This window comes from Variimorphobacter sp. HTMS_6 (genome assembly GCF_059717775.1).
Window position 1 is genome coordinate 785,001 of record NZ_AP046094.1, and the last position, 57,671, is coordinate 842,671.

45 protein-coding genes, 1 rRNA gene and 1 pseudogene (1 of these 47 only partly in view) are annotated in these 57,671 nt (G+C 37.0%); 40 read left to right on the forward strand and 7 right to left on the reverse strand.

Going from position 1 to position 57,671, the window contains the following annotated elements; genetic code table 11:
- The 5 genes and pseudogenes from AC6IWN_RS03500 to AC6IWN_RS03520 form a co-directional block, all read left to right on the forward strand.
- Positions 1 to 2,290: ribosomal RNA gene (locus tag AC6IWN_RS03500) — 23S ribosomal RNA — on the forward strand; it begins 611 nt to the left of the window's first position.
- A gap of 611 nt (positions 2,291 to 2,901) precedes the next feature.
- On the forward strand, positions 2,902 to 3,918 hold the full coding sequence (locus tag AC6IWN_RS03505) for a LacI family DNA-binding transcriptional regulator (RefSeq protein ID WP_497990986.1): 1,017 nt from the start codon (positions 2,902 to 2,904) through the stop codon (positions 3,916 to 3,918).
- Between the two features lie 62 nt (positions 3,919 to 3,980).
- Positions 3,981 to 4,541 (forward strand): annotated as a pseudogene (locus AC6IWN_RS03510) (polysaccharide deacetylase family protein); the annotation flags it as partial.
- Positions 4,542 to 4,844: 303 nt separating this feature from the next.
- Positions 4,845 to 6,044, forward strand: a complete 1,200-nt coding sequence (locus tag AC6IWN_RS03515; RefSeq protein ID WP_497990987.1) for a hypothetical protein — start codon at positions 4,845 to 4,847, stop codon at positions 6,042 to 6,044.
- 292 nt (positions 6,045 to 6,336) lie between these two features.
- On the forward strand, positions 6,337 to 8,850 hold the full coding sequence (locus AC6IWN_RS03520) for an InlB B-repeat-containing protein (protein ID WP_497990988.1): 2,514 nt from the start codon (positions 6,337 to 6,339) through the stop codon (positions 8,848 to 8,850).
- Between the two features lie 109 nt (positions 8,851 to 8,959).
- Here the strand turns inward: AC6IWN_RS03520 and AC6IWN_RS03525 are convergent, their stop codons facing one another.
- The gene (locus AC6IWN_RS03525; RefSeq protein WP_497990989.1) at positions 8,960 to 9,301 is read right to left on the reverse strand and encodes a flagellar protein; all 342 of its coding nucleotides are present in this window, start codon (positions 9,299 to 9,301) and stop codon (positions 8,960 to 8,962) included.
- 585 nt (positions 9,302 to 9,886) lie between these two features.
- Between AC6IWN_RS03525 and AC6IWN_RS03530 the strand changes: the two genes are divergently transcribed.
- The 12 genes from AC6IWN_RS03530 (at position 9,887) to gltA (ending at position 23,686) form a co-directional block, all read left to right on the forward strand.
- A complete protein-coding gene (locus AC6IWN_RS03530; RefSeq protein ID WP_497990990.1) occupies positions 9,887 to 10,618 on the forward strand; it encodes a hypothetical protein in 732 nt (243 codons plus the stop codon).
- Positions 10,615 to 12,321, forward strand: coding sequence for a vWA domain-containing protein (locus AC6IWN_RS03535; RefSeq protein ID WP_497990991.1), 1,707 nt, complete (start codon positions 10,615 to 10,617; stop codon positions 12,319 to 12,321). Before AC6IWN_RS03530 ends, AC6IWN_RS03535 begins: the two co-directional genes overlap by 4 nt.
- Positions 12,322 to 12,546: 225 nt before the next feature.
- Positions 12,547 to 13,752, forward strand: a complete 1,206-nt coding sequence (gene hydF, locus AC6IWN_RS03540) for a [FeFe] hydrogenase H-cluster maturation GTPase HydF (protein ID WP_497990992.1) — start codon at positions 12,547 to 12,549, stop codon at positions 13,750 to 13,752.
- A 4-nt stretch (positions 13,753 to 13,756) separates the two neighbouring features.
- The gene (locus tag AC6IWN_RS03545) at positions 13,757 to 15,088 is read left to right on the forward strand and encodes an aspartate ammonia-lyase (protein ID WP_497990993.1); all 1,332 of its coding nucleotides are present in this window, start codon (positions 13,757 to 13,759) and stop codon (positions 15,086 to 15,088) included.
- 212 nt (positions 15,089 to 15,300) lie between these two features.
- Positions 15,301 to 15,687 (forward strand): hypothetical protein, encoded by a 387-nt coding sequence (locus tag AC6IWN_RS03550; RefSeq protein ID WP_497990994.1) that lies wholly within the window; start codon positions 15,301 to 15,303, stop codon positions 15,685 to 15,687.
- Positions 15,688 to 16,110: 423 nt separating this feature from the next.
- On the forward strand, positions 16,111 to 17,004 hold the full coding sequence (locus AC6IWN_RS03555) for a tetratricopeptide repeat protein (RefSeq protein WP_497990995.1): 894 nt from the start codon (positions 16,111 to 16,113) through the stop codon (positions 17,002 to 17,004).
- A 68-nt stretch (positions 17,005 to 17,072) separates the two neighbouring features.
- On the forward strand, positions 17,073 to 17,633 hold the full coding sequence (locus AC6IWN_RS03560) for a leucine-rich repeat domain-containing protein (RefSeq protein ID WP_497990996.1): 561 nt from the start codon (positions 17,073 to 17,075) through the stop codon (positions 17,631 to 17,633).
- 284 nt (positions 17,634 to 17,917) lie between these two features.
- A complete protein-coding gene (locus tag AC6IWN_RS03565; protein ID WP_497990997.1) occupies positions 17,918 to 18,571 on the forward strand; it encodes a redox-sensing transcriptional repressor Rex in 654 nt (217 codons plus the stop codon).
- Between the two features lie 27 nt (positions 18,572 to 18,598).
- Positions 18,599 to 19,534 carry a LysR family transcriptional regulator gene (locus AC6IWN_RS03570; protein WP_497990998.1) on the forward strand — a complete coding sequence of 312 codons (936 nt, stop codon included), beginning with the start codon at positions 18,599 to 18,601 and terminating at the stop codon, positions 19,532 to 19,534.
- Between the two features lie 570 nt (positions 19,535 to 20,104).
- The gene (locus tag AC6IWN_RS03575; RefSeq protein WP_497990999.1) at positions 20,105 to 21,280 is read left to right on the forward strand and encodes an iron-containing alcohol dehydrogenase; all 1,176 of its coding nucleotides are present in this window, start codon (positions 20,105 to 20,107) and stop codon (positions 21,278 to 21,280) included.
- A 173-nt stretch (positions 21,281 to 21,453) separates the two neighbouring features.
- Complete coding sequence (locus AC6IWN_RS03580) at positions 21,454 to 22,296, forward strand: sulfide/dihydroorotate dehydrogenase-like FAD/NAD-binding protein (RefSeq protein ID WP_497991000.1); 843 nt, start codon at positions 21,454 to 21,456, stop codon at positions 22,294 to 22,296.
- 1 nt (position 22,297) lies between these two features.
- Positions 22,298 to 23,686 carry an NADPH-dependent glutamate synthase gene (gene gltA, locus AC6IWN_RS03585; RefSeq protein ID WP_497991001.1) on the forward strand — a complete coding sequence of 463 codons (1,389 nt, stop codon included), beginning with the start codon at positions 22,298 to 22,300 and terminating at the stop codon, positions 23,684 to 23,686.
- A gap of 310 nt (positions 23,687 to 23,996) precedes the next feature.
- Here gltA and AC6IWN_RS03590 read toward each other — a convergent pair whose 3' ends face one another.
- Positions 23,997 to 25,145, reverse strand: coding sequence for an aminotransferase class I/II-fold pyridoxal phosphate-dependent enzyme (locus AC6IWN_RS03590; RefSeq protein ID WP_497991002.1), 1,149 nt, complete (start codon positions 25,143 to 25,145; stop codon positions 23,997 to 23,999).
- Between the two features lie 290 nt (positions 25,146 to 25,435).
- On the opposite strand from AC6IWN_RS03590, the gene epsC reads away from it, so the two are divergent.
- On the forward strand, positions 25,436 to 26,383 hold the full coding sequence (gene epsC / locus AC6IWN_RS03595) for a serine O-acetyltransferase EpsC (protein ID WP_497991003.1): 948 nt from the start codon (positions 25,436 to 25,438) through the stop codon (positions 26,381 to 26,383).
- A gap of 215 nt (positions 26,384 to 26,598) precedes the next feature.
- On the opposite strand, the gene AC6IWN_RS03600 is transcribed toward epsC, so the two are convergent.
- Positions 26,599 to 27,468 carry a helix-turn-helix domain-containing protein gene (locus AC6IWN_RS03600; RefSeq protein WP_497991004.1) on the reverse strand — a complete coding sequence of 290 codons (870 nt, stop codon included), beginning with the start codon at positions 27,466 to 27,468 and terminating at the stop codon, positions 26,599 to 26,601.
- 194 nt (positions 27,469 to 27,662) lie between these two features.
- Here AC6IWN_RS03600 and AC6IWN_RS03605 point away from each other — a divergent pair, with 194 nt between their 5' ends.
- Complete coding sequence (locus tag AC6IWN_RS03605) at positions 27,663 to 30,416, forward strand: glycoside hydrolase family 3 protein (RefSeq protein ID WP_497991005.1); 2,754 nt, start codon at positions 27,663 to 27,665, stop codon at positions 30,414 to 30,416.
- A 168-nt stretch (positions 30,417 to 30,584) separates the two neighbouring features.
- Here the strand turns inward: AC6IWN_RS03605 and AC6IWN_RS03610 are convergent, their stop codons facing one another.
- Positions 30,585 to 30,773, reverse strand: coding sequence for a ferredoxin (locus tag AC6IWN_RS03610; RefSeq protein ID WP_497991006.1), 189 nt, complete (start codon positions 30,771 to 30,773; stop codon positions 30,585 to 30,587).
- Between the two features lie 283 nt (positions 30,774 to 31,056).
- On the opposite strand from AC6IWN_RS03610, the gene AC6IWN_RS03615 reads away from it, so the two are divergent.
- Entirely contained in the window at positions 31,057 to 31,479 is a 423-nt protein-coding gene (locus tag AC6IWN_RS03615) for a hemerythrin domain-containing protein (RefSeq protein ID WP_497991007.1), read from the forward strand.
- Positions 31,480 to 31,481: 2 nt separating this feature from the next.
- On the opposite strand, the gene AC6IWN_RS03620 is transcribed toward AC6IWN_RS03615, so the two are convergent.
- On the reverse strand, positions 31,482 to 31,751 hold the full coding sequence (locus tag AC6IWN_RS03620) for a hypothetical protein (protein WP_497991008.1): 270 nt from the start codon (positions 31,749 to 31,751) through the stop codon (positions 31,482 to 31,484).
- A gap of 472 nt (positions 31,752 to 32,223) precedes the next feature.
- On the opposite strand from AC6IWN_RS03620, the gene AC6IWN_RS03625 reads away from it, so the two are divergent.
- The 16 genes from AC6IWN_RS03625 (at position 32,224) to AC6IWN_RS03700 (ending at position 50,435) form a co-directional block, all read left to right on the forward strand.
- Positions 32,224 to 32,700: an NADH-quinone oxidoreductase subunit NuoE family protein gene (locus tag AC6IWN_RS03625; protein WP_497991009.1), complete on the forward strand. Its 477-nt coding sequence runs from the start codon at positions 32,224 to 32,226 to the stop codon at positions 32,698 to 32,700.
- Positions 32,701 to 32,794: 94 nt separating this feature from the next.
- Positions 32,795 to 33,184, forward strand: a complete 390-nt coding sequence (locus tag AC6IWN_RS03630; protein ID WP_497991010.1) for a (2Fe-2S) ferredoxin domain-containing protein — start codon at positions 32,795 to 32,797, stop codon at positions 33,182 to 33,184.
- A 17-nt stretch (positions 33,185 to 33,201) separates the two neighbouring features.
- On the forward strand, positions 33,202 to 34,995 hold the full coding sequence (locus tag AC6IWN_RS03635) for an NADH-ubiquinone oxidoreductase-F iron-sulfur binding region domain-containing protein (protein WP_497991011.1): 1,794 nt from the start codon (positions 33,202 to 33,204) through the stop codon (positions 34,993 to 34,995).
- Between the two features lie 19 nt (positions 34,996 to 35,014).
- Positions 35,015 to 36,751, forward strand: a complete 1,737-nt coding sequence (locus tag AC6IWN_RS03640) for an NADH-dependent [FeFe] hydrogenase, group A6 (RefSeq protein ID WP_497991012.1) — start codon at positions 35,015 to 35,017, stop codon at positions 36,749 to 36,751.
- 555 nt (positions 36,752 to 37,306) lie between these two features.
- Positions 37,307 to 37,576 carry a plasmid mobilization protein gene (locus AC6IWN_RS03645; RefSeq protein WP_497991013.1) on the forward strand — a complete coding sequence of 90 codons (270 nt, stop codon included), beginning with the start codon at positions 37,307 to 37,309 and terminating at the stop codon, positions 37,574 to 37,576.
- A gap of 68 nt (positions 37,577 to 37,644) precedes the next feature.
- Positions 37,645 to 37,953, forward strand: coding sequence for a relaxase/mobilization nuclease domain-containing protein (locus tag AC6IWN_RS03650; RefSeq protein ID WP_497991014.1), 309 nt, complete (start codon positions 37,645 to 37,647; stop codon positions 37,951 to 37,953).
- A 214-nt stretch (positions 37,954 to 38,167) separates the two neighbouring features.
- Positions 38,168 to 38,383: a helix-turn-helix domain-containing protein gene (locus tag AC6IWN_RS03655; protein WP_084124557.1), complete on the forward strand. Its 216-nt coding sequence runs from the start codon at positions 38,168 to 38,170 to the stop codon at positions 38,381 to 38,383.
- An 86-nt stretch (positions 38,384 to 38,469) separates the two neighbouring features.
- Positions 38,470 to 40,305 carry a type I restriction-modification system subunit M gene (locus AC6IWN_RS03660; RefSeq protein ID WP_497991015.1) on the forward strand — a complete coding sequence of 612 codons (1,836 nt, stop codon included), beginning with the start codon at positions 38,470 to 38,472 and terminating at the stop codon, positions 40,303 to 40,305.
- Positions 40,298 to 41,695 (forward strand): restriction endonuclease subunit S, encoded by a 1,398-nt coding sequence (locus AC6IWN_RS03665; protein WP_497991016.1) that lies wholly within the window; start codon positions 40,298 to 40,300, stop codon positions 41,693 to 41,695. The genes AC6IWN_RS03660 and AC6IWN_RS03665 overlap by 8 nt, the downstream gene beginning before the upstream one ends.
- 3 nt (positions 41,696 to 41,698) lie before the next feature.
- On the forward strand, positions 41,699 to 45,292 hold the full coding sequence (locus tag AC6IWN_RS03670) for a type I restriction endonuclease subunit R (RefSeq protein WP_497991017.1): 3,594 nt from the start codon (positions 41,699 to 41,701) through the stop codon (positions 45,290 to 45,292).
- A 234-nt stretch (positions 45,293 to 45,526) separates the two neighbouring features.
- Positions 45,527 to 46,495: a hypothetical protein gene (locus AC6IWN_RS03675; RefSeq protein WP_497991018.1), complete on the forward strand. Its 969-nt coding sequence runs from the start codon at positions 45,527 to 45,529 to the stop codon at positions 46,493 to 46,495.
- Positions 46,496 to 46,497: 2 nt separating this feature from the next.
- Complete coding sequence (locus AC6IWN_RS03680; RefSeq protein ID WP_497991019.1) at positions 46,498 to 47,049, forward strand: hypothetical protein; 552 nt, start codon at positions 46,498 to 46,500, stop codon at positions 47,047 to 47,049.
- Positions 47,050 to 47,137: 88 nt separating this feature from the next.
- Positions 47,138 to 48,688 (forward strand): RNA/DNA-binding domain-containing protein, encoded by a 1,551-nt coding sequence (locus tag AC6IWN_RS03685; protein ID WP_497991020.1) that lies wholly within the window; start codon positions 47,138 to 47,140, stop codon positions 48,686 to 48,688.
- Between the two features lie 218 nt (positions 48,689 to 48,906).
- A complete protein-coding gene (locus tag AC6IWN_RS03690; RefSeq protein ID WP_497992163.1) occupies positions 48,907 to 49,776 on the forward strand; it encodes an SEFIR domain-containing protein in 870 nt (289 codons plus the stop codon).
- Positions 49,769 to 50,179 (forward strand): hypothetical protein, encoded by a 411-nt coding sequence (locus AC6IWN_RS03695; RefSeq protein WP_497991021.1) that lies wholly within the window; start codon positions 49,769 to 49,771, stop codon positions 50,177 to 50,179. The genes AC6IWN_RS03690 and AC6IWN_RS03695 overlap by 8 nt, the downstream gene beginning before the upstream one ends.
- Positions 50,148 to 50,435, forward strand: a complete 288-nt coding sequence (locus AC6IWN_RS03700; RefSeq protein WP_497991022.1) for a hypothetical protein — start codon at positions 50,148 to 50,150, stop codon at positions 50,433 to 50,435. The genes AC6IWN_RS03695 and AC6IWN_RS03700 overlap by 32 nt, the downstream gene beginning before the upstream one ends.
- A gap of 134 nt (positions 50,436 to 50,569) precedes the next feature.
- On the opposite strand, the gene AC6IWN_RS03705 is transcribed toward AC6IWN_RS03700, so the two are convergent.
- Positions 50,570 to 50,821 carry a hypothetical protein gene (locus AC6IWN_RS03705; protein WP_497991023.1) on the reverse strand — a complete coding sequence of 84 codons (252 nt, stop codon included), beginning with the start codon at positions 50,819 to 50,821 and terminating at the stop codon, positions 50,570 to 50,572.
- Positions 50,814 to 51,179, reverse strand: coding sequence for a plasmid mobilization protein (locus AC6IWN_RS03710; RefSeq protein WP_497991024.1), 366 nt, complete (start codon positions 51,177 to 51,179; stop codon positions 50,814 to 50,816). The genes AC6IWN_RS03705 and AC6IWN_RS03710 overlap by 8 nt, the downstream gene beginning before the upstream one ends.
- Before the next feature lie 604 nt (positions 51,180 to 51,783).
- Here AC6IWN_RS03710 and AC6IWN_RS03715 point away from each other — a divergent pair.
- The 4 genes from AC6IWN_RS03715 (at position 51,784) to AC6IWN_RS03730 (ending at position 56,956) form a co-directional block, all read left to right on the forward strand.
- Positions 51,784 to 52,821: an AraC family transcriptional regulator gene (locus tag AC6IWN_RS03715; RefSeq protein WP_497991025.1), complete on the forward strand. Its 1,038-nt coding sequence runs from the start codon at positions 51,784 to 51,786 to the stop codon at positions 52,819 to 52,821.
- A gap of 164 nt (positions 52,822 to 52,985) precedes the next feature.
- A complete protein-coding gene (gene araA, locus AC6IWN_RS03720) occupies positions 52,986 to 54,482 on the forward strand; it encodes an L-arabinose isomerase (protein WP_497991026.1) in 1,497 nt (498 codons plus the stop codon).
- Between the two features lie 42 nt (positions 54,483 to 54,524).
- A complete protein-coding gene (locus AC6IWN_RS03725; RefSeq protein ID WP_497991027.1) occupies positions 54,525 to 55,220 on the forward strand; it encodes an L-ribulose-5-phosphate 4-epimerase in 696 nt (231 codons plus the stop codon).
- A 128-nt stretch (positions 55,221 to 55,348) separates the two neighbouring features.
- The gene (locus AC6IWN_RS03730) at positions 55,349 to 56,956 is read left to right on the forward strand and encodes a xylulokinase (RefSeq protein WP_497991028.1); all 1,608 of its coding nucleotides are present in this window, start codon (positions 55,349 to 55,351) and stop codon (positions 56,954 to 56,956) included.
- Positions 56,957 to 57,671: the final 715 nt, after the last annotated feature.

The window sequence follows — 57,671 nt, forward strand, 5'->3', positions numbered from 1 at the left end:
TCCGGCGAGTTACTTCTGCAGGCAAGGTTAAGGACTGAAAGTCTGGAGCCGAAGGGAAACCAAGGGTTAATAGCCCGTCAAGTCTGCATGAGTATACCCGAAACCGGGTGATCTATCCATGTCCAGGTTGAAGCCGCCGTAAAAGGTGGTGGAGGACCGAACACACATCTGTTGAAAAAGGTGGTGATGAGGTGTGGATAGGGGAGAAATTCCAATCGAACCCGGAGATAGCTGGTTCTCCTCGAAATAGCTTTAGGGCTAGCCTCGATATAGATTAACGGAGGTAGAGCACTGAATTGCCTAGGGGGCGTCAAAGCTTACCGAAGCATATCAAACTCCGAATGCCGTATAATTGTTTATCGGGAGTCAGACTGCACGAGATAAGTTGGGTAGTCAAAAGGGAAAGAGCCCAGACCACCAGCTAAGGTCCCAAAGTGCGTGTTAAGTGGAAAAGGATGTGGGATTTCGAAGACAACTAGGATGTTGGCTCAGAAGCAGCCATACATTCAAAGAGTGCGTAATAGCTCACTAGTCGAGAGGTCCTGCGCCGAAAATGTCCGGGGCTAAAACACGTCACCGAAGCTGTGGAATTACACTAGTTGTAATTGGTAGAGGAGCATTCTTAAAACGACGAAGCGTTACCGTAAGGAGGCGTGGAGATTTAAGAAGAGAGAATGCCGGAATGAGTAGCGAGATAGAAGTGAGAATCTTCTAGGCCGAATATCCAAGGTTTCCGGGGTAAAGCTGATCTGCCCCGGGTAAGTCGGGACCTAAGGCGAGGCCGAAAGGCGTAGTCGATGGACAACAGGTTGATATTCCTGTACCTTATATAGACAGAACTGTGGGGACACGGAAGGGTAGGAAGAGCCGGGAATGGAAAAACCGGTTCAAGCACAAAGGTTAGTCTGGGAGGCAAATCCCCCGGATGTTACTGAAGTGTGATGAGGAGCGAATTTAAAGTAGTGAAGCTTCCGAACCCATGCCGTCAAGAAAATCCGCTATTGTTCTATGTAAGCCCGTACCGTAAACCGACACAGGTGGATGAGGAGAGAATCCTAAGGCCGACGGGAGAAGCATTGTTAAGGAACTCGGCAAAATAACCCCGTAACTTCGGGAGAAGGGGTGCCTACGCAAGTAGGCCGCAGAGAAATGGCCCAAGCAACTGTTTAGCAAAAACACAGGTCTATGCAAAACCGTAAGGTGAAGTATATGGGCTGACGCCTGCCCGGTGCTGGAAGGTTAAGGGGAGAGGTTAGGAGCAATCCGAAGCTTTGAACTTAAGCCCCAGTAAACGGCGGCCGTAACTATAACGGTCCTAAGGTAGCGAAATTCCTTGTCAGGTAAGTTCTGACCCGCACGAAAGGCGTAATGATTTGGGCACTGTCTCGACAATGCACCCGGTGAAATTGAAATACCAGTGAAGATGCTGGTTACCCGCGCCAGGACGGAAAGACCCCATGGAGCTTTACTCTAGCTTGATACTGGGATCCGGTAATGCATGCACAGGATAGGTGGGAGGCTGTGAAGTTGTAACTCTGGTTACGATGGAGCCACTGTTGGGATACCACCCTTGTGTTACTGGATTTCTAACATTCAGCCGTAATCCGGCTGGTGGACAATGTCAGGTGGGGAGTTTGACTGGGGCGGTCGCCTCCGAAAGGGTATCGGAGGCGCTCAAAGGTCTTCTCAGAATGGTTGGAAACCATTCGAAGAGTGCAAAGGCAGAAGAAGGCTTGACTGTGACACCGACGGGTGGAGCAGGTACGAAAGTAGGACTTAGTGATCCGGTGGTATAAAGTGGGATTGCCATCGCTCAACGGATAAAAGCTACCCTGGGGATAACAGGCTTATCACTCCCAAGAGTTCACATCGACGGAGTGGTTTGGCACCTCGATGTCGGCTCATCGCATCCTGGGGCTGTAGTAGGTCCCAAGGGTTGGGCTGTTCGCCCATTAAAGCGGTACGCGAGCTGGGTTCAGAACGTCGTGAGACAGTTCGGTCCCTATCCGGCGTGGGCGCAGGATATTTGAGAGGAGCTGACCTTAGTACGAGAGGACCGGGTTGGACGAACCACTGGTGCATCGGTTGTCATACCAATGGCATGGCCGAGTAGCCAAGTTTGGAAGGGATAAACGCTGAAGGCATCTAAGCGTGAAGCCCCCCTCAAGATAAGATATCCCATAGCATAAGCTAGTAAGACCCCTGGAAGACTACCAGGTAGATAGGACAAAGGTGGAAGTGCGGTAACGTATGTAGCTGATTGTTACTAATAGGTCGAGGGCTTGACCTTAAAAGGTTTACAGTAAAACGAACAAAACGTTCGTAATGGATGGAACATTTTCGTGTGTAGATAAAGTCAATTGAATAAGAAATAACTTAGCTCAAAGCTTAATGCTTTGGGTTTTTTTGTGTTTGAATATTATGGGTAAGTTGAGTAAATGGAATTAAATAAATACATTAAATATGGGTTTTACTACCAGAAGAATGCACTTTGCTATGTATTGTATCAAGAGAATTATCGAGTAACTTGAATTACGAAACAAAAATAGGAGGGGAGATCCCTCCCGTTTTTGTTTTGAAAGTTCAATTACTTCTTATACGAAAGTTATCTATTGAAATATAATATAAAATGTTTATAATATATATGAAAACAATTTTATATAACATTTACATTAATCAACCCTATTTAGTGGCTCATATATTCTTAATATAGATAGTCGGAATTTACTTAAGCGTAGAGAATTAATTGCATATAACTTTTAGGTTTTCAGTATTAAAAACTAGAATAATGTGGTAATAATAGACATTTTATTGTATTATAAAAAAGACTAATCGAAACATTTGATATTTATTTGACTTGTAACGGGAATTACCTGTGTTTATATAATAGGAAAGAGAAGGATGAGAAACGAAATGAAGGCAAGTATAAGATTAATAAGTGACATCACAGGGTATTCGCTGGCAACTGTTTCAAATGCACTTAATAAGAAAAAAGGGGTAAATCAGAATACTTCGGAGGAAATATTTCGCGTTGCGAGAGAAATAGGATATTTAGATAATAATTCAATCAATAAAATCAAGCTTGTTATCTATAAGAAAAACGGTCTGATTATTGATGATACGCCGTTTTTTACATTGTTAATTAGTGGTATAGAACAGGAATGTCGGGAAGCAGGCTATGAACTGGTTATTGGCAATTTGGACGCAAGAGATTCGGAGTTTCAAGAAAAAGTGAAACTTTTACTAAACGAGCAAGGGACTGCGGTTATTCTATTGGGTACAGAGCTTTCTCCTGAAGAATTGACAATATTTAAAGACTCACAATATCCCATACTTCTGTTGGATTATTGGAGCTATGACATGGACTTTAATGGAGTATTGATTAATAATGATGATTCGGCACGTAAGGCGGTTAATTATCTTATCAACAAAGGACATAATAAAATTGGGTATTTGAAAGGTAGTTTTCGAATACTCGGTTTTGAGCAGAGACAAGCAGGCTATTTTACTGCGATGAGAGAGAAGAACAAGGAAATTAACTCTAAGTATATAATTGAACTTAGTACAACAATGAATGGAGCATATAAGGATATGCTTGAATATTTGAATATAAATTTTGAACTTCCGACCGCATTTTTTGCAGATAATGATATGATTGCACTCGGGGCGATGAAAGCATTGCAGGAAAAAGGCTATCACATCCCAGAAGACATATCAATTATCGGCTTTGACGATCTGTCATTTTGCGATATTTCTTCTCCTCGCTTGACTAGTTTGCGTGTACCAAAAGAAGAAATGGGTCGATTAGCGGTTAGGAAGGTTATCGATATGGTCAATAGTAAGGACAATATACGTTCTAAGATTCAGGTATGTACTGAATTTATCGAGCGAGATAGTGTCAAAGAGATAGAACAGTAGATATTAATAGGTTTCTAGAACATTCGCCTTAAAAATCATCACCCTGGGGCAATGAAGATACAGAAGGAATTCTTGCAATCCTTCATAAATATGAGATTAAAGCAACATTTTTTGTAACAGGAGACTGGGCAAAGCGGTATCCTAAAGAACTAAAAGCGATTGCTAAAGCTGGGCATGATATTGGAAATCATAGTGAAGATCATAAATCAATGGTAACTCTTTCTGAAAAGCAATGTGTCAATGAAATCATGCAAGTACATAAACAAGTGAAGCAGTTAACCGGTATTAATATGAACTTATTTCGATCCCCTTATGGAGATTATAATAATACAGTCCTATCAACAGCGAGGGATTGTGGGTATTATGCGATTCAATGGGATGTTGATACCTATGACTGGAAGGGCTACACCGCACAGTGCATTATCAATCGGACTCTTAATAATGACAGCTTAAGTAACGGTTCTATAATCCTTTTGAACGACGGATCAAACAATACGATTGAGGCACTGGATGGGATTATCACCGGTTTGCAAAAGAAGGGGTATGAGATTGTTCCGGTATCAAAGTTGATCTATAAGAAGAATTATGTCGTTGATATGAATGGGATGCAGAAGGAACGATAGGTAATAATTAGATAGTTTTTAAGAACTGATAGATTTGGTATTTGTTTTTTACGCGGAATCAATAATGTTAATGTTACTGATTCTGTATAGAAAAAACTTGCATGTAATAGAGATTTATAATATTTATAAAGCTGAAAAGTAATGGTCTTGGACCGGCTTTTCAGCTTATTTTATTATGAATAAAAATTTTGTAGTTATTTTAATATATTTGACGATTTTTAGAAATGGTAATATAATGAAATTATAGGGAGATTTGTTTTAATGCAACATTACTGCGTACATAATAGGGAGGAAAAGAAGAATATGGAACCAATGGATAACAAGCAGGATCAAGAACAAAATAATGATTTGAATTCTCTAAATCATCAATCTAATGAAGGGACTAACGAAGCGAATAGAGAATATTCGCAAAATTCACAATTTAATAATAGTGCTAAAAAAAGAGGTTTTTTGACTAAGAAAATTATTATAGGTGGCGCTCTAGTCTGCTTTATTATTATAATTGGTATTATTACTTCATGGTTTTTAATCATGAATGGGAAATATAATCACGCAAGCAAATTATATAATAATAAGGAATATACGAAAGCAATCGATGCATTTAGTGAGTTGGGTGGTTTTAAAGATAGTAATGATATGAAGAAAAAAAGTATGTATGACCAACTTATAGCGACAATAACTAACCACGCAAAAAACGGTGAGTGGCAAGAAATGAAAAAGGTAATTGAGGGGAAAGATCCCTCTATTAAGAATACGGATTTGCTTGACCAATTATCATCGACATTAAGAGATATACTCACTAATGCATTTATGCTGAATGAGGCTGATTCTAAGCTGCAGGATGCTCAGGATAATTGGAAAGTTAAGCAAAGTGAGTTAGAATCATTGATTAAAAATATCGATTCAGCCAAAAAAACGAAAGATTCTACTCATAATGATTACGCAGATGCAAAGAAGAAATATGATAATACAAAGGACAAATCGATTAAGATAAATGTATATATTATAGGACTTGTTGGTGAAGAAGATGGAGTGCAGGAATATGAGGTGGCTCCGGCGGAATATACTTCTTATGGAAAGATGCCAAGCTCTAAGCATGCAATATTATATACTGGATATACGAAGTATACTTCAAAGGGGTGGGCAAGCTTGAAGGTTATAAGTTTGGGTACGGAATCAGTAGAATTAAATGAAGATGCCGGTGGATTTACTCAGAAGTGGAAGAGTTATATGGAAAAAGACTATTACAACGATAAGTACGGAAATAGTGCATATGAGGATATGAAAAACGCAAAGGATAAGTACGATGCAGAATTGAAGAACTATAACAATCTTGTAAAATCGAAAAGTAGTTTGGAAAATGAAGTTACGAAGCTTGGTGGTATATATACTGATGTAAAATCTGCATATGACAAAGTAAAGCAGGAGTATGATACAACAGCTACATCATTATCAGGAAAGATAGGGGATTTGCTGGGACTAGGGTTGGCACCGGCTAATTAACATTTAGTTACTTTAGAAAATTGGTGTCTTTATAGAACATAGAATTATCAGGGCTTGCATTCATATTGATGCAGGCCCTTTGTTTTTATCATATTAAATAAACAACTTCTTTAGTTTGGGAATATGAGTATATTTTATCAAGTAGATATGGATGATCAACTAAAAAGTTTAACATTAAGATCCGCATCTGTAATCTTTTGACAAATGAGTATAAATATGTTAGTTTCTAATTATATAGCATATGGGAAAAATGACCTATCATATATTCAAGTTCCAATAAAGGGGGAAAGCAATGAAAAAACAATGGAGTTTAGGTTTTATGTTTACTTTCATAATTATGCTAGCTATGTTAACCTTTAATATGGTGAGTAAACGTGTGGATGCAGAGGTTACAAATACTGTTATAGCCACCAACACTACGTTGGGACAGAATGGGAGTAACTTATACGCAGGAATTTATCAGTATGATAATCTTACACTGGAAAATAACGTGCATGTAACATCAACAGGAATATCACAACTTGTAATTATTGTAAAGGGAACACTGACAATAAAAGAGGGTGCGGATATTAGAGTGAGAAATGGATACTATCCGGAAGCACCTCTTAATAATATTGCATTATTGACTACATCTAATTTCAATGCTTTTGGTATAAGCATGGGCAATTATAACCTATATCCCAACACATATGGTAAAGGTGGAAACGGAGGAGCAGGTGGAAAAGGAACTTCCGGTTCAAAAGCTGATTATAATGGTTGGGACGGCGGAGGCGGTGGCGGAGGCTACGGTGGAGGTTTAGGAGGGCAAGGTGGCGGAGCTTACGGCCAAGCTGGAGGGAATAATGGAGGACCAGGTGGCACAACCCGAGGATCAAATGGAGGGAGTGTTAATGTAAGAGGCGGCGGAGCAACCGGTGTGGGACAAAATGGTACCAGTGGGCAGTATGCTGGTAATGGTGGCATCGGTGGTGGTGGAAATGGCGGAGACGGTGGGAAAGGTTATCCCATCCAATTTTACTCACCGTCAATATATATTGGTGAAGGCGGCTCAGGCGGAGGCGGAGGCGGTTACGGCGGTGGAGTTTTGACGATCGTAGCTGATAAAATCGTAGTAGAGTCTTCTAAGGAGTGCTTTTTAGTATCAGGACAGCAGGGCGGCGCCAGTGGATTAAATGGAGGAGTGAGCGGAGCGAAGGGCGATGGTGGATTATTGGCCATCTACTCGAATTCTTATTCCTATTCTGACCGTAATTGGTCGTCAACAGATAAGCAATATGGACGTTACGAGACGAAGCCTTTATACGATGGAGGACATGGAGCTTTAGTTGGAGACCCTCAGGCAATTTTTATCAACGGAGTTCAATATGGAACAGGAGAAACGATACCATCTGTTGGCATCGGCTATAAGGTTACTTATAATTCAAATGGTGGAACACTTGTGAGCAGTAACGGAATTGTAAAATCAGGATCACTACTCACGAAGCCTAGTAATCCTATAAGGAATGGATATTATTTTGCTGGTTGGTATGATAGTACATTAACGAAGCCATGGAATTTCTCAAAGGATGTCGTGACATCAAATATCAATTTATATGCAAAATGGCTACGTACCTATACCGTGTCATTTATCAGTAACGGTGGTAGTGGTGTGAATGATATAACGAATGTCGTAAGTGGAAGTACCATTCCGAAACCGACTGATCCATCTAGAGCGGGTCGCAAATTTGCTGGTTGGTATATGGATAGTGCTTGTACCAATGAATGGCTGTTCAAAACAGATGTAATAACTTCTGATCTTGTCTTATATGCCAAGTGGGAAATCGCAGCAGTTGTAAAACCATCAATTGAAAAATCGTCAATTGTAGTATCATTTTCTCAAACTTCCTATGTATATGATGGGAAAACAAAATGTCCTGCTATAACCGTGAAAGATGGAGCGAAGAAGCTTTTACAGGGAACAGATTATACCGTATCCTATACTAATAATGTAAATGCCGGAACGGCAGGTGTAAAAATCGCGGGACGAGGTAACTATACTGGGAGTATTACGAAATACTTTGTAATTAAACCCGGAACGATGACCGGAATTATTGCAAAAGGAGAAAATGTACAGTATGATGGGAAAAACCATACATTGACAGTAACATTCCTGTCAGGAGCTGCGATAACTTACAGCAGAGATGGAAAAACCTTCAGTAAAACAAAGCCTACGTTTAAATCGGTTGGAAGTTATAAAGTCTTCTATAAAATTAGTAGAGCAAATTACAATACGGTAACCGCAAGTGTGATAGTAAAAATAACACCAAAGAATATCAGTAAGATGAGTTTGACACTTTCGAAATCAAGTTATGTGTACACGGGAAAGGCATTAAAACCTACGGTGACATTAAAGAATACCGGTACTACGATTGCTACATCAAACTATAAGATTAGTTACAAGAGTAATACGAATCCGGGAATTGCTACGGTAAGTATAACTGGTAAAGGGAACTATACCGGAACAATATCCAAAACCTTTATTATTAAACCAAAGGCAGCAGCTATTACAGTAAAAAGCGGAAGCAAATATGCAAACATTGGGTGGAAAAAAGTTGTGGGAGCTCAAGGATATGAAGTGTATATGGCTACCAGTGCAAAAGGGGTATATCAAAAGGTGAATACTGCAGATATATCAAAGTCGGGTTTTGTTAAAAAAGGACTAACAAGTAAAAAGACCTATTACTTCAAAGTAAGAACGTTTACAAAAGTGGGAAAGACAATGATATATGGCGATTTTTCGAATGTATTATCTGTGAAAGTGAAATAATCTGGTTAATGGACTACTATTCCAGAGATGAAAACTTATCATTTATTATTAAAAAATCACCTACCTAATGAGAACTCTTTTTATTAACTCATTAGGTAGGTGATTTTATTTACCAGGTCAAATAACTATCAGTAATAGTAGAATGTCTTCTCCCGGATTTTTCTCGCAATTCTTTTTTGATTTCTTCAGGAACCAATCCGTTAAATGCTTTACCAAGTTTGGTAGTTAAATCATTTTTGCAATTCTTACAAAAGCGGCCGGTCTTTATCGTTGATCCGCATATTTCACAGTCAATACCTAAGGGGGAGTCGGGTGTAAATTCTAATCTCTCCTCACGTACCCACTTAACGATCTGATGTGTTGATACGTCATTTACCTCGGCAATACGCTGGATGGTTGCACCGGGATTATCATATAAATAATCTTTTACTTTCTCAAATTTCTCTTCCATTATACTCGCACATTTCGTACAAAATTGTGGGCCGTACTGATATAAAAAAAGCCTGCCACAATTCTTACAATTAATTGTATCCATATATAGTTCCTTTCTGGAAAAATCATTTATTTAAATAAAGCATTATGTATACTACTATCCTAAGATGTTTCATTGATATATATGAATTATAAGCTATGCTAAAGAATATATGTAGCAATATAAATGATTATGTGATTTCTTAATATATTTTATCATTTTTTGCCAAAAAATCAAACGTTTTTATTTGTCAATAGTAAATATATGTTATAAAAACTGATTTTTCTGATCTATTCCATAAAAAATGTTATTTATTAGTAGCATTTTTAATGATATTATTTAACATCCGAAATAGTAATTTAGTTTATAGGTAGCCATATTTTAACTAACTGATTAAAATTTAACAATATTTTAATGATTTTGCCATTTGGATGGTATATAATGAGAATACAAATTTCTAGATAATAAAATTTTATTGATTAAAAGCAAAGGTTACGTAATTAACGTACATAAGCTTGAAAAAAAAGAAACACAGAATAATGCTTTCATATCGGGAGGAGTATGATGAAAAAGAACCGCAACAAGAATTACACAATGTATTGGTTTGTTGCAATCAGCGGGGTTATGACAATTCCTGCGGCCATTATCATTATAAAGAATATGAATGGTGGGAATCTGTTGAAAACAATTGCAATTGTGCTTACATTCGTAATACTACTATTTGCTATCATTTTTTTATACAAAATCATATTCGGGGTTTCGGTTCAGGAGATAACAAGTGAAGAAAAAGTGACTGAACTTGATCGAATTGATAATGAGATTGAAAAATTTGCAAAGCAGTATAGAAATCCTCAGATAGTAAAGGAGGCTTCTATCGCCCGGTCGCAGATTCAAAAGTTTAAACGAAGAAGGAATGTGCTGCTTCAGGTTGCCGGCGTGAATACCCAGGAGAATGAATCCGGAGCCATAACAGACATTATACAAACGGTTGAGGATGCTTTGGCTGTTAATATGGAACGATTATCGAATCGAATTGAAATCTTTGATGACGAGGGATCTCCGGAGAGTATTCGACAAAACCTTGACTTTGTGAATGAGCAGATTAAGAAATGTAATGATATTCTGATGGAGTTTGAAACATTGATTACTGAGATGTCCAGAATCGGAGAAGTAAAACAGGAAAAGGATGTTAGTAAATTAAGAGATATGGTAAACGCGATGCAAAGCCTTAATCAGGATAGTAATGATGAGATTGATGATTTAACTAAAAAATATGAGGGAGAGATGAATAAATGAATCGAGGTAATATGATTAAATTTATGGTAGGGATCGGAGCGTTATTTGTAGTGGTGCTTATCCTTGTAACTGCAATAAGCTCATTAACCGGAGCTTCTAATAAAAAACAGAATGATAAAAAGCTCGAAACCTACATAAGCAAAAGTGAAAGTGAGAAGATTGACTATCTAATGAAGTCTATTACTGTGAACACAGCTAGTCCCAGAAAAGCATCGATTAATCTGGAACCTGCTTCTCTTTATGACGAGCTACCTGATATATCAAAATATCCGTTAGTAGTAGAGGGTAAAGGAGATATCAATATTGAAATTTGTGCCAGTCCGGAAAAATCAGGTGAGAATAAAGACGGTTGGATGAATGAAGTTGCCAAAAAGTTTAACGAACAGAATTACAATGTGAATGGTAAATCGGTCTCTGTCTCCATTCGTAATATCTCCTCCGGTCAGGGTGCAGATTATATTCTCTCTAAAAAATATACTCCTGATGCATTTGCACCGTCCTCAATATTATGGGGTAATCTAATTAAAGCCCAGGGTGGAACTGTGAATATCGTTTCAAACAAGTTAGTTGGTAACGTTGCAGGAATATTAGTAAATGACGCTACCAAGAAGAAGTTGGAGTCAAGTTATGGGAAGGCTGATATAGCTGCGGTATTAAAGGCAGTAGAAAAGAATGAGATGATGATGGGTTATACAAATCCTCTGGCAAGTTCCACCGGCTTGAACTTCTTATTAAGTACCTTAGCTCACAGTGACAGTAAGAACTTGCTAAGTGATAAAGCAAAGACAGGTTTCACGAACTTCCAGAATAATGTACCCTTTGTTGCTTATACCACGATGCAGATGAGAGAGAGTGCTGCTTCGGGGAAATTAGACGGAATGGTTATGGAATACCAAACCTATCAAAATGATCCTGAATTAAAGAAATACGAATTTATACCATTTGGAATCCGACATGATAATCCATTATATAAGGTAGGAACACTAACCGCAGATAAAGAACAGGTGCTTAATAAGTTTGCTGATTTTTGTGCAAACAAGGATTCTCAAAAGCTTGCGACCGAGTACGGCTTTAATGGTTTAGATAGCTATAAAGGCGAGAATTACGAAACAAACGGCGCAACTGTATTACAGGCGCAGCAATTGTGGAAAGCGAATAAGGACGGCGGTAAGGACATCATAGCAGTATTCGTAGCCGATGTCAGCGGAAGCATGGATGGAGATCCGCTATCCCAGCTTAAGAAGAGCTTAATTAATGGTGCTCAGTACATCAATGATAACAATTACGTTGGTTTGGTAAGCTATAGCTCAGGAGTAACGAAGGAGGTTCCGATTGGTAAGTTCGATCTCAATCAACGAGCTTATTTTCAGGGAGCGGTTGAGGACCTAACGGCTAGTGGCGGTACAGCGACCTATGATGGAATAACGGTTGCAATCGATATGCTGGAGAAAGCGAAAAAGGATAAACCGAATGCGAAAGTGATGCTATTCTTACTAAGTGATGGAGAGACGAATGAAGGAATTAAATTTGATTATGCACAACCTCTGATTGCACAAAGTAAAATCCCTGTTTATACCATCGGATATAATAAGGATATTGCAGCATTGCAAAAGATATCCAATATCAATGAAGCCTCTAGTATTAACGCGGATTCAGATGATGTTATATATAAGATAAAGAGTTTATTTAATGCACAGATGTAATTAATACTTAGGGTGTCAAAAGCAATTATCTATGATCAAATTAGTTGTGTATATTAACGATAAAATCATAGTAGTGAAGCTTTTGGCACCTTTATTAATTATTATAATGAAAACAATATATAGAAGAATAGTAATTCACAACATCTATGGCTTGCGTTTTCTTTCAAATTATGATATATACAACCTTATAACAATTAATTTGTTTTGAAAGGATTGATAGATAGAATGGGTTTGAATGAGACACCTTCAGCAGATAGAATACATATTGGTTTTTTTGGAAGAAGAAATGCAGGAAAGTCAAGCATTGTGAATGCAGTCACAGGTCAAGAATTGGCAGTGGTGTCTGACGTAAAGGGAACAACAACAGATCCGGTTTATAAGGCGATGGAGCTGCTTCCGATTGGTCCTGTTATGATTATCGATACACCTGGAATTGATGATGTTGGAATGCTTGGTGAACTTCGAATTCGCAAGACGAAGCAGGTATTGAATAAGACGGATGTGGCGGTCCTGGTAGTTGATTCCACTGTAGGAATCTCACCTGAGGATGAGGAACTGATACAGTTCTTTAAGGAAAAGAATATTAATTATATCATTGTTTGTAATAAATCTGATTTACTTGAGGCTGTTCCGGCAGCGAAAGAGCATGAAATCTATGTAAGTGCTAAGGAGAAAAGCAATATCGAAGTATTAAAAGAAAAGATTGCATCACTTGCTCCGGTAGAAAATCAGAAGTTAAAAATCGTGGCGGATTTAATTAATCCTTCTGATTTTGTAGTTTTGGTTACCCCGATTGACAAGGCAGCACCGAAGGGAAGATTAATCTTACCCCAGCAGCAGACGATTCGTGATATATTAGAAGCAGATGCTACCGCAATCGTGGTGAAGGAGTATGAGCTGAGAGAAACACTTGCGAATCTTGGGAAGAAACCGAAGCTTGTCATCACGGATAGTCAGGTATTTGCTAAGGTTTCTGCGGATACACCAAAGGATATTATGCTGACTTCCTTTTCGATTCTTTTTGCCAGATACAAGGGTTTACTTGAAGAGGCAGCGAAAGGTGCAGCTGCAATCGAAAAGCTGGAAGATGGGGATACGGTATTAATCTCTGAGGGTTGTACCCATCACCGCCAATGTGATGATATTGGTCAGGTGAAGCTACCAAGATGGATCAAAAATTATACAGGCAAACAATTGAACTTTGAATTTACCTCCGGCGGAGAGTTTTATGAGGATCTTACGAAGTATAAGTTGATTGTACATTGTGGAGGATGCATGTTACCGGAGAGAGAAGTGAGATTTCGCATGAAATGTGCAGCAGATCAGTCAACACCAATTACGAATTATGGTATATTGATCGCCTATATGCAGGGCATACTGGAGAGAAGTTTAGAACCGTTCCCACACATTTTAGCAGAAATCGAGGAATAAAAAGATGCGTAAGGAAAAAGATAAGATTGGAGAGTTAGAGCTGGCGGAAGATGTTGCTTACGGACTTCAAACTGCTAGGGCTAAGGACAACTTTGCACTGGACTATAGACGAACCAACTTAAAGCTTATATATAATATAGTAAGAATTAAAAAGGCAGCAGCACTGACTTACTTGAAATTAAACATCGGATCAAAGGAAGTTTACGAAGCCATCGTTGAGGCTTGTAGCTTGATTTTGCATGGTGATGCGGATGACTACTTTATCGTGGATGCGCTTCAAGGTGGGGCTGGTACCTCTACCAATATGAATGTAAATGAAGTGATTGCCAATCTTGCGTTAAAACAAGTGGGAAAATCCTACGGAGAATATTCTTATATCCACCCTCTTGATGATGTAAATCGTGGACAATCAACAAACGATGTATATCCAACCGCTCTTCGTATGGCGGCAATTGAATTGCTCCGAGATTTGAGTGAGGGTTGTGCGAAGCTTCAACAGGCTCTTCAGCTAAAAGAGAACGAGTTTGACGATATTAAGAAACTGGGACGAACCGAATTAATGGATGCGATACCGATTACGTTAGGCTCAGAATTCGGCGCATATGCACAAGCAATCGCACGTGACCGTTGGAGAATCTATAAGGTGGAGGAACGTTTACGCCAGGTAAATATCGGTGGCACTGCGGTTGGTACCTCGAATAACGCGGAGCGAAAATACCGTTTCGGTATCATCGAAGAGTTACGCAGCATGACGGATATCGGATTGGCTGTTGCGGAATATCCGATGGATATCACTCAGAACAATGATGTATTTGTTGAAGTGTCCGGGCTGCTAAAGGCATTGGCGGTCAACTTAATCAAGATATCCAATGACCTGCGATTGATGAATTCCGGACCACATGGAGGGTTTGGAGAGATTAAACTTGCGGCGATGCAGATGGGCAGCACAATTATGCCAGGCAAAATCAATCCGGTTATTCCTGAGATGGTGATGCAAACCGGCATGAAAGTGATTGCAAATGACAGCGCAATATCGATGGCAGCAGCACATGGCGAATTTGAATTAAATGCATTCTTACCTCTGATAGCAGATTCCTTATTAGAGAGCTTGTCTTTGCTGATCAATTCTGTTTCATTATTTCGAACAAAATGTATTGATTTAATTGAGCCGGATCGTGAAAGATGCGAAGAATTATTAAATCGTTCCTATGCATTTGCAACCGGATACACCGCAAAGCTTGGATATGATGTAGTAAGCAAGGTAATTGCAGAACATAAAGGCAAAGCGGATTTAATCAGAGAGACCTTAAAGGAATTGTCAAAAGATATAGATTAATAGACTGTCAAAAGTTCTGGATTAAGGAATTGTCAGAAGACTTGGGTTATAGATACAGGGCATAGAAACAAGTTAAAAGGAACAAGATGAAAGACTAGGTAAAATGATATAGGTTACAGTAATAGATGACTTAGTTATCATGTTTATAGATTTGTTGACATAATATAAACGAATAGGCTGCAGAAAACCACTAATTATAAGGAGGCTCACTAATGAAAACAAGAAGAGAAAAGGGTAAATATTCAACCGCAAGATTAGTACTTGGAATTATATCAATTGTGTTATTTTTTGTTATCGCTTTACAATCATTTGTAGTGCTTGTTGATCATGCATTATCAGCAAATGCAGATCGAAGTGGAATGCTAGGAATATTGGTAGCGTTATTCGTGCTGGTTGCAGGAATTATCGGGATTGCGACAAGGAATTCCAGGGCAAATGTCGGTTCTATCATCAGTACAGTATTGTATGGTGCAGGAGGAATCGTATCCTTTTGTGGTACCAATGCTTATTTAGGTTTAAGAATATGGGGTGTAGTAGTTCTTAGCTTTGGAGTTGTATTTTTACTCTCCAGTATTCAAAAGAAGAAAGTACCTTTTTAAATTATTTTGAGCTTTTTGTTAAATCTGCTAAGGAAATCAAAAGTTAATGAAAGATTATATATGAAATAAAGAAGCATCATTCTCGGGAGCGAGATTTTCACCTTCCTAAGAATAATGCTTCTTTTATAATAAAAATTTGTTCTACTAGTTGTCATCAATAACTTGTATGCCAGATATAAAATTATTTTTTACGGTAAATTAAATCGATAACTTAATATAAAATATTTGTATAAAAGAGACAGAATATGGAATGATCTTTTGTCGATAATTCAGATATATGAAACTAGAGTATTATGGTAAAATTCTTGGGAGGAACTTCAGAGGTTATAATGATTTTATTTACTTTATTTATTGAAAAGTTGAGGAAGTCAAAAATTTTCATTACTATTAATGCTGCAGCTTGACGGAGGAATGGGGATTATTATGAAGTTAAAATTGATGTTCATAAAGGTTAGAACATTGGCACATACAACCAATTTGTTTTTGTCAACGTTTATTCTGTTTTGGAGTATGGTGATATTTGGGTTCGTTTCTCTTGTCTTGTTTGGTAGTAATCTTATTATTTTGGACAAACAGATATTACCAATCTTGCATTTGTATCAAATTAGTAATTTGGGAAGTGCAATCTGCGGTGTCCTTTTTGTTTTATGGCTTTTATTATCACTTGATATTTCATATAACATAGCTACTAAAAAATTCGAACACTCCTTTATGCTGTTACATAAGAGTTGCAATCCTGAGCCTTCGATTTTAATGTTGCAAAGAAATATTAAAAGGTGTTCAGTTAAATTGAAAACGGATCGTTTTTATTTGCTTTTTTTATTGGTTATTTCTTACTTGCATCATGGGGATTATAATAAATTAGTACCAATTCTTGATGAGCTTGAAAGTTTAGCAATTAATTTAGAAACAAAAGTTCATTACTATGAAATAGTATCCAATTATTATATCCGTATAAAAGATGTTGATAATGCTAATATTTTTTTGACTAGCTTTAGAGAAACAATTGATTTGAACATATCGCCAGAAATTAAAAAAAAGTATTTTGATTCATACACTGATAAAGTGAACAAATATAATTTGTTGATTGGAAAAATTGAAGGGTTAGAAGAAATTTATATGAATAACTTTAACAATGCGGAGGATCGATTAAGGAAAGTTATAGCAAAGTTTAATTTATCAGAAGTATTTATAAAAAATGATCAAATAGAAAAAGCAAAAGAAGCTCTAAAATATGTTGCAATGCATGGTAATACGACAGTGTATGCAGTTGAAGCAAAAGATACACTCCAGAGATTACAATACTATGGCTATTAGTCCTATACGCCAGCTCAATATCTGACGACCTGACTGGTGGTGACGATAATAAATTAAGGAGGGATATTATGGAAAATGTTTATATTAAAAGATGTAATTATGTAATACAACGGCTTTTGAGGATTACTGTATGTGTCACAGCTATCATGGTAGTTATATCGTTAATGAGTAGCTGCGCGGTCGGAAGGACACATACATATGGTGATTTTCAGTATTCGAATGACGCAAAGGCTAGATCTGGTATATGTAAATATATAGGAAAAGGCGGAGACGTAGTTATCCCTTCAGATATTGAAGGACCGGTAGCAAGCATTTATGAAAGTGCATTTTCAGGATGCAAAAACATGACATCAGTGAAAATACCGAACGGTATTAAATTTATTAATGATCATTCGTTTGGTGACTGTACAGGCTTAACTTCAGTAATACTTCCAAGTAGTATACAAACTGTTTGGGATAATGCGTTTAGTGGTTGCACAAATTTACAATCAGTATACTTTGAAGGAGATGTGCCTGCACTGGGTAAAGATGTGTTTGCAGGAACGCCCTCAGATTTCACAATATACTATAAAGCTGATAAAGACGGATGGTCAGACAACTGGCATGGATATCATACAAAAGCATATTAGGCAATAAGTTGAGATTTTCTCTGTGAGAAAAACAAAATTATTATTTAGTTCAAAAAGAGAGCCTTATTTTTACTTCAAAAGTTGATATAAGGCTCCCTTTTTGTACGGTAGATAAAATAACCTATTTAAACAAAATGTCGATTCAGCTCCTTGTTTCGTCTTTTAGTTGACCCGACCCCATATCAGTATTATAATATCGATATTAAAGCATTGCTTATACACGCTAACCAATAAAATCATAAGCTTACATAGAATATTCTTCTGTCCTACAGGAGGTGGAACAAATGAATGAAAATGTGAAAAAACCGATTACCACCCAAGCACTGAATCGTATGTCATATTATATTCAACAGCTTCGGTTATTGAAGGAGCAAGGAGTGGAAACAGTATCAGCACCGAAGATTGCGGCTTTGCTACATCTGAATGAGGTGGTAGTTAGAAAGGACTTCGCATCGGTTTATGTGAATAAAGGAAAGCCTAAGACAGGCTTTATCGTAGAAGATTTACTGGATTCGATGGAAAGTATATTGGGTTATAATAATGCAGATGAAGCGGTGATTATCGGAGCAGGATCACTTGCTCATGCGATTATGTCCCATGAAGGCTTTCAGGATTACGGGTTAAAAATCGTAGCCGCATTTGATACCAATCCGGATATCGTAGGGACGGAGATAAATGGAGTCAGGGTTTTGCCTACAGACACCATTAGTAACCTTTGTAGACGCATGCAGATTCATATCGGCATTATTACCGTACCACCTTCCCAAGCACAGATTGTGTGCGATCAGTTGGTAGCGGGAGGGATACAGGGAATATGGAATTTTGCACCGGTACATTTGTCCGTGCCGGATTATATTCTTGTACGGAATGAAAATCTTGCAGCTTCTCTTGCAGCGTTGTCGAATCATTTGAAACAGGCAATGAGAACGAGTGACTAGAGTGAATGATAGAAAGATGGGTTAACAATGAATACACAACATTTAAAATATGTTATAGAGGTAGAGAGAACAAGCTCTATCTCCCATGCGGCAGAAAATTTATACATGGGACAACCAAGCTTAAGTAAAGCTATCAAGGAACTGGAAGATTCCCTCGGCTTTACTATTTTTGAACGTACCTCTAAGGGGGTAACGCCCACGCAAAAGGGTACTAAATTCTTATCCTACGCCAGAAATGTACTGAATCAGATTGACATGATGGAATCTTTATCCGATGAGGCAGATTCGGATATGCAGAACTTTAATATATCGATTCCGAGAGGAAGTTATATTGCAGATGCAATAACGAATTTTATTTTGGAACTCGATAGTTCAACGGGGATTCATGTGAATGTACAGGAGACTAATTCGTTGCAAGTAGTCAGTAATATATTTGACGGCCCATTTAATTTGGGAATTATAAGGTATCAGACAGAATATGAGAATTATTTCGTGGATTATCTGAATGAAAAACAGCTTCGTTTCGAACAAATCTGGGAATTTGATTATCTTGCGTTGATGTCCGTGAATCATCCTCTGGCAAAGAAGGAATATGTGGATTTTAAGGAACTCAAAAAATATACGGAAGTAACTCATGGAGATACCTCGATTCCTTATATATTACCGAATAATAGTCGGGCAGAAGCTCCTTCAAAGAATACAAGGGCAATCTATGTATATGATCGTGGCAGCCAATTCGATATACTTTCAGAGATTCCCACTTCCTATATGTGGGTATCGCCTGTTCCTGACAAGTGGCTAAAGCGTTATCAGCTTGTTCAACGAAAATGTATGGTGGATAATAATCGGTATAAGGATGTATTCATCTATCCCAAGAATTATAAGCTGACCGAATTAGATCGTCGTTTCATCGACCTATTATCGGAAGCGAAGAATGAAGTATCTTTTCGTGAATATCATTAATGTGTATTTCTCTGATAGAAGTATGATCTGTATGTAAGATATTCTCGGTTTTATAAATTTTACAAAATCAGAATCAGCTATTATATGTATATTAGAATTAATTCACTTGTTATATCAGAATTATTTAATTTGCTATATCAGTATTGGAATATCGATATAAAAATATCGAATATATAATAAGAAATGTTTGGTAAATAAAATGGAAAATATAAGAATTGCCACAAGATAAATTAGAGTATATTGTAATTTGAAGCATTTTATCTAGATGATTACAAAAATAGCCTATTATAAGGTATCTGAGCGTTTGAATGGTGGAGAAAATCCTTTGAGTTTGGCTGCTATCTAGCTTTCTATTATGTGTCAATCCAAGAATTATATGTTACCATTGTATTCAGCAAAACCATAGAAATCCGTATATCGATATTGGAATATCGATATACGGATTTTGCATTTCACATCCCACAAAAAGATTGTTAAAATATAAACAATCCAAACGACAACATTTGGTGGTACTTTAGAAGTCATCGTCTGAGGACGAAAACATCATATTATTATAAAGGAGATTAAACTATGGCTAGATTTACATTACCAAGAGATCTTTATCATGGCAAGGGTTCACTGGAGGCTTTAAAGACTTTAACAGGAACAAAGGCAATTGTAGTAGTAGGTGGAGGAAGCATGAAACGCTTCGGCTTCTTAGATAAAGTAGTTACTAATTTGGAAGAGGCAGGCATGCAGGTACAGTTATTTGAAGGCGTTGAGCCGGATCCTTCTGTGGAAACAGTTATGAAGGGTGCTGAGGCGATGAAAGAATTCGAACCGGATTGGATCGTTGCAATCGGCGGAGGATCTCCGATTGATGCTGCGAAAGCAATGTGGGCATTTTATGAATACCCTGAGATAACCTTTGATGAACTTTGCATTCCATTTAATTTCCCGACACTTCGTACCAAAGCAAAGTTCTGTGCAATTCCGTCTACTTCAGGTACCGCAACCGAGGTGACAGCATTCTCTGTAATTACCGATTATGCAAAGGGTGTAAAATATCCTTTAGCTGATTTTAATATAACTCCTGATGTTGCAATTGTTGATCCGGAGCTGGCAGAAACCATGCCGAAAAAACTTACCGCTCATACCGGTATGGATGCAATGACTCATGCAGTAGAAGCATATGTATCTACATTAAATAGTGATTACACCGATCCGCTTGCGCTACATGCAATCAAGATGATCAGTGAGAATCTATTAAAATCCTATCAAGGTGATATGGAAGCGCGTGCCAAGATGCATAATGCACAATGTCTTGCAGGCATGGCATTCTCCAATGCACTCTTAGGTATTGTTCACTCCATGGCTCATAAGACCGGTGCTGCATATTCCGGCGGACATATCGTACATGGTTGTGCAAATGCGATGTACCTTCCAAAAGTTATAAAATATAATGCTGTGGATAAGACAGCAGATGAAAGATATTCTGAGATTGCTGCATTCTTAGGACTTGAGCGCAGTACAGATGCTCTGATCAAACATATCAATGAGATGAATAAAGCTTTAGATATTCCGACCTGTATCAAAGATTATGAGGGCGGAATTATAGATGAAAAGGAATTCCTTGAGAAACTTCCTAAGGTATCAGAACTGGCTGTTGGCGATGCATGCACCGGTTCTAACCCAAGAGCAATTACCCCAGAGGTAATGGAGAAATTATTGTATTGTTGTTATTACGATACAGAAGTAGCTTTCTAATCCATAACTGCTGATTGTGTCGCCACGCAAGAAAAGTTATCGGTTTGAAATATAAAAGGCTGTAGCTGTCAAAGGCCACAGCCCTTTTTTTGTAGCAGATAGTTGAGACATCGTATGCATTACCCGGTTGGTCATTAGATAGGACTCGCGGGGGAAATGCATTGGAGGAATTTATGTATAAAATAGTAAAGAAAGAAGTTTTAAATCCTACGGTTACCTTAATGGAGATTGAAGCTCCGATGGTAGCAAAGAAGGCTGAGCCAGGACAATTTATTATATTAAGGACGGATGAGAACGGCGAAAGAATCCCGTTAACCATCGCTGATTTTGATCGTAAAGCAGGAACAGTAACGATTATATTTCAAGTAGTTGGTGCAACGACGGAAGAATTAAATCATAAGAAGGTAGGAGATTATCTAGAGGATTTTGTAGGGCCTCTCGGAAGAGCTACCGAAACAGAAGGAAAGAAAAAGGTTGCAGTAGTAGGCGGGGGCGTTGGATGTGCCATTGCGTATCCGGTGGTAAAAAAATTCCACGAGCAGGGAGCAGAGGTACATACTATTGTAGGCTTTCGTAATAAAGAGCTTATTATACTGGAAGAAGAATTTAAGAAAAACAGTACCAAATTCATAATGATGACGGATGATGGTAGTTGTGGAGAAAAAGGTCTTGTAACCAATGCGCTTAAGGAACTTTTGGACAGCGGGGAAAAGTACGATGAAATCATAACAATTGGACCACTGATTATGATGAAGTTTGTATGTAATCTTACCAGAGAATATAATGTGAAAACAGTAGCCAGCATGAATCCAGTTATGATTGATGGAACCGGTATGTGCGGCGGTTGTCGCTTAACAGTTGGTGGTGAAATCAAATTTGCCTGCGTAGATGGGCCGGAGTTTGATGGTCATAAGATTGATTTTGATGAAGCAATCGCAAGATCAGCAATGTACCGAGAATTTGAAGTCAGAGTACATGAGGAAACCTGTAATCTCTTGAAAGAAGAGGTGAAGTAGTATGGCAGCAAATATGTCTTTATATAAAAATGAGATGGCACTTCAGGAAGCAGATATAAGAAATAAGAACTTTCTTGAGGTGGCATTAGGATATACGAAGGAACAGGCAATGGAGGAAGCTGCACGATGTTTGAATTGTAAACACAAACCATGTGTGAGCGGTTGTCCGGTACAAATCGATATACCTGCTTTTATACAAAAGGTTGCGACAGGTGAGTTTGAGGAAGCTTTTCAGATTATAGCAAAAGATAGTTCCCTTCCTGCTGTTTGCGGCAGAGTCTGCCCACAGGAATCTCAATGTGAATCTAAGTGTGTTAGAGGATTAAAGGGAGAAGCTGTGGCAATCGGTAGATTAGAACGATTTGTGGCAGATTACCATAATCAGAATTGTAAGGAGATTCCTGTTAAACCACATAGCAACGGACATAAGGTGGCGGTAATCGGATCCGGTCCCTCCGGTCTGGCATGTGCAGGTGATCTTGCGAGAAAGGGCTATCAGGTTACCGTATTTGAGGCATTACATCTGGCAGGTGGAGTGTTGGTATACGGAATTCCGGAATTTCGACTTCCCAAAGAGATCGTAAAAAAAGAGATATCCTCGTTAAAGCAACTGGGAGTAGAGATTCGTACCAATATGGTGATCGGTAAAACCTTATCAATTGATGAACTGATGACGGAATATGGTTATGAAGCGGTATTCATTGGTTCAGGCGCGGGACTTCCGAACTTTATGAATATCAGTGGTGAGAATTTAAAGGGGGTTTATTCGGCAAATGAATTCCTCACCAGAATCAATCTGATGAAGGCCTATGAAGAAGGAGCGAAAACCCCGATTCAAAAAGGAAGCAAGGTTGCAGTAGTCGGAGGAGGAAATGTTGCAATGGATGCGGCTAGATGCGCGAAGCGTCTAGGAGCAGACGTTACAATAATCTACCGACGTACAGAGAAGGAACTGCCTGCCCGTTTGGAAGAGGTGGAGCATGCAAAAGAAGAAGGAATACAATTTCTGTTTTTAACGAATCCATTAAAGATTAATGGTGACAAAGAGGGATGGGTTTGTAATATAGAATGTCAGAGAATGGAGCTGGGTGAGGCAGATGCGTCGGGGAGACAACGGCCAATCCCGGTAAAAGGAAGCGAGTTTGAATTGGAATCGGATTGTGTGATTATGTCAATCGGAACTTCGCCAAATCCTTTGATAAAAGCGACTACCACGGGTCTTGAGACTCAACGATGGGGAGGCATCATTGTGAACGAAGATACGGGGCTGACCAGCAGAATCGGTGTTTATGCAGGAGGAGATGCAGTAACCGGTGCTGCTACAGTTATTCTGGCAATGGGAGCAGGTAAAACGGCTGCCGCTGCAATTGATGAGTATCTATCCGTTTAACAAAATGAAATGTGTAGTATAAATGTTGAGTTAGAGAAAGAGGAGAATAAACGGGTAGGTACGATGCAATATTGTTAGATAAATTATAGTTTGAGGAAAAGAAAAAAGAGAAGCATATAGAAAAGGTGTTGTTTCACAAACATAATGTTGTGATGCAACACCTTTTCTATTATGCGGATATTTATCGATATGACCTCGCGTAACTAATGTTATATAAATGAATTTCAAACTTCAAACTTAATTCGAAATTTAGTCTTGCGATTAAAGGGGAGGAAGGGTGATAAAGTAAACAATCCTCTTATTATTCAACCTATATCCCTGAGAAAATATTATTTATCGTATCAACCGGGAGTACGAGAGCAAAGCGAACATATCCCTCGCCCAGAGTACCGAAGCTGCTACCCGGTGTGCATAATATTCCGGTAGTAGAAAAAAGCTTCTTACAGTAATCGATAGAATCGGTATACCCGCTTGGAATGTGAGCCCACACGAACATGGAACCAGCAGATTTGGTAACTTGCATTTCAAGTTTTTCAAGCCCCACACAAAGAGCATCTCTCCTGCGTTCGTACTCCTTGCAATTCACACTGACGCTGTCTTGGGGACCGTTCAAGGCTGCTATAGCAGCCTTTTGTACTAAATAGCTGGTACCATAATCGAATTGGGAACGTATTGTTTTAAATTTATGTATTATTTCTGGATTACCAAGCAGGAAGGAGATTCGGATTCCGGTTATGTTATAGGTTTTCGATAGGGAATTAAATTCCACGCCCACTTCCTTTGCATTCGGAAAACTTAAGAAAGAGATACCCTGTGCTCCGTCATAGATAATCTCAGAGTAGGCATTATCATGTACAATTACAATTTCATGCTTCTTTGCATATGCAATTAATTCTTCATAGAAAGAAGCTGGAGCGGTTGCGCATACCGGGTTAGCGGGATAGGATACAATCATCAGTTTCGCTCTTTTGGCCACCTCTTCTGAGATTGTAGTAAAATCAGGAAGATAGTTATTCTCCGGTAGAAGATCGTAATACTCTATCTTAGCACCGGACAGATAGGGACCAATCTCAAAGATCGGGTACCCTGGGTTTGGTACCAATACGGTATCCCCATAATTACAAAGAGCCAGTCCGATATGAGTCATTCCTTCTTGGGTACCGCTGACGGAAGTGATATCCTGTGCAGTCAATGTAACTTGATATCTTCTCTGATACCACCCAATGACCGATTCGATTAACTCGGGGGAATCTCCCAAGGAATATTTATAGTTTTCCGGATCGAGTGCTGCCTTTGATACCGCTTCCATTACAAAGGAATCCGGTTTGAAATCCGGTGTTCCAACCGTGAAGTTATACACCGGTAAGCCCGACTCTTCTCTTTCCTTTTTATATTCATTTAAGGTATTAAATATATTGCTACCAAAGTGATCAACTCTATTTGAAAATTCAATCTTCATTTCATACTCCTATTCATCGAATTTAAGTTTGTTCTAATATTTTTCCAGTATTTATACAATACACCTGTTATAAATAAATGTCAAAAGTTCATTGCATTATTTACATAGTGCAAGATAAAAATCAGTTGATAAAATGAAGTCATCAACGTATAATATATGAAACATAGAAAACATATATTATAAATTCGGAATTTTAGAGAAGCAGGCTATAAATTTTGAGTAGTAACATTAAATAGTGTGAATGAGAAATGATCTTTTTACAACATAAAATATAAGTGAGGTGGCCTGACATGGAGCAGAAGGTTCAAGAAATTGTAAAGTTGATTATGAATGATTATATTAAGCCGGGAGCAATTAATAAAGAGGATACATTCAATCAGCCGAACAAAGATGATATAATATCAATTTTAAAAGATTTACAGTATATTATATTTCCGGGATATTTTAATAATAAGAAACTGAAAAGCTATCATATGGAATATCAACTTGGTGCGGTAATTGAGGATGTCACATATCAATTGAATAAGCAAATAGGATATGCACTCCGCTATAATCCTGTTTATGAAGAGGCAAAAAAAGAGGATATTGATATGGTTTCAGAGGAGTTAACGATCTCCTTTATGCAGAAGATACCGACAATACGCGATTATCTTGAAACAGATGTGGAAGCTGCTTATGAGGGGGATCCTGCGGCATACAGCAAGGATGAAATCATCTTTTCTTACCCTGGGGTATTTGCAGTGATGGTCAATCGAATCGCCCATGAATTGTATTTGCTTGGGGTGCCGTTGATTCCCAGAATTATGACAGAATATGCACATACGATTACAGGAATTGATATTCATCCTGGCGCTACGATTGGTACTTATTTCTTTATCGATCATGGAACAGGTATCGTAATCGGAGAGACTACCCATATTGGCAATCACGTGAAGATATACCAAGGGGTTACGCTCGGCGCGTTATCAACCAAAGGTGGTCAGAGCTTAAAGAGTGTAAAGAGACATCCTACGATAGAAGATGGGGTGACTATCTACTCCGGTGCATCTATTTTGGGAGGAGATACAATTATCGGCCAGGAGGTCGTAATTGGAAGCAATGCATTTGTTACGAAAACCGTGCCTCCTAAGACAAAGGTCAGCATGAAAAATCCGGAGTTGCAGTTTAAAGCGTATGCAGGTGCTACACCGGAGGTGAAAGAGCTAAATCAATACGATTTCTTTGATTATATGATATAAGAATAAGGGGTTGCTGCAAAAATAAATAATTTTATAAAGGAACAATGTTAATTGCCTCACACATAGGTTGGAAGACAACGTTCAAATTTTGTATTTCATAGTCGTACATAAAAGTTCGACTTTGAAATACAAAATTATAAACAGTGTCTTCCAAACAGTGCATTATGGCAATATAACATTATTCCTATGAATTATTTATTATTTGCAGCAACCCCTTATACAAAGTGAGTAACTCGTTCGATTTTTGCACTTCTATTTTGATTTCTTATCTTATTCGGCGTAGAGCCGTAAGCATTCTTGAACATTCTCATAAAGACTTTATAATTGGTAATCCCGTTTTTTTCGAGCAGATAAGTTATGCTGTCATTACTTTGGATGAGATCGTTGTAGAAATTGATTAATCGCACTGTATTTACATATTCTAAGAAGGTTTGATTGGTATATTTCTTAAAAAGTCTGCAAAAGTATTCCGTACTTAAGGATAAGTTAGAGGCAGCTTCCTTTAAAGTGATTTGCTTCTGGTAATTTCTTTTTACATAGCTGATGATCTGCTCAATTCGTTGGAAATCCCGGTCTGCTCTTTCACGATTGTGTAAAGATAGCTTAGTTGTATATTTTTTATATAAAATATATAAGAATTCGTATAGTAGTGAGGTGAAATGAAGTTGATAACCGTCTTCCTTTTCCTCAAAGCAATTCTGCATCTGGATTAAATAATGTTCCAGACAGTCCTGAATATCCTCGCTCTCGGAATGAGGTGTGTAGAATTCCTGGAAGTGGATCAGTTCCAGATCAGGAAGGATAAGCTTTAAATTAGCATAGGGAATTTGTAATAGCATATAATTAACTTCACCGTGAGCCTGTGTGGAATGAATGTCCTTTGGATTAATAATTAGTGTATTATGTGAATTTAACTCATACACATGATCATTAATATGAACGGTCATAGAACCGGAGAGGATAAGTAGAACCTCCACGTGACTATGCCAATGAGCCGGATAGAGTTCATTCATTATGTTCAATATTTCAAAACGAACCTGCAGCCTTGAATCGTCGAATATGGTTTCATGGGAATATAAGGACATAATTCACCTCTTATCTTATTATGATATCAAAATTATACTAATAACTAACCTTTATTATAGGCATAATTGATAGTTACGTCAATATTAACCTATATTTTGGCTAAGATTTTATATAGATAAACCTACCATGAATGTATAAAATCTTCTATAAAGAGAAATAACATGATAATAATTACTCGAAAGGATTATGATTGATGATAGTGAATGAAATACTGGATTGGAATAAATATTGTGAGGTAGCGAGAAAGGCTATTACAGAAGGAATTGTACTGATTAAGAATGACGGTGCTCTTCCGATTAAGAAGAATAGTAAGGTTGCGTTATTTGGCAGAATGCAAAATAATTATTATAAAAGCGGAACAGGTTCCGGTGGTATGGTTAACGTAACAAAAGTCATCAGTATCTTTGATGGTTTATCAGAATGTGAGGATATCACTCTGAATCAGGATTTAATAAATGTTTATCAGGAATGGGAGCAGGAGCATCCATTTGATAGTGGAATCGGTTGGGGAAACGAACCATGGTCACAGGACGAGATGCCTTTGTCTGAGGAATTAATACAAAGCGTAGCGAAGGATAGCGATCAGGCAATTGTTATAATTGCTAGAACCGCCGGTGAAGACAAGGATAACCAGGATAGACCCGGATCTTATCGTTTAACAGATACGGAAAAGGATATGTTATCAGGGGTAAGAAAAGCATTTAACAAGGTGACGGTTGTGTTAAACGTAGGCAATATTGTCGATATGTCATTTGTAGAAGAATATAATATCGATGCAGTTTTATATGCTTGGCAAGGTGGAATGATTGGTGGTGCCGGTGTTGCAGATGTACTTACCGGAGCGGCTTATCCTTCTGGAAAGCTGACGGATACGATAGCGTATTCTCTTGCAGACTATCCTTCGGATTCTAACTTTGGTGATGACGAAAGAAACTTCTACGTGGAAGATATTTATGTCGGATATCGTTACTTTGAAACCGTGGCAAAGGATAAGGTTCAATATCCTTTTGGATTTGGTCTTTCTTATACTAGCTTTGACATGTCTTTTAAAGAGGCAAAAAGAGAGAATAATATAATTCGGCTGGAAGTTACGGTAACCAATTCCGGTGATGCTATCGGTAAGGAAGTAGTACAGATTTATTATGAAGCACCGCAAGGGGTGTTGGGTAAACCTTTAAGAAATCTTATCGAGTTTCAGAAAACGAAAGAACTAAAACCGAAAGAAGCACAGACTTTTTATTTTGATATTGATATTACAAAGATGTCTTCCTATGATGATGCCGGTTTAACCGGTCATAAATCCAGCTTTGTATTGGAAGCCGGTGAGTATAAGATTTATGTGGGTAACAATGTTCGAGATGTGGAGTTAGTAGGAAGCTTTAACCTGGATGAACTGATAGTTGCTGAGGAAACCAAGGAAGCACTTGCACCGGATTTATCCTATCGAAGAATGAAGCCTGCGATTGGCAAAGACGGAAGTTATACGATGCAGCTTGAGGATGTACCAACCGGTACAATTGATAGTGTTGATAAGAGGAATGCAAAACTTCCACAGGATATTCCGTATACAGGAGATCAGGGCATTAAATTGATTGATGTAAAGCATGGCACGGCTAAGATGGAGCAGTTTATTGGTCAATTATCGGATGAGGATTTATCCTGCATTATCCGAGGCGAGGGTATGGGAAGCCCGAAAGTTACACCAGGAACCGCCGCCGCCTTCGGAGGAGTATCCGACAGTCTGAAATCCTATGGTATCCCTTGTGGTTGTTGTTCTGACGGACCTTCCGGTATGCGTTTAGATTGTGGCACGAAGGCCTTCAGCCATCCGAATGGTACCTTATTAGCATGTACCTTTAATGAGACTTTGGTAGAGGAACTCTTTACCTTGATGGGTATTGAGATGGTTAAGAATAAGGTGGATTCCTTACTTGGACCGGGTATGAACATTCATAGACATCCGCTAAACGGAAGAAACTTCGAATATTTTTCAGAGGATCCGCTTGTTACCGGAAGAATGGCAGTAGCACAGCTAAAGGGAATGCACAAGTCTGGTGTAACCGGAACGATAAAGCATTTTTGCGGCAATAATCAGGAATATAAGAGACATGAGACGGATTCAGTTATTTCAGAACGAGCGCTGAGAGAAATCTATCTGAAGGGCTTTGAAATTGCAGTCAAGGAAGGAAATGCTTGCTCCATCATGACTACTTACGGTTCAGTGAATGGTTTGTGGACCGCCGGAAGCTTTGATTTGAATACCACAATACTTCGTGACGAATGGGGCTTTAAGGGTATCGTGATGACGGACTGGTGGGCTAATATTAATGAGAAAAATGGCACGGTGAATAAAACAAACTTTGCTGCCATGGCTCGTTCTCAGAATGATATATATATGGTTTGTCCGGATGCTGCAGTTAATAGCAGCGGTGACAATACATTGGAGGCATTGCAGTTAGGAACCTTAACAAGGGGTGAATTACAGAGGAATGCGATGAATATCTGTGGATTCTTATTATATACCCATGCACTTGACCGTTTAATCGGAATCGAAAGTAAGATTGAAGTAACTAATTACCCACAAGAAGAAGAGGAACTGCAAAATAGTGAAGTGATTTATTATAATGTAGAGGATTTAACAACAATCCCTCTACAGGATGTGGATACTAGCAAGGGTAATAGCTTCGCAATTGGATTAGATGTGAATAATATCGGTAATTACAAATTAGAACTAATCGGAAAGTCCGATTTGGGTGAACTGGCTCAGATGCAAGTTACGGTATTTATTGAAGGAATTCCAGAAGCTGCATATACCTTTAATGGCACCGGAGGAGAATGGGTAACGAAATCAAGCATAGTATTACTTAAATCCAAATATGCAGTGATGAGATTGTACTTTGGTCAAAGTGGTTTACAGTTGAAGGAAATCAGATTAATAAAAGCATAAAATCATTAAAACGTTTCAAGAAAAAGGGGAGCCGCACTATGCATTATGCGGTTCCCCTTTTTGCAGTGGATGATGTTTTTCACAAAATCAAATGCCAACGATGACAAGCATACTCTTCTTTTTATAATAATTACGCGTTATCATATACGAAATATTTTTGTATAAATTTTATTCTACCGTGATAACACCTACCGGGCAGCTATCGCATGCTTCTTTCGCATCATTTTCTGCATCTGCGGGTACAACATCTACATATACCTCAGCAATTCCATCATCCGCCATACGAAATACCTTCGGACATATTCCTGCGCATAAACCACATCCGATACATCCTTCTCTATCAATATTTGCTTTCATAATCATATCCCCTTTCAGTTCTCGGCTGTTTTCAGCTTTAGAAGTAAATTGTTATCTTTCTATTTATACTATATACCTAATTATTTAAATTGCTGTAGCTATAGCTACAATTATTTTCCTGAAATGATATTATTATATTGAAAAGAGTGATTAATTCATTTAACCAAATATGAGTTAATTAAGAAATATAATTTGAGGTTTTATCAAATAATGTGACTTGAATCACAGATTTGAGGGAAGTTGTTTGTTACAATCACAACTAGATAAATAAGGAGGAATACATATGATTAATTTGACAAATATGAATAAACAACATAGTAGGATTAAGGAAGAGGTTACTTCCCTTGAGAACGAAATCAAGAAGGGAATTGAGAACATGAATCCGTCCGAGTTGGCACTACGTATTAATTACCTTGCCGGACAGCTAAAGATACACTTATTAGAAGAGGATGAATTTTTATATCCTAACTTAATAAAATGTGGTGACATAGAGATTCAGCGCATGGCAGATGAGTACAACCGTGAGATGGGCAATCTTGTCAGTGATTATACAAGCTTTAAATCTCAATATAATACAAGTAATAAGATAAATGCAAATAAAGAAACGTTCTTGAAAGAGATGCAAAAAATTATTAAGGCACTCAAAGAAAGAATTGCAAAAGAAGATAATGGACTCTATCATTTGATAGATATTAAGGGAATATAAGATTAGTCACTTTTATCCCCCGTAATTTCTTTATGATTGCAATACTGTTGAAGTATCTCGTAAGGATATTGTGTACCGCATTCATTGCACTCGATATAAGTTCTGGCTTCTTTTTGCTCTCGATTATCATACAAAAAGGATTGAAAATTATCAGAATTTTTAAGTCCCGGTTCATCGTCATCCAGAATGTAGGAATAAACATAGCTTGCTTCGTGTCGCAGTGTTAGATTCGTACATTCACAAACCGGGCAGTAATAATTGGTTGTATCCATGTTATGACCTCACATTTGTTTTTATTTATTATTTCTAATTAAACATAACATTATACAAATATATAAGCGTGGCTGTTTTTAATAATCGTTTCCGTATCGGAAAGATTGTTTCAAACAGCCTTATTTAATTGAAACGATAATCTTTTTCGCCCGGTTGTAATAGATATTAGCTATAACAAATTGATTTTATTTAAAATGTAAAAAATAATATGAAAATATTGAAATATTTAGTAAAATATAATACATAATAGATAAGGCACTATTTCATATTATGGAATAGTGTTATATAATTCATTATATAAGTGGAAGAATATAGTCGATTTGCCGAGAATAATGTTGTATTATGTTGCTTGTGATTGAAAATTACAATAAAATGAATTCCGGCAAAGTTGATAGAACGATAATCTTCTCACTATGTTTTATGCTTCAGGTAGTAAAATCGATTAAAGACTTAACAAAAGGAGGTTTGGATATGGCAGGTAATAGCAATAGTCAGGAGAATTATGTTGCGTTGCAGGACTATATTGACAGCATCAAAGATCGGAGAGGAGCTTTAATTGCAGTACTGCATAAGGCACAGCATATATTTGGGCATTTGCCAGATGAGGTAATCTTATTTATATCTGAAAAATTAGATTTACCAAGTTCAAAAATATATGGTGTAATTAGTTTTTATTCTTACTTTACTACAAAACCGCGAGGTGAGAATGTCATTAATGTTTGCCTTGGTACGGCATGTTTTGTCAGAGGTGCAGATGCCATCATGAAGGAAATTGAGAAACAATTAAACGTAAGGGCTGGAGAAACATCGGAGGATATGAAGTATACACTGTCCGGTTTACGTTGCATTGGTGCTTGTGGACTTGCTCCGGTTGTTGTGATTAATGAAAAAGTATACGGTAGAGTAGAAGCGAGTGAAGTAAAGAAGATACTAGCAGACTGCAAATAAGATAGAAGGGTAAACGCATCTCCCAGATAGATACATGAGATTAGACAAGGATGAATCAATCGAAAACATATATATTAATAGATTGGAGGAAAATATGAGCAAATTAAAATCATTGGAAGAACTCGAACGCATCAGACAAGCAGCCAAGAATAAGATGGATTTAAGAACCACTGCAGAATCTGAGGATAGAATTATAATTAGAGTCGGAATGGCAACTTGCGGTATTGCAAGCGGTGCCAGAGAGACAATGCAAGCCATCATTGATGAGCTCTCAAAGCAGAATATTACGAATGTCTCAGTTACCCAAACAGGATGTATGGGATATTGTGCGGAGGAGCCGATTATTGAAGTAATAAGCAAGGATATGCCTTCTATAATCTATGGTCATGTTACCGCTGAGAGAGGACGTAATATCGTGAACGAACATATTAAACACGGTCGGCTCTTGCAGAATGCAATCATCTCAAAATCATTTGAAAAATAGCGAAAGGAGGATGTGGTATGAGTAACTATAGAATGCATCTGTTGGTATGTGGCGGTACAGGCTGTACATCATCAGATAGCTTGGTTCTTGTTGATAAATTGAACGAAAGCATTGAAAAGAACGGTCTTTCGAATGAAGTGGAAGTAGTCGTTACGGGTTGCTTTGGCTTTTGTGAAAAGGGACCGATTATAAAGGTATATCCGGATGATGTGTTTTATGTATCCGTCAAACCGGAGGATGCAGATGAGATTGTGGCAGAGCATGTTATAAAGGGTCGACAGGTAGATCGATTATTATATGTGGAACCAAATCTAAAGGTAAAACTTGAAGGACAGAAGGATCTTCCTTTCTATAAAAAGCAGATCAGAATTGCACTTAGAAATTGTGGCTTTATCAACCCTGAAGATATTAATGAATGTCTTGCGGCTGACGGTTATCAGGCACTGGCTAAGTGTTTAACGGAGATGACTCCTGATGAGGTTATTGCAACGGTAGAAAAATCAGGTCTGCGAGGTAGAGGCGGCGGTGGCTTCCCGACCGGTTTGAAGTGGAAGTTCACCAGAAAAAGTAAGGCGGAGGAGAAATATATCATCTGCAATGCAGATGAAGGTGACCCGGGTGCATTTATGGATCGTTCCATACTCGAAGGAGATCCTCATTCCGTATTAGAGGCTATGGCAATTGCCGGTTTTGCAATCGGTGCGGAACACGGTTATATCTATATCAGAGCGGAGTATCCGCTTGCTATCCACCGTCTTGAGATAGCGATATCTCAGGCGAGAGAATTAGGACTACTTGGAGAAGATATCCTTGGTACCGGTTTTAATTTTGATATTGAACTCAGATATGGTGCCGGAGCATTCGTATGTGGAGAAGAGACAGCGTTAATTCATTCCATAGAAGGAGACCGAGGAGAGCCGTTTACCAAACCGCCGTTCCCAGCAGAAAGCGGTGTATGGAATCTGCCGACCTCTGTGAATAACGTTGAGACATTTTCCAATGTCCCACCAATTATCTTAAAAGGTGCAGAGTGGTTTCGAAGCATCGGTACAGAGAAATCTCCGGGAACGAAGGTGTTTGCACTTGCAGGTAAGGTCAATAATGTCGGACTTGTAGAAGTTCCGATGGGAATTACATTGCGTGAGGTTATCTTTGATATTGGCGGTGGAATTAAGGATGGCAAAAAATTCAAAGCAGTTCAAACAGGAGGACCTTCCGGTGGTTGTATCACCGAAGAGAACCTAGATATCCCGATTGACTATGAATCCCTCAATAAAATTGGTTCCATGATGGGTTCGGGTGGTATGATTGTAATGGACGAAGACAACTGTATGGTTGACATTGCAAAATTCTATTTGGAATTCACTGTTGATGAATCATGTGGTAAATGTACCCCCTGTCGTATCGGTAACAAGAGATTATTTGAGATTTTAACTAATATCACAAAGGGCAAGGGTACGGAAGAGGATTTAGTAAATCTACAGGAGCTTGGTGAAATTATTAAAGATACCTCTTTATGCGGCTTGGGTCAGACTGCTCCAAACCCGATATTGAGTACGATTAAGTATTTTTATGATGAATACTATGCGCATGTGGTAGAGAAGCGATGCCCGGCCGGAGTATGTCAAGATCTTCTTACCTATTATATTCTACCTGACAAATGTGTTGGCTGTACCGCCTGTGCACGAGTTTGTCCGGTGCCGTGTATCTCCGGTGAGGTGAAGAAACTTCATGTGATTGATCAGGAACTATGTATCAAGTGTGGAGCCTGCTATAACAAATGTAAATTCAATGCGATAGAGAAACGCTAAGGAAGGGGTGACGAATACGATGATTAACTTAACTATAAACAATCAAAAGGTTTCCGTAGAAGAAGGAAGTACAATCCTTGAAGCTGCAAGAAAATTAAAAATCAGAATACCAACCCTTTGCCATCTTGACCTGCATGATATTCGCATGGTAAATCGAGGTGCATCCTGCCGTGTATGTGTGGTTGAAGTGGAAGGCAGAAGAAATCTTGCACCTTCCTGTGCAACACCGGTAGTGGAAGGAATGGTAATAAAAACAAATTCACTAAGATGTATTCAGGCTAGAAGAGTAGTAATTGAGTTGTTCCTATCGAATCATCCAAAGGATTGTTTGGTTTGTGAGAAAAACCTTGGCTGCGAGCTCCAGGCATTGGCAGCAGAATATCATATCCGAGCGATAAAATATAAAGGCGAAAGAGCAAAGCACCCTAAGGATATATCGAGTAGAGCAATTATCAGAAACATGGATAAATGTATTATGTGCAGAAGATGTGAGACGATGTGTAATGAGGTTCAGACGGTTAATGTATTGTCTGCAATCAACCGTGGCTTTGACACGTATATCGCTCCTTCCATGAATTTACCGATGCATGAATCCACCTGTGTATTCTGTGGACAATGTGTTGCGGTATGTCCTACCGCTGCTCTTACAGAAGTAAATCATGTCGCTAATGTATGGAATGCGCTTAATGATTCCAAAAAGTGTGTTGTTGTACAGACGGCTCCGGCGGTCAGAGTTGCACTTGGTGAAGAATTCGGTGCGAAGCCCGGTACTCGCGTTACCGGGAAAATGGTTAGCGCACTACGCCAACTTGGTTTTGATAAAGTGTTTGATACTGATTTTGCGGCGGATCTTACCATCATGGAGGAGGCAACGGAATTCATCCACCGCCTAAAGCATGGCGGTAAACTTCCGATTTTAACAAGCTGTTGTCCGGGATGGGTAAAATTCTTTGAGCATCAGTTTAATGATATGTTAGATATCCCTTCCACAAGTAAATCTCCTCATGAGATGTTTGGAGCGATTGCGAAGTCCTATTATGCCGAGAAGATGGGAATAGATCCAAAGGATATGGTAGTTGTATCCGTTATGCCATGTCTGGCGAAAAAATACGAGGCGGCAAGACCGGAATTATCCCATGATGGGTTGCAGGATGTTGATGAGGTTATCACAACAAGAGAGCTAGCTCGGATGCTAAAAGAGGCCAACATTGATCTAATGGAATTAGAAGATGAGGATTTTGATAATCCACTTGGCGAATCGACCGGTGCCGGTGTTATATTCGGTGCAACCGGAGGTGTAATTGAAGCGGCACTTCGAACCGCATATGAATTCCTTACCAACGAAACTTTGAAAAAGGTGGAGTTCCATGATTTAAGAGGATTTGATGGCATCAAAGAGGCAGTAGTAAAGATTAATGATATGGATGTGAAAATAGCGGTAGCGCATGGCCTTGGTAATGCAAGAACATTATTGGAAAACATCCGAGACGGTAAAGCGGATTACCATGCAATTGAAATTATGGCATGCCCCGGTGGTTGCATCGGAGGTGGCGGTCAGCCTTATCATCATGGCAATATTGATATTCTGAAACAGCGTATGGAAGGGATTTATCGTGAAGACGAAGGGAAGGACCTTAGAAAATCTCATGAGAATCCTTATATTAAGAAGCTTTATGATGAATATCTGGGCGAACCATATGGTGAGAAGGCACATGAATTGCTGCATACGCATTATATAAAGAGAAGAAAGATGTAATAGCGGAATTATATAATAGTACGTGGTAGCTTGTGTTCTGAGAATGAATAGGGAAGTGGTACTGACTAATAATTGAGTTTGAATAATAGTAGCGACGAGTCTGGGAAGCCTTGTAAATAGGGCATTCCCGGACTTTTCTTTTGCCTCTGCTACTACTTTGCTACTAACCGCAACTTTCCTTTTTCCTAGTACTTATGTGGCGTATAGTAGAATTTAGTGACAATACAGCGCATGTTTTATGGCATGGCTGATATTAAAGTTGATATTAAACAATGTTTCGAAAGCAGTGATACAAACAGTATTACATCTGCAAATCTATATCTCAATTTGTAATAACAGTCCTAGTGGCTGTGATACAAATTGTAATAAGTACAGATGGATTTATCACATTCTGTACTTACCATATATCAGGGGTCTTAGGGGGATTTTAGCCCCCTAACCAGACTTTGTTAAACGCCCTGCGTTTTACGAATCTGGCAAAAAGCAATCGTAACAGTTTCAGAAGGTGCTTAAAAGGCTTTTGAAACATTTCTATAAGACATAAAAAAGGAGGAGATGCTTATCGGAAGAAAGAAACAAATGATAGACCCACGAAAAAACTTTACGGTTCGATTATCGGATACGGAAAGGGATCGGATCATGCAAGCAGCCAAAGAGAATGGACTGACACCCAGCGAATATCGCAGAGAATTGGTTTTGCATGGTGGCAAAGTGGACACGACACTTATGCTGGACAGGAGAGATCTAGTGAATCAGATTTCAAAGGTTGGAAATAATGTGAATCAAATCGCACACGTAGCAAACGCCAGTCAAACGGTGAGTTAGTATAAAATTATGCAGATAAAAGATTATATGAAGGATATTTATAATCTGTTGATGGAGGTGTTGAATAAATGGCAATAACCAAAGTCATGCATATGAAGGCGAGCAAAAATCGTCAGATAGATGTTCACTTAAAGCAAGCCATTACTTATATCTTAAAGCCTGAAAAGCTTGGAGAGGCTAATCTGGTTGGCGGTATTAACTGCCTGTCAGAAACGGTATATGAAATGATGAAGGCAACAAAAAAGATGTTCCAAAAGACTGGAGGCAGACAAGGATATCACCTTGTGATTTCTTTAAGACCAGGAGAAGGAACGGGCTGGCTGATGCATGATTGTGTTGGCTGGCTTTTACTTTATCGTAGATGCACATTGGAATAGTGTATTAAATGTCATGTGCAAGAGTAAATTCTAGTAATATTAAAAATTACGTTCTAATATGTTGAAACCATGGAATCCAGGGGCTTGAACAGGAAAAATGAATTAACTGACATTTCGAGAACTCAAAAATAACGTTTGTAAAAAAGAAATCACTTTAGTATAATAGATACTGTATATTAAAAAGTCGTTTATCGCAAGTGGAGGATAAGAAAATATGACAGATAAGCAAATAAAAATAACGTATAAACCATTATGGAAATTGCTTATAGACAGAGAAATATCAAAGACTGAGTTGCGTAAAAATACAAAGATTGCGCCCAGTACATTTACAAAAATGAATAACGACCAGCAAGTATCATTAGATGTCCTTGCAAGAATATGTATTGAACTGAAGTGTGGATTTGATGATATTGTGAAGATTGAATCCTGAAAAAAGGACACATAAAAATGTATTATGAAGATTGAAGTAACGTGGAAGTATATTATTATCATAAAGAATGAAAGGCTAGGTAAAATATGGATAATCAAGCACACAATACAATAGTAAGTTTTATATGGGGAATAGCAGATGACTGTTTACGTGATGTATATGTAAGAGGAAAATATCGTGATGTAATTCTCCCAATGACAGTAATTCGTCGATTAGATACTATGTTGGAGGATACAAAAGATGAAGTTCTTAATATGAAGAATAAGATGGATTTAGCAGGAATATCAAATCAATGGCCTGCGTTATGCAATACTGCAGGACAGGCTTTTTGTAATTCATCGCCTTTTCTATTAAGGGATCTAACAAGTCGTTCAAAAAAACAGACATTGAAAGCTGACTTTGAAGCATATTTAGACGGATTTTCGCCAAATGTACAGGAAATTTTAGAAAAATTTAAATTCCGTAATCAGATTGATACATTGATAGATGCGGATATTCTCGGGGCAATTATTGAAAAATTTATTTCACCAGATATTAATTTAAGCCCTAAAACTATTTTTAGGGACGATAACCAAAAGGAAATACGATTACCTGCTCTTGATAATCATGGAATGGGAACTGTGTTTGAAGAACTTATCCGTAAATTTAATGAAGATAACAATGAAGAAGCAGGAGAACACTGGACTCCTCGTGATGTTGTTGAGTTAATGGCTGATTTAGCTTTTAAACCATTAAAGGACAAAATAAAAGATGCAACATATTCTTGTTATGATGGAGCTTGTGGAACTGGAGGAATGCTTACAGTTGCGCAAGATAGATTGTTAGAATTAGCGGAAGATTCAAATAAAAAAGTATCAATCCATTTGTTCGGTCAAGAAGTTCAACCAGAAACATATGCTATTTGTAAGGCGGATATGTTATTAAAAGGAGATGGTGAACAGGCTGAGCATATTAGTTATGGTTCGACGCTTTCTGCTGATGGGAATGCTACAAGACAATTTGATTTTATGCTTTCGAACCCACCATATGGAAAGAGTTGGAAGACTGATGCAGAAAAAATGGGTGGGAAAAAGGATATTCTTGATAGTAGATTTAATACGTTTTTGCAAGATGGTACACAGTTTTCAATGTTACCTAAAACAAGTGATGGTCAGTTGTTATTTCTGCTTAATAACGTTGCAAAAATGAAAAAAGATACAACATTAGGAAGTAGAATTGTAGAAGTGCATAATGCATCTTCGTTATTTAGTGGAGATGCTGGAAGTGGTGAGAGTAATGCGAGACGATTTTTAATTGAAAGTGACTTAATTGAAGCTATAATAGCGTTGCCAGAAAGTATGTTCTATAATACAAGTCTTGGGACTTACATTTGGATATTAACAAATAAGAAAGAAGATAGACGAAAAGGAAAAATACAGTTAATAGATGCTACATCTATGAAATCACAATTAAAGAAAAACATGGGTAAAAAGAATTGTGAACTAACTCCAGAATTGCAAGCAGAAATTATTCGCATATATATGTCAATGGAAGAAAGTGAATTTAGTAAAGTGTTTAATAATGAGGAGTTTGGTTTTTGGAAAGTTACGGTTCTTCAACCACAACTTAATGCGAATGGAGAACCTTTAAAAGATAAAAAGGGAATGATGATCGTAAACAAAGAAAAATCAGATACAGAAATAATACCTTTTAGTTATGCTGGGGGTATTGAAGGATTTATGAACGATGAAGTTCGCCCATATGCACCATATGCGTGGGTTGATGATAAAAAAATTCAAATAGGATATGAAATGAGTTTTACTAAGTATTTCTATAAATCAATAAAGCTACGCACTATGGAAGAAATTATATCTGAATTACATGCAATTGAAGAAGAAACTGATGGTATTTTGTCAGAGATTGTTGGAGGACGCAATGAATAATAAGTATAAGTACTATTTGGATATCGATGAGAGATGGATAAAAAATATTCCATCTCACTGGAAGATGATTCGACTAAAAAGAATTTTGCAGATTCGAAAAGAGAAGAATAATCCTATTGTTACAAACTTTATATTGTCACTTACAGCAAATCAGGGAGTAGTTCCATTAAATCAAAAAGAGGGAGCTGGTGGAAATAAACCCAAAGAAGATTTGACTAAATATAGTATCGCTAGAAAAGATGATTTGTTGGTTAATTGTATGAATGTTGTTGCAGGTTCTGCAGGTGTGTCGAAGTGGGATGGAGCAATAAGTCCAGTTTATTATGCGTTGTATCCTAGAGACAGTGAGTCGTGTAATATTTGGTATTACCACTATATATTTAGATTATTGACTTTTCAAAGGAGTTTACTGGGACTTGGTAAAGGTATACTCATGCATGAATCAAGTACAGGTAAGCTTAATACAGTTAGAATGAGAATATCTATGGATTATCTGAATAACGTTAACCTTCCAGTACCACCACGTGATGAACAAGATAAAATAGTAAAATATCTGAACTGGCAGGTGTCCTTAATTAATAAGTTAATAATTGCAAAACATAGGGAAATTAAGGCTCTAAAGGAGTATAAGGAGGTGAGTATTAGTTATTATGTTACGCATGGTTTGCATAAAACAGAGATGAGAAAAACAGAAGTGTATTGGCTTGATAAGGTTCCTGTCTCTTGGAAAGAAACTAAATTACAGCATATACTTACGAAAGAAAAAAGAGTAGTGCCAGAGAATGCAGAATTGCTTATTTGTTCAAATAGTGGTGAAGTAAAAAAAAGAGGAAACTCAAAACTTGGACTAGTAGCATCTTCAAACGATATTTATCAAGGGGTAAATAGTGGTGATTTATTGATTCACGGAATGGATACATGGCATGGTGCTATTGCTATTTCTCATTTTGATGGAATGTGTACACCTGTTGTTCATGTATGTACTTGCTCTCAGAGCAAGAGATTTGTTGTTTTTTATTTAAAAATGATGGCATATACAAAGGTGTTTAAAGCAATATCTAATGGAGTTCGTCAAAATACGAGTGATTTTAGAAGCTGGGACAAAGTTGCAAACTTACTTATTGCATTTCCTGATATACAGGAGCAAGAAGAGATTGCAGATTATATAGATAATATTGTGGGTGCAACGGATGCAATGATAAATAATTATAGTAAGCAAATTGAAGCACTTCATGATATGAAGAATAGAATAATTTCAGATGTTGTCACAGGGCAGATTGATGTTGGTAATATAGATATACCGGATTGTGAATATGTTGAAGTAGATTCAACTGATGACGAAGTCGATTTAGAGGCAGAGGAAGAAAATGAGGAGATCGAGGAGGTGTAGTCAATGCTATTAACTAATACTAGAGAAAATGGTCTTGAATCATTAATTGTAAAATGGTTAGTTGAGAAGAATGATTTTGAACAAGGGGAAAATATAGATTACAATAGAGAATATGCTATTGATGAAACTCGTTTATTAAGATTTTTACAGGAAACACAGCCTGATGAGATGGAGAAGCTTGGAATATTCAAGACGGATATTAAGAAAAAACAATTTCTTGATCGCCTTCAAGGAGAGCTGGTTAAGCGTGGAATTATTGATGTTTTAAGAAATGGAATCAAAGTATATCCTGCTGACCTTATTATGTTTTATCTTACACCGTCTGAAAACAATACTAAGGCAAAAGAGATGTTTGAAAAGAATATCTTCAGCGTAACAAGACAACTAATGTACTCATTAGATGCATCGCGTCTTGCACTGGATTTATGTTTATTTATTAATGGGCTACCAGTTATAACATTTGAATTGAAGAATCAGCTTACAAAGCAGAATGTGGATGATGCTGTAGAACAATATAAAATAGACCGAGATGCAAGAGAATTACTTTTCCAATTTAAACATTGTATGGTTCATTTTGCTGTTGATGATGCCAGAATTAAGTTTTGTACTAAACTTGACGGAAAGAATAGCTGGTTTTTACCATTTGATAAAGGCTTTAATTTTGGAACCGGGAATCCACCAAATCCGGATGGTATTATGACTGATTATCTCTGGAAGGATATTCTTACAAAAATAAAGCTCAGTAGGATTATTGAAAGCTACGCGCAGGTAGTGGAAGAAGTCGATCCTGAAACAAAAAAGAAATCTATAAAGCAAGTATTTCCACGCTATCACCAGCTGGATGTAGTAGAAAAACTATTAATTGATGTACATACTAATGGTATTGGAAAAAGATATTTGATTCAACACAGTGCAGGGAGTGGTAAGTCAAATTCTATAGCATGGCTTGCACATCAATTAATTGGTTTGGAAAAAAATGGACACCCATTGATTGATTCGGTACTTGTTGTTACTGATCGCAAAATATTAGATAAACAGATAAGAGATACAATCAAGCAGTTTATGCAAGTTCAAAATACGGTCGCATGGGCAGAACATTCTGGAGATTTAAGAAAAGCAATTACTGCTGGAAAAAGAATCATTGTAACTACAATTGAAAAGTTTCCTTATGTTGTGCCAGAATTGGGTCCAGAACATAAAGAAAACAATTTTGCGGTAATAATTGATGAGGCTCACTCGGGTCAGAACGGTCATAATTCCGCTCAGATGAATTTGGCTTTATCTGGTTTAGCGTCTGAAGAAGACATGGATAATGAAGATAAAATTAATGCAATGATGGAAGGACGGAAGCTGCTAAATAATGCCAGCTACTTTGCATTTACCGCAACACCTAAAAATAAAACACTTGAAACATTTGGTACACCATTTGAGGATGGTGGTGTAATAAAGCATTGTCCCTTTCATATATATACAATGAAACAAGCTATACAAGAGGGATTTATTCTTGATGTGCTAAAATACTATACGCCAATTGATAGCTTTTATAAATTGATGAAAACAGTTAATGATGATCCAATGTTTGATAAAAAGCGTGCACAAAAGAAATTGCGTTCATTTGTAGAAAGCAATAGCTATACTATATCGCAAAAAGCAGAAATGATGGTGGAGCACTTTCATGAACAAGTTATTTCTAAGGGTAAAATTGGAGGAATGGCACGTGCGATGGTTGTTACTGCTAGCATACCACGATGTGTTGAATACTATTATGCAATAAATAAATGCCTCGCAGATAGGAATAGTCCATTTAAGGTTATTGTGGCTTTCTCCGGTGAGCATAAGTATCAAGGACAGGAACCTGTTTTAACATCTGCGACATTGAATGGATTTCCAGATGCTAAAATCCCAAGTGCCTTTAAAAAAGATCCGTATCGTATTTTGCTTGTAGCAGACATGTTTCAAACAGGGTTTGATGAACCATTGTTACATACAATGTATGTTGACAAAATGCTTTATGATATTAAGGCTGTTCAAACACTGTCACGTTTGAATCGATCACATCCGCAAAAACATGATACTTTTGTATTGGATTTTGCAAATAAGGCTTCAGTAATTGAAGAGTCATTCTCACATTACTATCGTACTACAATTCTTTCAGGGGAAACGGATCCTAATAAGCTCTATGATATTATAGCAACTATGAAAGAATATCAGGTATATTCAGATAAATATGTAGCTCGTTTAGTTGAACTTTATCTTAATGGGGCTGAGCGTGATCAATTAGATCCAATTTTGGATGCATCTTCTGCTATATATAAAGAACTTGATACAGAAGAACAAATCAAGTTTAAGAGTTCAGCAAAAAGTTTTGTTCGCACGTATGGTTTTTTAGGTGCGATATTACCGTATGGAAACGCTGATTGGGAGCGTCTTTCAATTTTTCTAAATCTTTTGATTCCTAAATTACCATCACCAAGAGAAGACGACTTATCACAAGGAATATTAGACACAATTGACATTGATAGTTATAGACTTGAAGCTAGAGAGGCTATTTCAATAAAACTTGAAGATGAAGATTCAGAAGTGCCACCAGTACCATCGGGGAAAATAGGTCATATTGTGAATCCAGAACTTGATTTATTATCATTAATTCTGTCAGATTTTAATGATATGTTTGGAAACATCAATTGGAATGATGCTGATAATATACGACGTCAGATTCTTGAAATACCAGAAATGGTTTCTAAGGATGAAAGATATCAGAATGCAATGAAGAATTCAGATAGACAGAATGCCAAAATGGAGAGTGAAAGAGCTTTACAACAAGTAATTTTTTCAATCATGGCAGATAATATGGAACTTTTTAAACAGTTTCAGGACAATCCATCATTTAAAAAGTGGCTGTCGGATATGGTATTTAATCTTACTTATGATGATAATGGAAAATCGAAGGTGATGAATTATCCAAAAGATATAGTACCTGTTAGTATGGTTGCAGAAGAACATGACTTATATAAATCAAGGTTGTCTGAAAAAGACGCAATTGCAAAAATTCAGGGATATGGATTTTCAATCGAAAATGCAAAAAAAGTGTTGGAAACTCTTGAAAACAACAAAGAATTATTTGATAAAAAGTTATTCTGTATAGAAGAATCAACAGAGTTTCCTCATTTCCCAGAGGGAACCATAGGATTAATGGTTCCTATTCAAAAAAAATATTATTGCATTAATTTGGGGAAAAAAGCAATTGAATTAATTGTGTTATTAATTAATAAATTTTCTCCCTTAGGATTAGTATCGGATGTTATAGATTATGTTAGTAAATTTGGATTCCATATTGAACCAGAGGAAGCGTGTATATACGGATACCTAAAATTATTAAAGGGCAATAAGAATGAAATTCCTATTGTTGAGCTAATTGATTATATTAAAAACAGAAATGATAAAATTTGCTCCGAAGTAAATGCTTTATGCAAGTTCTCGGAAGAAGGGGCCTGTAAGTTGGACGAAGTAAGGATTAATCAAGTATTAGATATGTTGCAGAAACATAATGTTATAAAAAGATATTCTTCATGGATAGAAATTGAACAAAACATATAATACGGTGAGAAAATGGCGTATTGGAGGCTTTAAAAAAATTATGGCAACAAAAAAATAGAGGAAAATAAACAATGTGTATTGCTATGGAGCTGTTATATAAAATATTGAAGTTCAAATCAGATCGTAAAACATCGTTGATTTTATTAATCAAGTATTGATGAAGTATGAATAACGCGTAATGGATAGCGGAGAAACTTAAGGTGGTTTGATAATGTATTTTGAGGAGGTACAAAAGTGATTAGTTATGGATTAATGTTATGTAGTTTCTACCTGAAAAAGAAATACTCACGTGGTGAAAATGAACTTTATTATTTGAATCAAGCATATACGAATACAGATGTTACATATTCAAATGTAATTGATATGTTCAAGGGATTTTTTGAGAATTATAAAGATTTTGACGATGACGAGAAGTTAATGAAAATGTTTGCGGTGGAACAAAAAAGTGTAAAATCACATATGACAGACTCTTATTCTGCTTTATCGGCAACAATTCAATCTGGAGGATATGGACTCGAATCTAAAATGACAGATCGAAAAACAAGAGAAGTTGTATATACGAGAAAAAAAGAAGATGCTGATATCAAACCATTTGATTTCATGGTATTTGTACCAAAAGATGATGAGGATAAAAATGTTGTAAAAGGGATGTTTTTATTTGAAACAATAGGAACCTATGGCGTAAAAACCATAGCAACGAATAACATAAAAGGATATTTTTCAGAGAAATATGGACTGACGATGGAAACTAGAAGCATATCTGTTCGGGTATTCATGGAAAATTTATTGAAAAATGATAAGTTGAGTAGAGTGACATTAATAAAGAACAAGATATCACCAGATTCATCAGACAATATGTTTTTGAATAAAGGTAGAGAAGAAATTACATATATAAAACCAAAACTAAAAGATTCTTGGATTAAAATATTTTTGGAGCATCTCGATGGAACTGCTGATGATGATATATTTGAAATAAATGATACTATTTATGAGGACATTAAATTTACATTTTGCCATGCTGGAAGAACAAAGACAGTTGGTCTGTCAGATATTGATAGATTTAGTCTTGTTGAAGATATACCTAGTTACATATGTGATGGTGACGGAGGAATAGATAGTGAAAAATTAGTCGATTATATGAAAGAAACAGCTCAATCATATATGGATAAGATGGTGTGTCATCAAGTTAATATGGAGGGATGAGATTGAAAGTACAATATATAGGTATTTTTTTAATAACAGTTTCAATGCTTTTGATTATTACCACTTTGTTCAGTAAAAAAGATACATTTTTTGACTTGAGAAACATATTCACAAAACATTTAGCTCTTTTTAAGGATAGCAAACGCCAGTATTTGACATTTTACATTTACCCACTTTTATTGGCAGTTGGAATTTCTATTTTTTATGTAGCTGATACTGATTTCTATGAAGGAATAAATGTGATTTTAAGTATTTTTGTTTCGATGCTCTTGGCAATTTTTAGTATTTTAGTCAGCAAAGATTACTCGGATCTAGAAGAAACAAAGAAAAGCAAAATAAAAAAGGTATTAGAAGAGACGAATAATGCAATAATTTTTACGATATGTCTTTGTATTTTTTTAATGATAGTGGGACTGATCATGATCGCAATCAAATCTTTATGTGCAATAGTATCTATGACTATTGCAACTGTAACATATTATTTGTTTTTAATTATTTTGCTTAATATTCTTTTGATAATTAAGCGATTGGGAAAGTTGGTTCAGGTAAAGTAATGGCATGTGTTTTAAAGAGCTAACTTAAATGAAATTATTGAGAGTGATTTTGATAATTATTTATTAAAGGTAGGAAGAAGGTGAAATTTTGGAATTGGAATTTAGTATAGAAGATTTGCTAAATGCAAGACGAGTTGAGTCTGATCGTATTGAATTTAAGCGAAATTGGAATCCTGATGATATTTATACGAGTGTATGTGCATTTGCTAATGATTATGATAATCAGGGCGGAGGATATATTGTTATTGGCGCAGAAGAAGAAAATGGTGTTGCAAAAAGACCAGTTTCAGGATTAATTGAAAAAGATTTAGATTTGATTCAAAAAGAGATGCTTGGTTATAATCGGAAATTAAGTCCGGCATATTTTCCGAAAACTATAATTGATCAGGTGGATGGAAAATATGTCATGGTCTTATGGGTACCTACAGGATTGCAGCGACCATATAAGGCACCTGAACATGTAACATCGAAGGCAGAAAAAACATTAAAATATTTTATCCGATATAACACGAGTTCCATGGTTGCTACGCCTGAGCAGGAAAGAGAATTAATTTCAATTGCAAGCAAGGTTCCATTTGATATGCAGCCAAATCCAGATGCTACCTTTGACGATATATCACTTATTTTATTAGAAGAACATTTGAAGACAACTGGAAGCAAACTTGCAAAGGAAATTCGTACCCGCGGAGTACAGGAAGTACTGGAAGAGATGGGACTGCTTGATGGACCATCAGAACGAATCAGAGTTAGAAATGTTGCACTAATGATGTTTTGTGAGAATCCAGATAAGTTTTTTCCATATATGCAAGTAGAGATTGTAAAATTTCCAGATGGTAGCATAAAAAATCCAGATAATTTTATTGAGAGTCCACCAATTAAAGGATCTGTGCCTACTATCATAAAAAGAACGATGGAAAAGCTACAGGATATGGTAATAGTCGATAAAGTAACAAAATTACCGGGTCAGATGGAGTCTGTACGTAGATTTAGTTATCCATTTGCAGCACTTGAGGAAGCTGTAGTAAATACTTTTTATCACAGAGATTATATGTCATATGAACCTGTGCATATAGAAATTGAGCCAGAATGTATAAACATAATTAGTTTTCCAGGTATTGATCGATCTGTTTCTATGGAGGATATTAAAAGAGGAGATCGCTTCCGTACCCGAATGTATCGAAATCGAAGATTGGGTGAATTCCTAAAAGAATTACACTTATCAGAAGGTCGTTCAACAGGAGTACCAACGATTCAAGAAAAATTAGAAGAAAATGGTTCTCCAAGAGCAACTTTCGAAACGGATGAAGATAGGAGAGCAACTCGTGTAGAGATACCAATACATCCAGATTTCTTATCAAATATAATTGAAAATAATGTAAACTCCGCTCAAAAAAATGAGCGAAGTTTGATTGAAGTTTTGAGCGAAGTTTTAGATACAAAGACAATAAAGAGATTAACAGAAATAATTTTATACTTAGATGAAAATGATGGGATTACACCACAGACAGCCAAAAGGCTGGTTAATAAATCAGAGGCAACAGTTAGAAGGTATCTTAAGGAACTCGTTGATGTAGGGTTACTTATTCAATCTGGAAGTACAAACAATATTATTTATGAAAAACAAGAATTAAAAAAATGAGCGAAGTTTTGAGCGAAGATGTCAGCAAAGCATTGAAAGCATATGAAATGATATTCTTTAAAGGGAATGGGTTTAACTTGCACAAGCTTGCAATAAATATTGTGTCGGTCTTATAAAAACTACATTTTAGCGAAAAATACACGAAATACTTTTGAAACTATCAAAATTTAACTTGCAGCTGGAATAGTCAAAGGATAGGAGGAATACTGTTGGATTTAATGGATGCGGTAGCCGTAAGCTATGCACAAGATGGCATCGAATACAATGAACAAGTAATGGGCTTTGTAGACCTATTAAGAAAAGAATATGGATATAATGCGATTATGGATCAGATGTTTAAACAAGATGAGACAGCAGTTGATTTTAATGAAATGATGTCTAAATTAATAGTGGACTCAAACAAAGTAATTGTTGTACTTTCTATAAAATATAAACAGCGAGCAGACGCATTTGAAGGAGGAGTAGGGAAAGAGTATAGGATTATTTTGGATGAAATTGAAAAGAAGACTAAGAAGTATATTTTTATTACATTTGATTCTTTGAAAGAAATTGATATTAATGATATGAAACCATCAGCTCTTGGAAATAGAGAAATAATAGAAATGACAAACCAAGAAGAACAATGGAATGTATTGTTGGCAAAAATATCGGATAATGAAATATATTCATTTTCAGAGGTGGCGAAAGATAAAAGAAAGCCAATACAGAAGTTGGCTCAATTTAAGCAAGGAAAGAATAAGCATGAGCTTTTTAGGTCTGCACAGATTTTGTTAACAGAAAACAAACAAATATTGGATCAATACGGACCCGATTCATTGATTGCAATAAATAATCCTCTTTCATCTACGGTAAAAACATGGAATAACGCAAAAACAGATAGTGTAATACCGAATAATAGAAAGATAATACAAGAATTCGAAAAAAGTATGTCCGTGTTATCAATAGAGGAAATAAGAATCTTTAAAAAATATAAAATTCATGCCGAAGCTTTTGAAGTGTGTCAAAGAGGAGAAATTGGGCGTGAATCGGTGCCGGTATTTCCAGTAGAGTTTGAAAATATGATTAATGAGGAGGAACACGATGCCTGATTCGTATACTAAGTTTCCAAGGCCTGAAAGTATTGATTTCTTTGAAAAAGCAATGCGGAATCATAATAAGGTGAGAAATATAAAAAAATTAAGTACCAGTTATTATGAAATTCATAGAAGGGATTTATCTATGATACGTGTCTTTGTTTCTAATTACTATGCATTGAGTTTGTCTGACTACTATGATGTTTTAGAGGACTATGGTGATATTGATTGTTTAATTACGATTTCAAATTGGAATGGAGTTACTCCTGAAGCATATAATCAGGGGAAAAGGAATCGTGTCGGAGTATTCAAGATGGAGGAATTTTTGGGGGCTTTAAATTATGAAAGACCAAGTACATATACTAGGCCAATTGATAGAGAGGATAATGACAGATTCGGTTTTAGAAGACAATGTTAAGGCATCAGTTATATTGATGGGATCTTTTCAATTTGAAAAAACAGCAAATGATATTGATTTGATAATAGTATACAAAATAGCTAATTATGTAGCTTTAAAAAAATTGAAGAGTATAATAACCAAGGCACTAAATGATGAATTTGGTCTTCCTGTACATTATACAACATTGTCGCAGAATGAATATGCAGAAATGGAACAGCTACATAAAGAAAAACAACAAATCATTTTTGATTCTAATAACAAAAGCATATTGTAATCACTAATGGATTAAATGGAAAAGCGATAAAATGGAAAAAAGATATATTCACATGATCAATATGGTTTAGGAAAGAAATGCAAAAATCTCATCAGTCTCAGAATAATAATGAGACTGGTGAGACTGAAATGCAATTAATAATTAAACCAATTCATAGCATCCACATAATCCTGCAATCCATCATCAGATAATGCAAATTTAGCATATGTCAGTGGCTGTTCCTCAGCCAGATGATACAGATAAACCACATCATTTGGATTATCAAACATGACAGTGGAATTGAAATCTTTACAATGAATAAAGGGAGCAGTACCCGTTCCAGTATTAACCTCCACAGTATCGGTTACAGGATTGTACATAACAAATTGATAGTTAAAGTCATTCATGGTGTCCTCCTTCCCAAAGATACTTGGCACCGTCAAGCATATCAATAATAGCTTTTAGAGCAAGTTCGTATTCGGTTTGAAGTGACGAGATTTCATCGGAGGTTGGAAACGTAGTTTTGGTATCATTGGATAAAGTAGTATGCATGGTATAAAGTTGAAGATATAATTTCCTTAAGACTTCAACCATAGGATATATCGTTTCTTTCTTGCCAACAACACAGATTTGGTTATAGATACAGGAACGGACAAAGTAATCTATCTTCATCATACCACTGGAAAGAATGCGTGCTTCATTAGCTTTTCGTTCATATTCAGATACTCTGAAACTTATGGTTGGATTTTTATGTTGATTGCTCATAGCAAACTCCTTTCAAAAGTGGCGACATGTCGCCATAATTCATGGTGAATTTGCAGCGTAACAGCGACTTGTAAGTCACTGACTACAACTGCCTAGTGAATAATAAAAAGTAGATTATATCAACCTTTATGGGTTTAAAGTCTGCTACTATTCTGTTACTAAAAGAACGAAAAACAATACGGAAAGCGTAACATTTCATGGAATAGATATACCAGAAACCGCCATTTATCAGCATTTGGTGAGCTGTGGTAAAATGCCCAGCAAGAGTTTGAATAGTAAAGGGTAGTTTATTAAACAAGGATTAGTTTAAGAATTTAAAACTTCAGTAGCGAAAGGATCTGTTTGAAACAATTTATTTTATTGAGAAGTATTTTTACCTCATATTTATATTGTTTGATAACAGATCCTTTTATGATAAGTTATGAAGTAGAGAAAATTGAGCTTGTTTTCCATCACTTCCTACATTCCTATAAAATAGGGCACAATTACCCATACGGATTCATATATGCTTGCCACAAACTCCTTTTATATAATAATTGAGTTTCTATAGGATACTATGGTAAAATATTGGTATCAGAGAAAGTCGATTATAATGGAGTATGGGATGAAATTAAAACAATATTGCCTAGATATAATGAATAACAATAATGAAGCGGTAAACGTCACAACAGAACTGGGACAACGCATCATGTGCCCCGAGTATTCGGTTGACCATGTGGATGTTAAAACATTTCCTTTGAAAGAAAAGGAAGGGATATTCGTATTGTGGTGGAATATCAACGAAAAGGGCAGTCTATCTGCTACAATCAAACCGTACTCTCATCCCTTTACCTATCGCTGTGATTTTATACCGGATGTGAAAACACAATATCATACACATGATTATATTGAGCTTGCCTACATTGTGGAGGGTGAATTCAAACAAAGAATCATGGGTAAAGATATTCTGTTTAAACAAGGGGAGCTGTGCTTAATTGATAAGAATTGTCCTCATCAGGATTATCTTCAGTCAAATAACAGTGTGATTTTATTTATTGGTCTTTCTAATGATGTATTCGATCAAGCCATGGTTGAAAATATCGAAGAAGAAAAGTTGCTTGATTTTTTAAGAATGGCACTAATGAAGCAAAAAGATAACCATCAATATCTTCATTTTAAGCCCAAGGATCAGGATGATAAACATTTGGAGAGTTTGTTGCTTTTGTTACTGAAAGAATTAGACTTGAATGACGCAGCAGCGAAGTATATCTGCAAGGGACTAATTATCAGAATTCTGCATAATCTTAGTACAAGATATGATTTTAGTCTTTCCAATGAACAACGTAAAAGAATGAATTGGTTGATCTATCAAGAGATAATTGCTTATATTGAAGCTAATTATGCATCGATTACGGTGAAGGAGCTTGTAGCAAAATTTCATTTTAATGAAGATTATTATAATCGATTATTAAAGGATAAACTCGGTATGACTTATCTGGAATACGTTCGAGATATGAGACTTAAGAATGCTCTCAGCCTGCTTAAAACCACAAAGCTTACTATTGATGAGGTGGCTGATCGCGTAGGGTATCAGAACAAAGGTTATTTTTATAAAATCTTCGTGGAAAAGTACGGTGCAACACCGGCCAAGTTAAGAAAATAAAGAATAGAGTCAAAGACCTCCATAATCAAATGATATTGAAGTAGGAATAGGTAACTTTTTTGGATGAATAGTAGGATGGCGCAATTGTAGCCAAACAAGCTATAAAATACAATATTACCAGAGGTACAACTACAATATTGTTGGATGATAGGAGGTATTTTTCTATGTTACCATGTAAAAGATATCAATTCTGGTTTGCAACTGGATCGCAGTCACTATACGGAGAGGAGTGCTTGAAGGTAGTTGCTGAGCATTCACAGAGAATGGTGGAAGGCTTGAATGCGTCCGGACTTTTGCCTTTCGAGGTGGTTTGGAAGCCTACACTAATCAGCAATGAATCCATAAGAAAGTTATTTAATGACGCAAATGCGGATGAAAATTGTGCTGGGGTTATCACTTGGATGCATACTTTTTCTCCTGCAAAATCATGGATTCTTGGGCTGCAGGAGTATAGAAAACCATTACTTCATTTACATACACAATTTAACAGAGAGATACCTTATGATACGATCGATATGGACTTTATGAATACGAATCAGTCAGCACATGGTGACAGAGAATTCGGACATATCGTCAGTCGTATGGGAATTGAAAGAAAAGTAGTAGTCGGTTATTGGGAGGACAGTACTGTTCAATCTCGTATTGCAAGGTGGATGATCACAGCGATCGGAATTATTGAGAGTAGTCACATCCGTGTCCTTCGTGTTGGTGACAATATGCGTAACGTTGCAGTTACGGAAGGCGATAAGGTAGAAGCGCATATCAAGTTCGGATGGGAAATCGATGCTTATAATATCACCGATATTGCAGAATATGTTCAGCAGGTATCACAGGGGGATATCAGTGCATTAGTCGATGAATATTATGATAGATACGACATTCTTTTAGAAGGTAGAGATCCGAAGGAGTTTAGAGAGCATGTTGCGGTTCAGGCAGGAATTGAAATAGGCTTTGAGAAATTCCTGGAGGAGAAGAACTATCAAGCAATTGTTACAAATTTTGAAGTGCTATCCGGATTAAAACAGCTTCCGGGTCTTGCAATTCAACGTTTGATGGAAAAAGGATACGGCTTCGGCGGAGAGGGTGACTGGAAGACAGCAGCCATGGTTCGTTTAATGAAGCTGATGACACAAGGAATTAAGAATGCGAAGGGAACTTCTTTTATGGAGGATTACACCTATCATCTCGTTCCTGGTAAGGAAGGAATTCTTCAAGCACATATGCTAGAGGTATGTCCATCAATTGCGGATAGTAAGGTTGGTATTAAGGTTTCTCCTTTAAGTATGGGTAACCGTGAAGATCCGGCAAGATTGGTATTTACATCAAAGCCGGGTCATGGTGTGGCAACTTCCTTAATTGATTTAGGAAACCGCTTCCGTCTGATTATCAATGATGTAGAATGTGTTAAGCAGGAGGAGGCAATGCCAAAGCTTCCGGTTGCATCGGCATTCTGGCGCCCGGAACCTGATCTGGCGACCGGTGCAGAAGCTTGGATTTTAGCCGGTGGAGCTCACCATACTGCATTCTCCTATGATCTGAATGCGGAACAAATGTGTGATTGGGCAGCTGCGATGGGCATTGAGGCAGTACTAATTGATAAGACTACAACAATCAGAAGTTTTAAGAATGAATTAAGATGGAATTCGATTACATTTAAATAAAACATTTCTGGAGAAAATACTGTTATAGAAAGAAGGATATCTATGCTGGAACAACTAAAAGAGCTCGTTTTTCAAGCAAACATGGAGCTTCCTAAAAAGGGACTGATTACATATACTTGGGGAAATGTGAGTGGTATTGACCGAGAAAGTGGCTATCTTGTTATTAAACCGAGTGGCGTAGAATATGAAAAAATGGCAGCGAGTGATATGGTTGTAGTTGACTTGGAGGGGAATAAAATTGAAGGGAAATATAAACCATCCTCCGACACAGCAACCCATATTGAATTATATAAAAAATATCCGGGGATAGGTGGTGTAGTTCATACTCATTCCACTTGGGCGACCTCCTGGGCACAGGCTGGGAGAAGCATTCCGTTATACGGAACGACCCATGCTGATTATTTTTATGGTGCAATTCCTTGTGCCAGAAGTCTTACGGAAGAAGAAATTAAGGGTGAATATGAGAAAAATACCGGACTAGTAATCATTGAAACATTAACCAATGAAGAGAAAGATCCACTTAGTATGCCGGGAATTCTCTGTTGCAATCACGGACCATTTACCTGGGGCAAGGATCCTTTCGATGCAGTTCATAATGCCGTGGTTTTGGAAGAGGTAGCAAAAATGGCTGGCTATAGTGAGATGATTAATAATCAAGTGAAACCGGCACCTCAGAGTATCGCAGATAAACATTATTTGAGAAAGCATGGAAGCGGAGCTTATTACGGACAGGATTAATGTGAATTATAAAAAACATAATTCACATTTCAAAGTTTGTGTCTGCGAAATCCTCGGCACAAACTAACGTAAAGATTTACATGCTTAATTAGTATTATTTATTAATAATTATTTTATGGAGGGTAACCATGAGTTTATCAAATAAAGATGTGAAAGAAGCAATTATAAGCGGAAAAACATATCTCGGTATTGAGCTTGGATCAACTCGAATAAAAGCAGTACTTATTGATTCTGATAATGTATCAATTGCTTCGGGTAGCCATGATTGGGAGAATAGTTTAGTTGATAATATTTGGACATATAGTTTGGAGGATATTTGGAAAGGTGTTCAGGACAGTTATCAGATGTTGGTGCAGGATGTAAAGCAGCAGTATAGAGTTTCGTTGACCACAATCGGCGCAATTGGATTTAGTGGTATGATGCACGGCTATATGGTATTTGATAATGGTGGCAAGCTATTGGTACCATTTCGAACCTGGAGAAACAATATTACCGAAGCTGCTTCATATGAACTGACAAAACTATTTGAGTACCATATTCCGCAAAGATGGAGTATTGCTCACTTGTATCAGGCTATTTTGAATAAGGAAAAGCATATCGGGAAGGTATCATTTTTGACCACTATAGCTGGTTATATACACTGGAAACTTACCGGACGAAAGGTACTTGGTGTAGGCGAAGCCTCAGGCGTATTCCCAATCGATTTGGATACAAAGAAATTTAACAAAAGAATGATAGATCAGTTTAATAAACAGGTATCCGAAGAAAATCTTCCTTGGAAGCTAGATGAGATTTTACCGGATGTTTTGACCGCGGGGGAATCCGGTGGAGTTCTGACCGCCGAAGGAGCAAAGCTGCTTGATATCTCAGGAGAACTACAAGCGGGAATTCCTCTTTGTCCACCGGAAGGAGATGCAGGAACCGGTATGGTAGCCACGAATAGTGTTAGCCAGCGAACCGGTAATGTCTCAGCCGGAACCTCTGTTTTTGCTATGGTGGTTTTGGAGAAGGAATTATCCAAAGTTTATGAGGAAATCGACCTTGTTACAACACCTACCGGAAGTTTGGTTGGTATGGCTCATTCCAATAATTGCTCCTCTGACTTAAATGCCTGGGTTGGACTCTTTGAAGAATTCTCAAAGGTGATGGGAATGAAAGTGGACATGAATCAATTATATGGTACATTATATAATCTTGCATTAAAGGGCGATGCAGATTGCGGAGGATTGTTGGCTTACGGCTATCTGTCCGGCGAGCATATGACTCATTTTGAAGAAGGGCGTCCGCTCTTTGTAAGATCTTCGGATAGTAAATTCAATCTTGCTAACTTTATGAGAGTGCATCTGTACACCTCACTTGGTGCACTAAAGATCGGCTTAGATATCCTTCTTAAGGAGGAACAAGTAAAGTTAGATGAAATTCTTGGTCATGGCGGATTATTCAAAACCAAAGGGGTTGGACAAAAGATCATGGCAGCGGCGTTAAATGTACCGGTGTCTGTTATGGAAACAGCCAGTGAGGGTGGCGCATGGGGTATTGCATTACTTGCTTCCTTCATGGTGAATAAAGCAAAAGATGAAACATTGGAGGAATATCTGAATAATAAGGTGTTTGCCGGAGAATCCTGTGTTACGATTGCACCAAATTCGAAAGATGTCGCAGGTTTTGAAACCTTTATGAAACGGTATAAACAAGGTCTTCATATTGAAAGAGCAGCAGTGGATTTTCTAAAATAATTGGATTATGCCACATTCTGTAAAGTTTATCAGAAATACACAGTGAGATTTACTACAGCGTATTTTTGTATTTCATATTAAAATGCTTATATATTACTTCCTGTATCCTTATAATAGATATCAATTAGCGTGTAACAGCGTAGGTTGATATCTATTTTTTTGAGCGATGTATGAGAATTATATTGGTATTTAAGTGGGATTGAAGGAGGAAATAATGTTTCCCTCCTATAAAGCTCACAATTGTAAAAAGAACTATTCCAATCAAAGGAATTTTCTGTTTATACAAATCCTATATTAACTAAACGCTATGGGCTAATCCAAAAAGGTTAGTAACATACATCCACGCGAATATATTTATGAATAAAATTAGAATGAATTCAATAAAATTAATCTTCTTAGTTCGTATTTTAATAATGGAAACTACAAGAATAATAAAATTAATTATGATACCCCCAAACACATATAAATAAAGAGCCCAATCAAATAAATGTTTCATGAGATTTCTAAACTGTAACATGTCTGAATATAAATCAGAATATACAAGAAGTACCATAAGTACGCAACACAAAGGAAAAATAATCATAGCAATAAAGTACTTGCTTATTTTCATCTATACACCTCCCAAAATATAATGTGGATATATCCGTTTAAATCATTGTTAAAGATGGTATAATAGAACCCCCATTTCTTAGTTCTATTATACTATACTAAGAAC

Bases quoted from the DNA above. Each gene is read 5' to 3' on its own strand.
- AC6IWN_RS03505 (WP_497990986.1), top strand. From the start codon at position 2,902: ATGAGAAACGAAATGAAGGCAAGTATAAGATTAATAAGTGACATCACA.
- AC6IWN_RS03515 (WP_497990987.1), top strand. From the start codon at position 4,845: ATGGAACCAATGGATAACAAGCAGGATCAAGAACAAAATAATGATTTG.
- AC6IWN_RS03520 (WP_497990988.1), top strand. From the start codon at position 6,337: ATGAAAAAACAATGGAGTTTAGGTTTTATGTTTACTTTCATAATTATG.
- AC6IWN_RS03525 (WP_497990989.1), bottom strand. From the start codon at position 9,301: ATGGAAGAGAAATTTGAGAAAGTAAAAGATTATTTATATGATAATCCC.
- AC6IWN_RS03530 (WP_497990990.1), top strand. From the start codon at position 9,887: ATGAAAAAGAACCGCAACAAGAATTACACAATGTATTGGTTTGTTGCA.
- AC6IWN_RS03535 (WP_497990991.1), top strand. From the start codon at position 10,615: ATGAATCGAGGTAATATGATTAAATTTATGGTAGGGATCGGAGCGTTA.
- hydF (WP_497990992.1), top strand. From the start codon at position 12,547: ATGGGTTTGAATGAGACACCTTCAGCAGATAGAATACATATTGGTTTT.
- AC6IWN_RS03545 (WP_497990993.1), top strand. From the start codon at position 13,757: ATGCGTAAGGAAAAAGATAAGATTGGAGAGTTAGAGCTGGCGGAAGAT.
- AC6IWN_RS03550 (WP_497990994.1), top strand. From the start codon at position 15,301: ATGAAAACAAGAAGAGAAAAGGGTAAATATTCAACCGCAAGATTAGTA.
- AC6IWN_RS03555 (WP_497990995.1), top strand. From the start codon at position 16,111: ATGAAGTTAAAATTGATGTTCATAAAGGTTAGAACATTGGCACATACA.
- AC6IWN_RS03560 (WP_497990996.1), top strand. From the start codon at position 17,073: ATGGAAAATGTTTATATTAAAAGATGTAATTATGTAATACAACGGCTT.
- AC6IWN_RS03565 (WP_497990997.1), top strand. From the start codon at position 17,918: ATGAATGAAAATGTGAAAAAACCGATTACCACCCAAGCACTGAATCGT.
- AC6IWN_RS03570 (WP_497990998.1), top strand. From the start codon at position 18,599: ATGAATACACAACATTTAAAATATGTTATAGAGGTAGAGAGAACAAGC.
- AC6IWN_RS03575 (WP_497990999.1), top strand. From the start codon at position 20,105: ATGGCTAGATTTACATTACCAAGAGATCTTTATCATGGCAAGGGTTCA.
- AC6IWN_RS03580 (WP_497991000.1), top strand. From the start codon at position 21,454: ATGTATAAAATAGTAAAGAAAGAAGTTTTAAATCCTACGGTTACCTTA.
- gltA (WP_497991001.1), top strand. From the start codon at position 22,298: ATGGCAGCAAATATGTCTTTATATAAAAATGAGATGGCACTTCAGGAA.
- AC6IWN_RS03590 (WP_497991002.1), bottom strand. From the start codon at position 25,145: ATGAAGATTGAATTTTCAAATAGAGTTGATCACTTTGGTAGCAATATA.
- epsC (WP_497991003.1), top strand. From the start codon at position 25,436: ATGGAGCAGAAGGTTCAAGAAATTGTAAAGTTGATTATGAATGATTAT.
- AC6IWN_RS03600 (WP_497991004.1), bottom strand. From the start codon at position 27,468: ATGTCCTTATATTCCCATGAAACCATATTCGACGATTCAAGGCTGCAG.
- AC6IWN_RS03605 (WP_497991005.1), top strand. From the start codon at position 27,663: ATGATAGTGAATGAAATACTGGATTGGAATAAATATTGTGAGGTAGCG.
- AC6IWN_RS03610 (WP_497991006.1), bottom strand. From the start codon at position 30,773: ATGAAAGCAAATATTGATAGAGAAGGATGTATCGGATGTGGTTTATGC.
- AC6IWN_RS03615 (WP_497991007.1), top strand. From the start codon at position 31,057: ATGATTAATTTGACAAATATGAATAAACAACATAGTAGGATTAAGGAA.
- AC6IWN_RS03620 (WP_497991008.1), bottom strand. From the start codon at position 31,751: ATGGATACAACCAATTATTACTGCCCGGTTTGTGAATGTACGAATCTA.
- AC6IWN_RS03625 (WP_497991009.1), top strand. From the start codon at position 32,224: ATGGCAGGTAATAGCAATAGTCAGGAGAATTATGTTGCGTTGCAGGAC.
- AC6IWN_RS03630 (WP_497991010.1), top strand. From the start codon at position 32,795: ATGAGCAAATTAAAATCATTGGAAGAACTCGAACGCATCAGACAAGCA.
- AC6IWN_RS03635 (WP_497991011.1), top strand. From the start codon at position 33,202: ATGAGTAACTATAGAATGCATCTGTTGGTATGTGGCGGTACAGGCTGT.
- AC6IWN_RS03640 (WP_497991012.1), top strand. From the start codon at position 35,015: ATGATTAACTTAACTATAAACAATCAAAAGGTTTCCGTAGAAGAAGGA.
- AC6IWN_RS03645 (WP_497991013.1), top strand. From the start codon at position 37,307: ATGCTTATCGGAAGAAAGAAACAAATGATAGACCCACGAAAAAACTTT.
- AC6IWN_RS03650 (WP_497991014.1), top strand. From the start codon at position 37,645: ATGGCAATAACCAAAGTCATGCATATGAAGGCGAGCAAAAATCGTCAG.
- AC6IWN_RS03655 (WP_084124557.1), top strand. From the start codon at position 38,168: ATGACAGATAAGCAAATAAAAATAACGTATAAACCATTATGGAAATTG.
- AC6IWN_RS03660 (WP_497991015.1), top strand. From the start codon at position 38,470: ATGGATAATCAAGCACACAATACAATAGTAAGTTTTATATGGGGAATA.
- AC6IWN_RS03665 (WP_497991016.1), top strand. From the start codon at position 40,298: ATGAATAATAAGTATAAGTACTATTTGGATATCGATGAGAGATGGATA.
- AC6IWN_RS03670 (WP_497991017.1), top strand. From the start codon at position 41,699: ATGCTATTAACTAATACTAGAGAAAATGGTCTTGAATCATTAATTGTA.
- AC6IWN_RS03690 (WP_497992163.1), top strand. From the start codon at position 48,907: ATGGATGCGGTAGCCGTAAGCTATGCACAAGATGGCATCGAATACAAT.
- AC6IWN_RS03695 (WP_497991021.1), top strand. From the start codon at position 49,769: ATGCCTGATTCGTATACTAAGTTTCCAAGGCCTGAAAGTATTGATTTC.
- AC6IWN_RS03700 (WP_497991022.1), top strand. From the start codon at position 50,148: ATGACAGATTCGGTTTTAGAAGACAATGTTAAGGCATCAGTTATATTG.
- AC6IWN_RS03705 (WP_497991023.1), bottom strand. From the start codon at position 50,821: ATGAATGACTTTAACTATCAATTTGTTATGTACAATCCTGTAACCGAT.
- AC6IWN_RS03710 (WP_497991024.1), bottom strand. From the start codon at position 51,179: ATGAGCAATCAACATAAAAATCCAACCATAAGTTTCAGAGTATCTGAA.
- AC6IWN_RS03715 (WP_497991025.1), top strand. From the start codon at position 51,784: ATGAAATTAAAACAATATTGCCTAGATATAATGAATAACAATAATGAA.
- araA (WP_497991026.1), top strand. From the start codon at position 52,986: ATGTTACCATGTAAAAGATATCAATTCTGGTTTGCAACTGGATCGCAG.
- AC6IWN_RS03725 (WP_497991027.1), top strand. From the start codon at position 54,525: ATGCTGGAACAACTAAAAGAGCTCGTTTTTCAAGCAAACATGGAGCTT.
- AC6IWN_RS03730 (WP_497991028.1), top strand. From the start codon at position 55,349: ATGAGTTTATCAAATAAAGATGTGAAAGAAGCAATTATAAGCGGAAAA.